The following is a 57,671-nucleotide window of genomic DNA, read 5'->3' as shown; positions in this document are numbered from 1 at the left end:
GGAAGGGGCCGTAGGGCATTAATAGGGCGCCGGCGAAATAATTGGCGAGCGCGATGCGGGCCAGTGTTCGGGCATCGTCGTCGGTGAAATCCCCCTCGTCGATCAGGGCGTCCAGGTCATGTTCGGCGGCGAGCAGGCCGATCTGGTGCGCCGCCTGAAAATTCCGGCTGTCGGCGCGCAGCATGTTCGACAATTCGAGGGTGCGTTTATCGGGGTCGAACCGGCGCACCAGATGCGCCTGTGTCGCGGTCGAATTGGACACCCGGACACCGAAGGTGTTGGACAGGAAGGCGGTCATGGCCACCAGGGGGTCTTCGCCGGACAGGGACGCGTCCTCGTTGACCCGTTTGGCGGCTTCTTCGAGCTCCGGGAAATAGTTCGCGCGCGCCTGCAGAAAGTCCGACACCTGTTCGCTCGGCAGCCTGTCGCTCGGCCGCGCGTCGAGACCGGTTTCGCCGGGCACCGTGATCTCGGCATCGTTGCGCAGGTTCCGGTACCCGTCATAGAGCGCCAGAATGGCCCGTGCGACGGTTGCGTTGGACGTGACCAGGTCACGGACGTCGGCGTTGGTGAGGTCCAGATCCCCGAACAGATCGTCGCCGAAGGCCTCCATCAGGTCGGCATTGAGCCGCCCCTCGTCGCCGTCAGCGATATCGCTCAACTCGAGCTCGAACCGTTCCGCCAGTTTGATCAGCAACGGCACGGTCACATTGCGCCGGTTGTGTTCGATCAGGTTCAGATAGCTCGCGGATATGCCCAGTTCGGTGGCCAACGCGGCCTGGCTCAGGCCCTGCTGCCGGCGCAATCGACGGACGCGTCCGCCCATCTGGGGTTTGTCGGATTGTGCGGTTTCGAGGCTTGTCATCTGAGGCTCGCGATTGACTCTGTTTTCAGTTGCAGCGCAATAACTTTACAAAAAATTACATCTTATCACATTGTATTTCATATATTTATTGCGTTTCGCACATGCATTGTCAATTCTTCACATCAATCGAAACCGAGATTGTACACACCAAGCGAAAAGACGGAGATGACGATGCCTGACGATTTGACCCTCATGCCCAACCAACCCGAAGGCCTGTCCCCGGAGACGGAGGCCTGGCCCGCCCCGGACTGGGCGGCCGACCGCTGGAACGGCATTCGCCGCGATTACACACAGGCCGATGTCGCCCGGCTCAGCGGGTCGGTACGCATCGCCCACACGCTGGCCGATCAGGGGGCGGCGCGTCTTTGGAAGCTGCTCGCGGAAGAGGAGTTCGTCCCGACCCTGGGCGCGTATACCGGCAATCAGGCGGTCCAGCACATTCGGGCCGGGCTCAAGGCCATCTACCTGTCCGGCTGGCAGGTCGCTGCAGATGCCAACTCGTCCGGCCAGATGTATCCCGACCAGAGCCTCTATCCGGTGGACAGCGTTCCCGCGGTGGTCAAGCGCATCAACCAGGCGTTCCAGCGTGCCGATCAGGTGCAGCAGATGGAACATGCCGACGGTGAAGCGTCGACCGACCTCAATTTCTTCGCGCCGATCATCGCCGACGCGGAAGCGGGCTTCGGCGGTTCCCTGAATGCTTTCGAACTGATGAAGGCGATGATCGAGGCGGGTGCGGCCGGCGTCCATTTCGAGGACCAATTGGCATCGGAGAAGAAATGCGGCCATCTCGGCGGCAAGGTCCTGGTCCCGACGGCCACGTTCATCCGCACGCTCAATGCGGCCCGCCTGGCGGCAGACGTGCAGGGGGTCCCGACCATCATCATGGCGCGCACGGACGCCAACGCGGCACAGCTGATCACAAGCGATATCGATGAACGCGATCGCCCGTTCCTGACGGGTGAACGCACGTCGGAGGGATTTTACCGGATCACCGGCGGCCTTGACTGCGCTATTGCGCGCGGCCTGTCCTATGCGCCATATGCCGATCTCATCTGGTGCGAGACGGCGACCCCGAACCTGGATGAGGCGCGGCGCTATGCCGAAGCGATCAAGGCCGAGTATCCCGATCAGATGCTGGCCTACAACTGTTCACCGTCGTTCAACTGGGCGAAACATCTCGATGCCGACGATATGCGCCACTTCCAGCGCGAGATCGCGGCGATGGGCTACAAGTTCCAGTTCGTGACGCTCGCCGGCTTCCACAGCCTGAACTACGCGACTTTCCGCCTCGCCCGGTCCTATGCCGACGAGGGGATGGCCGCCTATTCCCGGCTGCAGGAGCAGGAGTTCGCGGCGGAAGAGGAAGGCTACTCGGCGACGCGCCATCAGCGCGAGGTCGGCACCTCCTACTTCGATGCGGTCTCGACGGCGATTTCGGCCGGTCAGGCATCGACAACCGCCATGGCGGGTTCAACCGAGGCCGAACAGTTCTGATCTGGTCAGGTTGAGGAGAGGAGGCCCGTGGTGTTCGCACTGCGGGCCTTTTTCGTCTATGGGGCCCTTTTGTTTACGACGAGGCCGGCTGCCGCGCCGTGCGCACCAGCATCATGCCCGCACCGGCCAGGGCGCTGACGATGATCAGGGTAATCGCGTAAGGCAGAATGGTATCGAGCGGCAGACGGCTCATGACGAAGGCGATTGCGGCCCCTGTTCCGAGTTGGGTGAAACCCAGGAACGACGAGGCGGAGCCTGCGACGCGCGGATCGACGCCCGTCCCGCCGGCAATCCCGTTGGCGAAGATATAGCCGTTGAAATAGGAGTAGAGCATCACCGGCCCGACGACGGCTGCGATTGCCGCCTGACCGGACAGTCCGAATAATATCAAGCCCGCGACGATTTCACCGATCACGCCCGCGACCAGCACCCGGTCGATGCCAAACCGGCGCACGAGGCGGCTGGCCGTGTAGTTGCCGAGTACGAACTGGGACGTAACCAGCGTCAGACAGACGCTGAACCAGATCGGGTCGAGCCCGCGCGTTTCGATGAGCAGGGCCGGCCCCACCGCGAGAAAACCGAAAAATCCCGATGTCCCAAAGGTGAAGGCAATCGTGTAGCCGATATAAAGGCGCGAGCGAAACAACTGTGCGTAACGCAGGAATATCGTGCCCCAACCATTGGGCTGGCCGCCCGTGAGAGGTCGGGTTTCACGCAGCCAGTAACTCGCGCCGAGCGCCGCCAGCGCAGCCAATATGGTCAAAAACCAGAAGATCCATCGCCAGTCGATCAGGGCATCGATCCCGCCGCCCAGCACGGGTGCGATCGATGGCGCGGTGGATTGCAGCATGGCCACAAACGCCATGACCCGCGCGGCATCGACGCCGCGATGGGTGTCCTGAACGACCGCGCGCGGCACGACCAGGGTGGCGCAGCCCCCCGCACCCTGCAATATGCGCGCGACGATGAGCACCTCGATACTGTTGGCCATGGCCGCGCCGGCACTCGCGAGGCCAAACAGCAGCAAACCGCCATACAAGACCGGCTTCCGGCCGAAACGGTCGGACAGGGGCCCGACGATCAGCTGCGCGGCGGCGAAGCTCATCAGGAACGCCGAGACGGTCAGCTGAGCCTGGGCATAGGGCGTGCCGAACGCCGCCGAGATGGCCGGGATCGACTGGACGTGGATGCTCAGGGCCAGCGGCCCTATAGCGGCGAGAAAGCCGAGGAAGAAGATCGGCGGGATGACGTTGTCGGATGATGTGCTGGACATGCGCGTGGTCAGCCGTCGAGCCAGTCGCTGAAGTATCTGGCGGCGTCGCCGTCGAGCTTTTCGGTGTCGGCCTGGAACAACTCCAGCAGCACGCCGTCCGGGGCCGGGCACATGATGTATTTCCAGGCGCCGAAATCGCGGATGTCACTGCGGAACGCGATGCCGCTGGCACGCAGCCGCGCTTCGAGCGCCTCTAGATTGTCTGTACGAATACCGATGTGATGCACAGCACCCTTGCCGGCGTCGCGCGGTGCTTGCGCATAGAGGTGAAGGCGGCCCGACCCAAGCCGAATGAACACGTTGCGCGCACCGCCGAAATCACCGTCGAATGCGATCTCGGCACCGAGCATCCCGCACCACCAGGCGATGGTCTCGTCGATGTTCGAGCAGAACAGATGCGTGTGGTGGAGGTGTTCGGTCATGAAGAATCGGCTTGGCTGCAGGTTCTTCAGGTTAACACGACAGCGACGCCGGCGAGCGTCCGATAACATGCATGGCAGCTGCGCTTGGACCCGTCGCTCCATCCGCGCATATTGTCGGGAAACCGGTGCTCGGATCGAGGGGGAACATGACCGATATCAGCGCGCGAATGCCGTACGCGAAGAAATTCATCGAAGTGAATGGCCGCCGCATGGCCTATGTGGATGAGGGGGTTGGCGACCCGATTGTCTTCATGCATGGCAACGCGACCTCGTCCTACATGTGGCGCAACATCATGCCCCATCTCGAAGGGTTGGGGCGCCTGATCGCAATCGACAATATTGGTCAGGGCGATTCCGACAAGTTGCCCGACAGTGGGCCGGACAGCTACATGATCCCGGAGCACCAGATCTATATCGACGGGGCGTTCGCCGCACTCGGTGTCGAAAAAGACGTCACCCTGGTAATGCATGACTGGGGCGGCACGCTGGGCCTGTCCTGGGCCGAACGGCACCCGGATGCGATCAAGGGTCTGGCCCATTGCGAGATCGTGGTCGCCAACCATGCGAGCTACGATTCCTATACCGACGGGCACGGTGAACGGGTGAAGCGTGCGCAGGGACCGGACGGGGAGGCGCTGGTCCTCGAAGACAATTTTTTTGTCGAGAATGTCTTTACCGGCGGCGTGATCCGCGAGGTCGATGCCGCGACGATGGCCGAAATCCGTCGCCCGTATGAAGCGCCCGGCGAGGCTCGCCGCCCGACCCTGTCATGGGTGCGGCAGATTCCGATCGGCGGCAAACCCGCATTCGTCGCGGCGCTGTCGGAAAGGCTGTCGGCATGGGTCGGTACGATCGACTGCCCCAAGCTCTTCATCGAGGCGGACCCCGGCCAGATCATCGTCGATCGTGACCTCGACATCATCAACAGCTGGACGAACCAGTCACGAATCAAGGTGCGGGGGCTGCATCATCCCCAGGAAGATTCACCCGATGAGATCGGCCAGGGGCTCGCGAAATGGTACGCTGCAATCTGAACGCGCCAGCAAGGACCCGGTAAGGACATCAATATGAATGAAATCAGCCCGCGCATGCCCTACGCGAAGGCCTTCGTCGAGGTGAACGGCCAGAAAATGGCCTACGCCGAGCACGGAACCGGGGATCCCATTGTGTTTCTCCACGGCAACGCCACCTCGTCCTATATGTGGCGCAATATCATGCCCCACATGGAAGGCCGGGGCCGGCTGATCGCGATCGACAATATCGGCCAGGGCGATTCCGCGCGGCTGCCAGATTCCGGTCCCGGCAGCTACACGCTGGCCGAGCACCAGACCTACATCGACGGCGCGCTCGATGCGCTCGGCGTCACCGACAATGTGACCTTCGTCATGCATGACTGGGGCGGGCCCCTCGGCATGAGCTGGGCACATCGCCATGCGGACAGGATCAAGGCGCTTGCCTATAGCGAGGTCCTGGCCTGCAACCATGAGAGCTACGACGACTATCCCAACGCCGTGGGAGATATGCTCAAGATGTTGCGGACGGCAGAGGGCGAGCGGCTGGTGCTGGAGGAGAATTTCTTCGTCGAAAAGGTCTTCACCGCCGGCGTCATTCGGGACGTCGACGAAGAAACGATGGCCGAGATACGGCGCCCCTATAAAGAGCCCGGCGAGAGCCGTCGTGCGACGCTTACCTGGCCGCGCCAGATCCCGATCGAGGGCGATCCTGCCGACGTCGCCGCGCTGATGGAAACCCTCTCGGCGTGGATGCAGACCAACAACCTCCCGAAACTGTTCATCAATGTCGATCCCGGACAGATCGTTTTCGAGCGTGACCTCGAGGTATTTCGTTCCTGGTCGAACTTTGAAGAGGTGGTCGTGCGCGGGCGACATCATCCCCAGGAAGATTCGCCCCATGAAATCGGCAAGGCGCTTGCCGCCTGGTACGACGCCCTATAATCGGTTTTTGCAGTCGAATCCGGTCAACCTGTTCAGGGCAACGCCATTATGAAAAATCTCTGGTCCGACCGCGACGCCCGGGCGTTTGTCCGCCGCTATGGCGCGCAGGGGGTGAACGCGGATATTGCCCGGCGGGTCTATACGACACGCCTGCTGGGGGGTGATCCGCGCCTGGTATTGCACGGCGGTGGCAACACGTCGGTCAAGACGGTCGCGGCGGATATCACCGGAGAGCAGCTTGATGTGCTGTGCGTCAAAGGCAGCGGCTGGGATATGGGCGATATCGAGCCGCCGGGGCTGCCCGCCGTACGCCTCGACCCGTTGCGTGCGTTGCGCGGGCTGGACCATCTGGGCGACGAAGAGATGGTCAACGTCCAGAGGCACAATCTGCTCGATTCAAAGGCGCCAAATCCATCGGTGGAGACGCTGCTCCATGCGTTTCTGCCGCACAAGTTTGTCGATCACACGCATTCGACTGCGGTGCTGGCCCTGACCGATCAGCCGGACGGCGCAAAAATATGCCGTGACCTGTTTGGCGATCGCGCCGCGCTGGTGCCCTACATCATGCCGGGTTTCGCGCTGGCCAAGGCTTGCGCGCGGGTTCAGGCGAAGCACGCGGGGGTCGAAGGCCTGATCCTGCTCAAGCATGGCATCTTCACCTTCGGCGAAAGTGCCGAGGAAGCCTATGGGCGTATGGTCGAACTCGTCAGCCTCGCCGAGCGTCGTCTGAAGACCGGGCGGCGCAATCCTGTGTTTACGCCGCCGCGCCATGCGCCTCGCGTGGCGAAGGCGGCCGATATCGCCCCGCGTCTCCGCGGCATGCTGGCGCAAGCGCGCGGGGAAGACCCGGTGCGGTTCGTCATGACATTCCGCACCAGTCCCGCGATCCGGCGGTTTGTCTCCGACCCGGCCGTGAAGCGCTACAGCCAGCAGGGTACGGTGACACCCGATCACGCGATCCGGATCAAGCCGAAGCCGGTCATTCTGCCGCTGCCGGTGCGTGACGACCTGGACGGGTTTTTCAACGGCGCGGCGAGGGCCATCGCCCGCTACGAGACCGCCTATCACGGCTACTTCAAACGCCGGAACGATCCGGCCGACCCGCGCACGCCGCTCGACCCGGCGCCGCGCGTGTTGCTGGCGCCGGGGCTGGGTTTCTTCGCCGCCGGCGTGAACGCCGGGGCGGCGGACGTGGCCGCGGATGTGTACGAGAACAATATCGAGGTCATTACCGACGCCGAGGCGATCGGACGGTTCCGGTCGATTTCGGAAGCCGAGACATTCGCGATCGAACACTGGTCGCTCGAGCAGGCCAAACTCGGTTCGGCGAAGGAAAAGCCGCTCGCCCGCCGGATCGTCGTGATCACCGGGGCGGGGGGCGCTATTGGCCAGGCCACCGCGCGCGCCTTCGCCGCCGCCGGCGCCGACGTGGCGCTTCTCGATTTGGACCGGCGCGTGACCGGGCCTCTTGCCGACGAGTTGCGCGGCCTGGCCGTTGCCTGTGACGTGACGCGGGATGCGGATGTGAAGCGCGCCTTCGCGGCAGTATGCGAACGCTTCGGCGGGGTCGATATCCTGGTGTCGAATGCCGGGGCGGCGTGGCAGGGACGGATCGGTGATGTCGACGAGAAGACCCTGCGTGAGAGTTTCGAGCTGAATTTCTTTGCCCATCAGCGGGTTGCCCAGGCGTCGACCGCGGTCATGCGCGCCCAGGGCACGGGTGGCGTGTTGCTGTTCAACACGTCGAAGCAGGCTGTTAATCCGGGCAGGGATTTCGGTCCGTATGGCTTGCCGAAGGCCGCCACGCTCTTCCTCTCGCGCCAGTACGCGCTTGATCATGGCGCTGACGGCATACGGTCCAACGCCGTGAATGCCGACCGGATTCGTAGCGGCCTCCTGACGGACAAGATGGTGCGCGCCAGGTCGAATGCGCGGGGGCTGTCGGAAGAGGCGTATCTGGCAGGGAACCTGCTCGGCCGTGAAGTCCGGGCCGAGGATGTCGCGCAGGCGTTTGTTGACTTGGCGCTGGCGGACAAGACAACAGCCGCCGTGCTGACGGTGGACGGCGGGAACATCGAGGCTGCCCTCAGATGACCGTTTTCTAGGCTCCGAGTTTCTCGATGCCTTTGCGCAGTGTGCCCAGCTGCGCGTCGCTCGCTTCGGCGCCGAACATGGCCTGCAGGACCGCGAACCGGCACTCCAGGGCGTAGATGCGTCCGTCATGGATCTTGAGCTCCGATGCGCTACGCTGCTGGACTGCCTCTGCGAGAAGCCGAGACCTGCCCGCCGGGGCCAGCAGGTCGCAGACGACGCTCTGCGCGGGAAAGAGCGCCGCGCTGCCGACGGCGGCATTGGTGCCATACTCGCCTTCGCTGGCGTTGATGACGGCGCTTCGTGGCGGCAATAGCGCCAATAGCCGGTCATGTTCCGTGGGGCTTTCCACATGGCGAATTTCGAGTTCGCCCTGGTTGACGCGGTTCTCGATGCGCTGGCGGACGTCCGCCAGGCCCTTTGAATCCGTGCTGGCGATGGTCACTTTCTGCGGCTTGGCATCACAGGCCCCTGTCGCGACGGCGGCCGCGACGGCACGCGCATCCGGACCGGCGCCCAGGATCAGAATTTCCGGGGTATCGCCCGGCAGGATTCGGTTTGCCGCGCGGACAGCAGCGTCAAGGCGCGGTGCGGCGGCGCGAAGCTGGCCCGGTTGGCGCACGACCACACCGACTTCGCCGAGAAGCAGGCTGGCGTCGTCGATCTCATCGTAGGCGTCGCTGGATTCGTCGAGAAATTGCGATTCCTGACCGGTGATGAACGCGCCCCGCGCATTGTATTCGTCCTGCAGGAATTCGAGGATTGCGCTGCGATCTGCCGGGCTGACATCGGCCGCGGTCACGACAGCCTCAACGTCGCAGGGGCCGCTCTTCAGGGTCTTCAGGCACAATTCGATCAGCGTGCGGAAGGTCGCATCGACCTGCCTTTCACCCACCACATAGACCGCGGGACCCTTGGGCGAAGATGGAATCGTTACCATGAAAATACGCGGCCTTTCTGGCGGCAGACCAAACTCACTCCTACAATGATACTACCACGTCCGGTTTTCCGGCGCGGTGCAAGATGATATTCTCAACGGAAGGAGAACCGGATCGTGAACTCCTGAGATATTCGAATATTATCAAACAGTTGTGGCAGAGGGCGAATTGCGCACGGGTGGTCAGATTTTGGTCGATACCTTGGTTCTGCACGGGGTCGACACGGTTTTTTGTGTGCCCGGCGAGAGTTATCTCGCCGCGCTGGACGCATTGTATGACGTTCGGGATTCGGTTCGTGTTATCACCTGCCGGCATGAGAACGGCGCGGCATACGCCGCCGAGGCATATGGCAAGCTAACCGGCAAGCCGGGCATCGCCTTTGTCACGCGCGGACCCGGGGCGTGCAACGCCAGCATCGGTGTACACACGGCGTTGCAGGATTCCTCGCCGATGATTCTGTTCGTGGGGCAGGTGCCGCGCGAGTTTCGCCACCGCGAGGCATTCCAGGAGATCGATTTCGAGGCGATGTTCGCACCTGTCGCCAAATGGGCGGTCGAGGTGGACGACGCTGCGCGCATGCCCGAGATCACGGCGCGGGCCATCGCCGTCGCGGCGGGCGGGCGGCCAGGCCCGGTGGTGGTCTCACTGCCGGAAGACATGCTGACCGACGAAGTGGATGTGCCCGACGCGAGGGTTTCGGCCCATGCGTCACCGGAGCCGAGCGACGATGATATCGCACGTGTCCGCGATCTCCTGTCCGCTGCCGAGCGCCCGCTGGTGATCTTTGGCGGCGGCGGCTGGTCGGCCGGGATATGCGCCGAGTTGGAGGCGTTCTGCGAATCGAATGGCCTGCCGGCCGTGTCTTCTTTTCGGGTCATGGATATCTTCAACAACGACCATCCGAATTTCGTCGGTGAACTCGGCTACAACACCAATCCGAAGCTCACCCAACGTGTGCGCGATGCGGATCTCCTGTTGGTTATCGGCGCCCGGCTGGGCGAGACGACATCCCAAGCCTATACCATCGTGAAAGCCCCGCGACCGGACCAGACCCTGATCCATGTCTACCCCGATCATACCGAGCTCGGGCGGGTGTTTCAGGCCGATTTGCCAATCGCGTCGGGGATGGGCGCATTCGTGTCGAAGGCGCGGCGGCACCTTCATCTCGACCCGGACAGATGGGCCGGATGGCTCAGCGACGGGCGCAAGGACTTCGACGCCTGGACCGTACCGACCGACGTGCCGGGGCCATTGAACCTGGCGGAATTGTTCGTTCAGCTCCGGGATATTCTGCCCGACGACGCCATCATCACCACCGATGCCGGCAACTTCGCCGGCTGGACCAGCCGCTTCTTCAAGTTTCGGAAATACCGGACCCAGCTGGGACCGGCGAACGGATCCATGGGTTATGGCATGCCGGCGGCAATCGCGGCCAAGACCGCCTGCCCGGACGTGCCGGTGATTTGCTACGCCGGTGATGGCGGAATCCTGATGACCGGCAATGAGCTTGCAACGGCAGTCCAGCATGATCTGCCGATTGTGTTGATCATCGCCAACAACAGCATGTACGGCACGATCCGGATGCATGAGGAGCGCGAATACCCGGGCCGCGAAATCGCGACCCATCTCCGCAACCCCGATTTCGTCGCCTGGGCCGAGGCCTTCGGTGCACAGGGCGAGCGGGTGAAGGCGACCGGGGAATTCGGCCCCGCGATGGAGCGGGCGCTCGCGGCGGGCCGGCCTGCGGTGATCGAGCTGGTCGTCGATCAGGAGCTGATTGCGAGCAACTTCACGCTCACGCAGCTGCGCGAGCGCGCGCAGAAAGCGGCCGAGTAGTCCCATACATGCCGCAGGAACAGGTGAAGGCTCTTTTTCTGGACCGCGACGGGGTGATCAACGTCGACAGCGGCTATATCTGGCGGATCGAGGACTTCATCTTCCGTGAGGGCGTCTTCGAAGGATGCCAGGCAGCCCGGGATATGGGGTATCTGCTGGTTGTGGTGACCAACCAGGCCGGGATTGGCCGGGGGCTTTATACCGAACAACAATTCCATGCGTTGACCGCGTGGATGGAAGGTCAATTCCGCGAGCGCGGTATCGAGATTGCCCGCACCTATTTTTCACCCACGCACCCCGAGGAAGGGATCGGCGTGTACAAGCGGGAATCGCCGGACCGGAAGCCGGGTCCCGGCATGCTGTTCAAGGCGCGCGACGCGTTCGATATCGACATGGCCGCGTCCGCCATCGTCGGTGACCGCGAGACCGATATAGAGGCGGGTATCAACGGGGGTGTCGGGGTGCGTCTGCTGATAGAGGGCACCGAAGATACCGCGGGCACCCGCGCGGACGCGGTGGTGGGTTCGCTCGCCGATGCGGTGTCCTGGCTCGGCAAGCGAACGGACTGATCTAGGCCAGGAACAGGGCCACGAGCATCCGGGCCGACGTGGCAAACAGAAACAGGGCAAACAACAGCTTGAGGGCGCGTGCACTCAGTCGATGCGCCAGCCTGACCCCGAGGGGTGCCGTCAGCGACGTGAAGGGTGCGATCAGGATCAGGCCCAGCAAGTTCACATGGCCGACGCTGGCCTCGGGCAGAGCCGGGATGCCCCAGCCGGTTGCCACGAATCCGATGGTCGCCGGCAGCGCGATCACCAGGCCGATTGCCGCCGCCGTTCCGACCGCGCGGTGCACGGGAAATCCGAAGGCATTGAAGTAGGGCACGCACAGGGTGCCACCGCCGATCCCCATCATCGCCGACAGACCGCCGATGAGAAAACCGGACGAACTTCCGGTCATCCCGGCTGGCAGGGAGTCGCGAATGCGGAAATCCGCCGATGTGGTTGCCATGTAGATGGCGACGGTGAGCGCGACAAAGGCGAACACCATGCTGAGGACCGGCCCGTCGACAGCGCCGGCAATCAGTGTGCCGGCGACGGAGCCAAGCAGAATCCAGACTCCCCATTTCTTGAGCAGATCGGTATCGACGGCACCGCGCCGGTGGTGGGACCGCGCCGAGATCAGGGATGTGATGACGATGCTGGCCAGCGACGTACCAACGGCCACATGCATGCGCACCGAATCGTCGATCTCGATGAGGCCAAGCATCGTGAACAGCACCGGGACGACGATGATACCGCCGCCGACACCGAGCAGGCCCGCGAGGATGCCCGCGATGCAACCGGTGACAATCAAGACACCGGCGAGCGGCGCCAGTTCCAGAAACAGGTCCATGCAACAGTAAATCCCCACGCGGGCCTTTCGCGCAAGGGGGGTGTCGGGTCGCCGTTACGCGGACAGGCGCCAGTCCATCATCTCGATTCTGTCCTGTCCGAAGAACAGTTCGCCATCGACCACGAAGGACGGCACACTCCAGGCGCCGTCGGCCAGCGATTCGTCCGTGTTGGCCTGTAGTTCGGCCGTGACCGAATCTGATTCGGCCGCCGCGACGAGGGCCGCGCCGTCGAGACCCACACCGTCGGCGATGGCCGCGACCTCGTCGGGATCGCCGATATTCCTTTCATCAACCCAGCACCCGCGTGCCAGCGCGCGCGTGATGTCGTGCATGTCCGCACCGGCCTGCCCGGCGGCGATGATCACGCCCGATGACAGGAGGAACGGTGCGGGGAAATGCTTCGGTTTGGAATTGATGGGGACGCCGCGCCATTCGGCCCAGCGGGGCAGTTCGATGAGCCGGTAGGCCTGGAGCACCTCGGGCCGGTCGCCGAGCGGCCGACCGGCGCTCGTTTTCTCCCATTGCTGCCCCACATGGGTGGGTTTGTAGGCGATTTCGCGCCCATGCTTGTCGGCCAGGGCCTTCAGCGCATCGACGGCCATGTAGGACCAGGGCGAAATACAGGCATAGTAGAACTTGATCGGATCACTCATCGGGCGGCCTCCACATATTCGGCGATGTATGTCGGCAGCGCGAATGCGCCGACATGAAGATCGGCATTGTAGTAACGCGTGTTGATATCGGCCTGTTCGGCGCGCGCGGCAAGCACGCCGGCGCTGAATTTGCGCAAACCTGAATTGTCCGAGCCCCAACCAAATGCCATGAAACCGCCGATATAGGTCGGCACCGGCGCGATATACGCGCTGGAATCGGCAAAATGCTCGCCCAGGCGGCGCACGGTGGTGGTCAGCTCGCTCCCCTGGATCATCGCCACGCCGCTTTGGGTCACGATGACGCCCCCTTCCGTCAGCCGCGCCTTGCAGCCGCCGTAGAATTCGCTGGTGAACAACACCTCACCGGGACCGATCGGGTCTGTGGAGTCGACGATGATCACATCGAAGCGCTGGTCCGTTTCGGCGATGAAGCGCGCGCCGTCGGCGATCACGAGATTGGCGCGCGGATCGTTGAACGCGCCGTCTGAAATCGAGGGCAGGTGTGTGGTGCAAAGTTCCACGACCGAAGCGTCGATCTCGACCATCGTGACCCGGTTGATCGGGTGGCGCAGTGCCTCGCGCAGGATACCCCCGTCGCCGCCGCCGACGATGCAGATTTCCCGTGCATTGCCATGGGCCAGAATCGGCACGTGGGTCAGCATCTCGTGATAGATGAATTCGTCGCGCTCGCAGACCTGCATGATCCCGTCCAGCGCCATGACGCGGCCCCATTGGGCTGTCTCGTATATCACCAGGTCCTGATGCGCGGTTTTCTCGCGGAAGACGACAGACTCGATTTCCACACCCAGCTGTAGCCCGACCCCGAGCGGCTCGTCGAACCATGCCCAGCCGATTTCGGAACCGTTATCCGCGTCGCTCAAGCCACCACGCCCCGGCGGGTTTCGTTCATTGTGACGGATTTCGCGTTGAAGGCCGATTTCAGGAGCGGAACGGAGTTATGCGGGTTGCAGGAACCGCACATGAATACGTCGATGGCCGCATAGTCGCGTTCCGGCCATGTGTGGATCGAAATATGGCTCTCGGCAAGAATTGCCACACCCGACACGCCGCCGGAGTCGGAGAATTGATGAAGTCGCACGTCCAGTACGGCCGCCGCTGCCGCGTCGGCCGCCTTGCGCAGGGCGTGTTCGATGTAGTCGATATCCGTCAGATGCTCGGCACCCCATAAATCGACGAGCAGATGCCGCCCGGCGAATGTGACGCCGTTCTCGTGGATGAAGTAGTCGGTGAGTTCGGCCGGTTCTGCGGCCGCAGACGCGTTGATTGCCATCCTCGGTTGCTCCAGAAGGCGTGTGTCGGGCCGGTGCTTTTTAGTGAAATTCTCGAGCCGTGCAACAACCAAAATACACGGCTTGGCCGACAGACTGTCCGGTCGGATCGGTGCCGGGAAATCGATTTGGGAATTTGGGGGTGGGGCGGTAGTCCGACACTGTCGGACTACCGCCCCGGAGGGGAAGCTTGCTTCCTGGGTAAGGGAGCAATGAGGTCAATCTATCCGACAGCAGGACGGCGCGATGTGATGCCCGTCACAGGGGCGAAAAAATTTCTAGAAACGATCTTCTGCCAGCGCCATAACCGAATCGCCGCCCCGGGTGATCGTCTCCAGATGCATGGTGGCACGGGGCAGGATGTGGTCGGCATAGAACCGCGCGGTGATTCCCTTGGACTCCAGGAATTCCGGGCTTTCACCGCTCGCGGCACCGTTCTTCGCGGCGAGTGCAGAACGGGTCATCAGCCAACCGCCGACGACGGTGCCGGCCAGATGCAGGAAGGCGTGGGCGCCGGCGAATTTTCGGTTCACATCGTTGTTGGCGGGGTCGAGCATCCATTCCGAAGCATGACGCAAGGTCCGGTTGGCATCCTTCTGCGCGGCAATGATGGTCGCGATCTCCGGATCGTCCGAATCGGGTATCTCGTCGATTTCGTCGAGCAGTTCCTCCATTGCAGCCCCGCCGTCACGCAGGAGTTTGCGGCCGAGCAGGTCGATTGCCTGAATGCCGTTGGTGCCCTCATAAATCGGGGCGATGCGCGAATCGCGAAAATACTGCGCCGCACCGGTTTCCTCGATGAAGCCCATGCCGCCATGCACCTGTACGCCGGTCGACGCGATGTCGACGCCCAGATCGGTGCACCAGGCCTTGACCACGGGGGTCAGGAGGTCGGTGCGTCGCTGGTTGTAACCGCGCGTCTCGGCGTCGCCGTGATGGCGTGAACGGTCCAGCGCGGAGTTCGTGTAATAGGCCAGCGCCCGCATGGCCTCGGTCTGGGCCCGCATGGACATCAGCATGCGGCGCACATCCGGGTGCTGGATGATCGTCACGGAGTCTCCGCCGCTCGCGACCGGCGCGGACTGGACCCGCTCGCGGGCATAGGCCACGGCGTGCTGGTAGGCGCGCTCCGCGACCGCGACACCCTGCAGGCCGACATTGAGGCGCGCGTTGTTCATCATCGTGAACATGCAACGCAGCCCGTCATGCTCCTCGCCGATCAGATACCCGACGGCGCCGTCGCTATTCTCGCCATAGGCCATGACACAGGTCGGGCTCGCATGGATGCCCAGCTTGTGCTCGAGACTGATGGCGTGGGCGTCGTTGCGTTCGCCCAGCGAGCCGTCGTCGTTGACGAGGAACTTCGGCACAAGGAAGAGGCTGATGCCCTTCACACCCGGCGGCGCATCGGGCAGGCGGGCGAGCACGAGATGGATGATGTTGTCGGTGAAGTCCTGCTCGCCATAGGTGATGAAAATCTTCGTGCCCTTGATCCGGTAATGGTCGCCCTCGCGCTCGGCGCGGGATTTGAGCAGGCCGAGATCGGTACCCGCCTGAGGCTCGGTCAGGTTCATGGTGCCGGTCCACTCGCCAGAGACCAGTTTTTCAAGAAATGTCGCCTTGAGGTCGTCTGAACCATGCGCAATCACGGACTCGATCGCGCCGATGGTCAGTAGTGGGCACAGGGACCAGGCGAGGTTCGAGGATTGCCACATCTCCTGCAGCGCTGTGGTGATTGTCCATGGCAGACCCATGCCGCCATGCTCCGGCTCGAACGGGGTTCCGTTCCAGCCGCCCTCGACAAACGCCTGATAGGCCTCCTTGAAGCCGTCTGGTGTTTTGACGTCGCTGCCCGACAGCGTCGATGTCTGCTGGTCACCTGTTTGGTTCAGCGGGGCAACGACCTCTCCCGTGAAACGCGCGGATTCATTGAGGATCTGCTCTACCAGATCGCTGGTTGTCTCCGTGAATGCCGGGAGGGCGCGCAGGCCGTCCATGTCGCAGAGATTCTCGAGAACGAACTGCATGTCCTGCACGGGTGCGTTGTAGTCGGACATCAGACGTATTCCTCGGCAATCGAGCGTTGCTCACAAACTGGTCATCGGCTGACATGATACGGGGCAAACTGGAGTAACGGAACCACCATGGTGCAACGGATGCTGAGGTTTTCAACGATAAACGCATACTCGGCGCCGTGGCACGCAAGTTGCGTCAATATTGCCCGGGGGGGCATGAAAGAGATGCAGGAGGGGGAAACATGACGCGTGGCAAATTGACGATTCCATTGATCGACATTTCAGGTTTTGAAAGCGGTAATGCCGCGGCCCGCGACGCTATCGCGGCTGCGGTCGGCGCGGCGTCAGAACAGTATGGTTTCATGCGTTTGACAGGTCACGGCGTGCCAGCTCAAACGGTCGCGGATATGTTCTCGCAAGGCACGACGTTTTTCGCCAATCCCGAAACCGAGAAACTTGCGATCCGTGATCAGGCGGCCAACCGGGGCTATGTGCCGATGTACGATCAGGTCTATCCGGGTGAAAAGCCGGCCGGTCAGGAATCTTTCAGTATGGGCCACCCGACGCCGCCGACCGACGAAGCGCTGGGCGAGCTGCCCTTCTACAAGCCAACGCCATGGCCGGATTTACCCGGCTTTCACGAGACGATGCACGACACCTATGAAGCAATGTTTGCGGTCGGAGAGACGATACTCTCGGCAATGGCGCTACATCTGGGACGCGAGCCCGACTTCTTCGTCAGCGCGCTGCAAAACAGTTATTCGAACATGCGCATCATTCATTACCCCGAGCCTGGCGACATCGTCGATGTCACCGATTTCGGTTCGCGGCCGCACGAGGATCGCGGCTTGATCACGCTGCTGATTCAGGACGGGAACGGCGGCCTTGATGTGGAAGGGCCAGACGGTGAGTGGATTGCCGTCGAGCCCGATCAGGCTTCAATAATATGTAATGTCGGCCGGTTACTTCGCCGTTGGACCAACAACCGCTATGTGTCGGCGATCCATCGTGTCGTCAACCGTGCGGGCACCAGCCGCCAGTCGATCCCCCTGTTCGTGCATCCTGGCTTCGACCAGGTGGTCGATGCCGCTGACTTCGCCGCGCCGGGCGACAAGGTCAAGTTCGAACCCGTCGTCGCCGGACCATTCACTTATGAAGATTTCGCCATGCAGCGGCCATCCTGGAAGACTCAGCTAGCCGAGTAGGGTAAACTTCAGACGCGTTGAACGGGGCGACGACCAACCAGAGCGCGGCGTGTGCCCTATAGGACCTTGCCGGGGTTCATCAGGCCCTTGGGGTCGAGCGAATTCTTGATCATGCGCATCATGTCCAGTTCCACGGCCGGCTTGCGCTCGGCCAGATCGTGGACCTTGAGCTTGCCGATGCCGTGCTCGGCCGAAAAGCTGCCGCGCATCGACAGCGCGATATCGATGACCCGGCCGGTGATCTCGTCCCAGCGGTCGAGGAACGCCTGCGGGTCGGCATCGACCGGCTGGGCCAGATTGTAATGGACGTTCCCGTCGCCGACATGGCCGAACGCGAGATGCCGGATGCCGGGGCAGAGTTCCGTCGTCGCGGCATTGGCCTCGCGAATGAATTGCGGGACCCGCGAGATGGGCACGGACACGTCGTTCTTGATGCTCGCGCCATCGGGCTTCTGGGCCAGGACCATGGCCTCGCGCAGGAACCACATCTGTTCGCGCTGCGCGTCCGACTGGGCGATCGTGGCATCGACGACCAGCCCGTCGTCATAGGCGGTGGCGAGGAGGCTCTCCATCGCCGTGCCCAAATCCGAATTCTCGTCGCTGCTCTCGAACTCGATCAGCGCGTACCATTCATGGAGGCCTTCGAGGAACTCGAACATGCCCTCGATGTGTTGCTTTGACATATCGATGGCGAGGCGGGGGATCAGTTCGAACCCCGAAACCGCGTCACCGCTCGCCTTGCGCGCACGGCCGAGCACCTCGAGAACGTCTTCGAGGTCGCGCAACGCGATGAATGCCGTGTTGCGGACGCGTGGCTTGGGAAACAGCTTGAGAACCGCGCCGGTGATGATCCCGAGCGTGCCCTCGGCGCCGATGAACAGATGTTTCAGGTCATAGCCGGTGTTGTTCTTGCGCAGGCCGGTCAGCCCGTCCCAGATCTGCCCGTCGGGCAGGACGACTTCGAGGCCCAGCGCCAGTTCGCGGCTGTTGCCATAGCGGATCACCGCCGTGCCACCGGCGTTGGTCGAGAGGTTGCCGCCGATCTGACAGGATCCCTCGGCACCAAGACTAAGCGGGAAGAACCGGTCATGTTCCTCGGCAACGTCCTGCAAATTGGCCAGAACGCAGCCCGCATCCACGGTCATGGTGAAGTTTACCGGATCGACCTCGCGGATTTTATTCATGCGGACGAGGCTCAGGATGACTTCGCCCGAGGCGACGGCACCGCCGCAAAGACCGGTGTTGCCACCCTGGGGAACAATCGGGACATTGGCGTCGTGACACGCCGCCACAACTTGCGAGACCTCGGATGTGGAGGCGGGGCGCACCACGCAAGGCGTCTCGCCGCGAAACAGGCCGCGCTGTTCGGCGATATAGGGCTCCATGTCCGAAACGTCGGTGACCATACCGGCATCGCCGACAATTTCGGCGAGTCGGTCGAGCAGGCCGTCTGGCAGTCCGGGGGCTGTCGCGAGTTTGTTCATGGCGACTGATGTAGCCCTCTCGCACGATCTGGGCAATACGCGCGTCGTGTTCGTCTCAACCCTTGTGCGCGGTTGCGGCGCGGCGCAGGCGGTCGTTGATTGCCCGCCCGATACCCGTTTCAGGCACCGGCGCCACGGCGATTCCCGCGAATTCCGGACGATCGAGTTCGCGCAATGTCGCGAACAGCCGGGCGGCGGCCTCGATTATGTCGCCGGACGGGCTGAGGTTGCGGGTGGCAGCCGCATTACCCGCAAGTGGGTCACCGAAGAACACGAAGGCCTCGTCCGGCCTGACTTCCGTCGCGTTGATCCGCAGGGGGATCGACGGCGCGTAGTGTTTGGCGATCTGACCGGGCGAACGTGGCGCCGTGCCGGGTTCGGCCACGCTCGCATCGTCGATCGGCCCGAGTATCTCTTCAAGCTGTTCGCGGGTCACCGCCCCGTGGCGCAGGATCGCGGGACGTGTGTTGCAGAGGTCGATCACCGTGGATTCGAGCCCGACCATGCAGGGGCCGCCGTCCATGATTAGATCCGGCGCGTCGCCGAGGGAGTCCGCCACATGAGCTGCCGATGTCGGACTGACTTCGCCCGCGCGGTTGGCGCTGGGGGCGGCAATGGGGCCACCGAAACGCGCGAGCAGATCGCGGGAAAGCGGATGGGCCGGCGCGCGCAGCGCGACCGTGTCCAGGCCGGCGCTCACCAGAAATGACAGGCCGGAATCCGGTAGCCGCGGGACGACGAAGCTGATGGGTCCCGGCCAGAAGTGCGCGGCGAGGGTGGCGGCGGGTTCGTTGATCTCGCCGAGTGCGCGCGCGGTGGCAAGTCCCTCGACATGCACGATCAGCGGGTTGAAGCTCGGCCGTTCTTTCGCGGCAAAAATACGCGCAACGGCGTCGTCGTTACGCGCGTCGGCGCCCAGCCCATAGACCGTCTCGGTCGGGAACGCGACGAGACCGCCTTCGCGCAGCCTGTTCGCGGCGCTTTTGAGCGTATCGTCATTCGCCGGTTCGATGCGATCCACAGCCGGGGCGTCTCAGCGGCGGCCGAACGCGACGAAGCCGGGGTTGAGATATTTGGGCTTGCTGTAGGGCAGCGGCGTGCCGTCGAATGTCTCGAGCGATCCGCCGGCGGCGAGCACGATCGCGTGTCCCGCGCCCGTGTCCCATTCACAGGTCGGGCCGAAGCGGGGGTAGATATCCGCCTCGCCGGCGGCCAGACGCCCGAACTTCAGGGCGCTGCCCTGGGGGACACGGTTCCGGACGTTCATGTCGGCCAGATAGGCCTCGAGCTTGTCGTTGACCGCGTGGGAGCGGCTGACCAGCACATCCATGCCTTCGTCAGGAATTTCGCGACAGCTGATGGCGTGTTCTTCGCCGCGCGCCCCGTCTTGGCCTTCGATCAGGGTCGCGCCTACGCCGGTGGCCCCGGCATACATCAGGTCGAGGGCGGGCGCGTAGAGAATGCCCACGCGGGGCACGCCGCCATCGACCAGACCGATATTGACCGTGAACTCGTCGTTACGCTTGAGGAACTCCCGGGTGCCGTCGAGGGGGTCCACGAGCCAGAACCGGTCGCCGATATCCGTCGGGCTCTCGCCGTTGGCGAATTCTTCCTCGGAGATCACAGGAATCTCGGGTGTGAGTGCGCGCAGGCCGGGGACGATGATGGACTCGGAGGCCGTGTCGGCCAGGGTCAGGGGGGAGCCGTCATCCTTGCGGGTGCTGTCGAAATCGGTGCCGTATATTTCGAGGATCGCGTCTCCCGCCGCGTAGGCGAGGTCGCGAACCGCGGGGATCAGGCGCGCCGGGTCAGAAGTCATGATTTGTCTTTCCGGTGTTCGGTGTTGTGCGGTTGGCGTCGGCGTGGGTGCTACTCGGCCGCGAGCGGTCGGTTGGCAAGCGCCCAGATGACGTCCGGCGTCGCCGGCATGTCCACATCGGGGAACCCGCCATCGCTCGACAATGCATCGACGATGGCGCTGATCGCGGCCGGCGGGGCGCCGATGGCGCCGGCCTCGCCGGTGCCCTTGATGCCCAGCGGGTTGGTCGTGCACTTCTCGTTACGCATGGAAAACGCGAACCGGGGCACGTCATCGGCGCGCGGCATGCGGTAATCCATGAACGAGCCCGAGACGAGCTGGCCCGACTCTTCGTCATAGATCGTGTGCTCGTGCAGCGCCTGTCCGACGCCCTGCACGACCCCGCCATGCACCTGGCCCTCGATCAGCAATGGGTTGATCGTGTCGCCGAAATCATCGACCACGGTGTAGCGCTGGATTTCCGGGATGCCCGTGTCCGGATCGATCTCGATCTCGCAGATATGGCAGCCGTTGGGGAAGGTCGCCGCATCGGGCGTGTGGGAGACGGACGTATCGAGCCCCGGTTCCATGTCGTCCGGCAGGTTCGCCGGGTCGTTTGCTGCCCTGGCGACCTCGAACAGGGACATGGTCCGGTCCGTACCGGCCACGCGGAAGGTGCCGGCGGCATATTCGATGTCGGCCTCGGCGGCCTCCATCATGTGCGCCGAGACCGCGCGGCCCTTCTCGATGATTTCCTCCGACGACTTGGCGACGGCGACGCCGCCGACCGTGACCGAACGCGATCCGCCGGTCAGGCCCGGCGGCACGATATCGCTGTCGCCCTGCACCATGACCATCTGGTCGGTGTCGATGCCCAGCCGGTCGGACATGATCTGCTTGTAGGATGTGTCGTGGCCCTGCCCATTCGACATGGTGCCGATGTAGAAGGTGATGATTTCGTTGTCGGAATCGATGCGCACATCGGCAACTTCGGCATTGCCGCCGCCGCATTTCTCCACATAGGTCGCCATGCCGATGCCGCGCAGCTTGCCCTGCCTGGCACTCTCGGCCTTGCGTGCCGGGAAACCCGCCCAGTCGGCCTGCTTCATGCCTTCTTCCATGATCGCGGTGAAATTGCCGCTGTCATAGATCTCACCGAAGGCGGTTTCGAACGGAAGCTTGTCGGGCCGGATGAAGTTGCGCCGCCGGATTTCGTCGGGCGACAGGCCAAGCTCGCGCGCACATTTGTCTACCAGGCGCTCGATGCAGTAGATCGCCTCGGGACGGCCGGCGCCCCGATAGGCGTCTGTCGGCACGGTGTTGGAGAACACGCCCTTCACGTTGGCCCAGACCGCCGGGAAGGCGTACAGGCCGTTGAGCATCGTCGTGCCGGCCTCGGTGGGTATGTAGGTGCCGAAATGGGACAGGTAGGCCCCGAGATTGGCGTAGGTCGTGACCCGCAGCCCGAGGAACCTGCCGTCGCCATCGCAGGCCACCTCGGCCTTGGTGACATGGTCGCGGCCCTGGATATCCGACAGGAAGCCCTCGCTGCGTTCCGACGTCCAGCGCACGGCACGCTTAAGTTTCATGGCGGCCCAGGTCACGAGCGGCTGCTCGGGATGGGGGAAAATCTTCATGCCGAAACCGCCCCCGACGTCGCCGGTGACGACCCGCAGCCGTTCCTTGTCGATGTTGAGGATGCTGCCGGCCAGCGCGTCGCGGATGACATGGGTACCCTGCGACGAGGTGTAGAGGGTCAGCCGGTCGCTCGCGGTGTCGTAGTCGCAGATGGCCGCGCGCGGCTCCATCGGATTGACGATGATCCGGTTGTTCGTCAGCTCCAGCGTGGTGACATGGGCGGCCTTGGCAAACGCCGCCTCGGTGGCCGCCTGATCGCCCTTGCCCCAGTCGAAGCAGATGTTGTTCGGCGCGTCGTCGTGAATTTGCGCCGCCCCGTCCTGGGTCGTGCGGAAGGTGTCGGTCGAAGCGGCGAGCGGGGTGTAGTCGACTTCGATCAGATCGGCGGCGTCACGCGCCTGATCGAGCGTTTCTGCCACGATGAGCGCCACCGGCTGGCCGACATGACGGACCTTGCCCTGGGCCAGAAGCGGCCGCTCGGGCTTCACGTTGTCGGTTTCATCAAGGTTGGTGACCGGGAACATGCACGGCATGGGGCTGATGTTGTCGCCCGCCAGATCCGCGCCCGTGAGTACCAGAAGCACGCCGGGTGCCGTTTCTGCGGCGGCCGTATCGATCGCGCCGAGCTCGGCATGGGCGTGGGGGGAGCGCAGCACGAAGGCATGGCTCTCATTGTCGAGCTGCACATTATCCGCGTAGGTGCCGCCGCCGGTCAGGAGCCGGAGGTCTTCGATACGCGTGACGGATTGACCGATGCCGAACTGGCCCATGAGAGGTCCTCTTGGAGGCTTGATCTGAATGTATGAATACGTTGCGAGGATGATATGCGACTTGATCCGTCGAGACCAAGCCCTCCGGCGCAAATACTCTGTTATTCTTTGCCCGTGATGGCCGCAGAAAGCGAACAGAGAACACCAGAATCCGGGGACGCCCCGGGTGATTTCCCCGGGCGCTACTGGCATCCGCTCGACGACGGACGCATCCAGTGCGATCTGTGCCCGCGTTTCTGCAAGCTGAACGACGGACAGCGCGGGCTGTGTTTTGTGCGCGCACGCGAAGACGATCAGATCGTGCTCACGACCTATGGCCGCTCCTCGGGCTATTGCATCGATCCGATCGAGAAGAAGCCGCTCAACCATTTTCTGCCGGGCACGCCGGTCCTGAGCTTCGGCACGGCAGGCTGCAACCTGACGTGCAAATTCTGCCAGAACTGGGACATCTCCAAGAGCCGGGAATTCGATACCCTGGCCGATCAGGCGATGCCCGCGGCGATTGCGAAAGCGGCGGCCGAGCATGGCTGCCGGTCGGTTGCGTTTACCTACAACGACCCGGTGATCTTCCTCGAATACGCCGTCGACGTGGCCCAGGCCTGCCGCGAGGTCGGCGTACGCACGGTCGCGGTGACGGCGGGCTACATCACGCCCGAACCCCGAGCGGAGTTTTTCCACCAGATGGATGCGGCGAATGTGGACCTAAAGGGTTTCACCGAGGATTTCTACCAGCAGCTCTGCACTGCCTCGCTCGCCGATGTGCTCGACACGCTGGTCTATATCCGCCACGAGACCGATTGCTGGCTCGAGATCACCAACCTGATCATCCCCGGCCAGAATGACGACCCGGCGGAACTGGCGGCGATGTCCGCCTGGATCGTCGAGAATCTCGGCCCCGATGTGCCGGTGCATTTCTCGGCCTTTCATCCCGACTGGAAGATGATGGACACGCCGGCCACGCCTCACGAAACGCTGGCCCGGGCGCGCCGGATCGCGCTCGAAGCCGGGGTGAACTATGTCTACACCGGCAATGTCCACGACAAGGGCCGGCAGAGCAGCTACTGCCCGAACTGCGCGGCGCGGACGATCGGCCGCGAGTGGTACGAACTCAGCGAGTGGAACATCACCCCGGTGGGGAACACCGGCGGAGCGTGTGCGAACTGCGGGACGCGTATCCCCGGCGTGTTCGACGCCGCACCAGGGAACTGGGGCCGCAAGCGCAAGCCGGTGGAGCTGCGGAGCTAGCCCAACTCGTCGTCCCCGCGAAGGCGGGGACCCATAATCACAGGCGGTTCACCCGGCTGGCTGTGGCGTTTATGGATGCCCGCCTGCGCGGGCATGACGATAATCATTGGGTGGGCTTCTAATCCGGCAGCGGTTTGCCCGCCGTCTCCTTCAGGGTCAGCACCACGGCGAACGACACGACCGCGCAGGCGATCAGGTACCAGGCGATCGATAGATCGTTGTGGGACCGGGCGATGAGCCAGGTCGCGACCAGCGGCGTCGTGCCGCCGAAGATGGCAAGCCCCACATTGTAGCCGACCGACAGCGCGCTCACCCGGACCCGGCGCGGGAACATCTCCGTCAGGGCCGCCGGCGCGCCGCCGAAATAGGCGCCGATCAGCACCGCGAAGCCGAGTTGTCCGGCGAGGATCATCTCGAAGTCCGGATGGTGCATCAGCCAGATCAGCGGGTAGCCGAGAAGGGCGATACCGCCCGCGCCGAACATCAGCAGCGGCTTGCGGCCGATCCGGTCGGACAAGGCGCCGAACAGCGGGATCAGCACCAGCAGAACAGCCATGGAGATGGTGTTGATGTCGAGCGCGTCGGAGCGCGGCTCCTTCACCTGCTTGATCAGCCAGGTCACCACATAGACGAACATCATGTAGAAGCCGACGGCGTTGATGATGTTGAAGCCGATGACCTTGAGCATGGCCTGCCACTGGGTTGTCAGCGCCTCGATGACCGGGTTCTTCGGTTTGTCGGCCGCGTCGTCCTCGGGCATGTCCGGCAGGTGACGGCGGATCACCAGGCCGACCACGCCGACCAGGATGCCGCCCAAAAACGGCAGGCGCCAGCCCCAGGCCGAGACGTCTTCGGCCGACATGAATTCGCTGACCAGCGCGCTGACGCCCGAGCCGAGCAGGATGCCGCCGACCGCGCCGAATAGCGTCCAGCTGGTGAAGAAGCCGCGGCGACGGGTCGGGGAATGCTCGGCCAGATAGACGATCGAGCCGGTGTATTCGCCGCCGACCGACAGGCCCTGGAGCATGCGCATCGCCACCATGAGGAAGGCCGCGGCGACACCAATGGTGGCGTGGTCGGGCAGGATGCCGATCACGCCGGTGGGGATCGCCATCAGCATGACGGACAGCACGAGCGCGCGTTTGCGGCCGATCTTGTCGCCGATATAGCCGAACACGAAACCGCCGATCGGGCGCATCATGAACCCGGCGGCGAACGCGCCGAAGGAGGCGATCAGCGAGACGGTCGGGTCGTCGGAGGGGAAGAACAGCCGGCCGATGATCGGCGCGTAGAAGCCGTAAACCGCAAAGTCGTACCATTCCAGAACATTGCCGGTGATACCGGCGGCGATCACCTTGCGGCGGTTGCGTGCTTCCGTCACGTCACTCATATGAAGGCCCCCAGCCTGAATTGAGGTGGAATCCTAGCGGTGTGATCCGTGTTCGGGCAACCAATCATAGCGTCATGCCCGGACGTGCTGTGGCTTACGGGCGGGTTTGAAACCCGCTCCTACGGAACACCGCAGCACAATGTAGGGGCGGGTCTGCGACCCGTCCGTTCACCCCCATACGACGACAAGCGAACCATGAGGGTGTCTCGAGATACGCGGATCAAGTCCGGTCATGACATGTTCTTTTGGATACTAGTGGAACGTCTCGGTGGTGTAGCGCCACAGGCGGATCGAATCGTCCCAATGGTCCTGCGGCAGTCCTGCCTTGGCCTTCAGGTGGCGCAGGAACTGATCCGCCGCGGGCACCTGCGCCCAGACCTGGGGCAGGAACAAGCCGCGTCGCGTGTGCCCGTCCGCGTCCGTTGCCTGCAGGATCACCCCGTCGACATCGGGCTGGAGCGCGTCGACCGCCTCGGCCTCGGAGGCAAACGCGATCGGTCGCGGGTGGGACAGGATCGAGACCGAGACATCCATCATCGCGGCTTCCTCGGCTGTCAGCTTCGGAAATCGCGGGTCGCCGAAGGCCGCCTTGTAACCGTTCCCGGCCACGTCGGCGATCAGCGAGCGGTGCGGCAGGATGCTGCCGACGCAGCCGCGCAACCTTTCATTGAGCGTCAGCGTCACGAAGGCGGCGCGGTAGGTCTCCAGTGCCGGCGAAAAGCTGCCATGCTGCACCTCGGCCGGGCGCCCGGTGCGCAGCCCGTTGGCGATGGAGCGTTTCGTGCCATCGATCAGCATGGCCCGGTCGTCGTCGGGCAGGCGGGCGGTGGACGCGTATTCCAGCGCCCAGGCGCCATACCCAACCACGCGGTCGCGATGGTCGCGCCCGCCGGTGTCGCCGGAATTGCGGACGTCCAGCGTCGTGACCCGCAGGTCGAGCGCGTGGGCGCGCGCGAGCAGACCCTTGACCGGGAACCGCCCGCAGGCCTGTTCGTCCTCGATCTTGTCGGGGCTGAGTGTCTCGATGGACCGCCGGAATCCCTGATCGAGCCGGTTGGCCGCGTCATAGTCGTGGTAGTGGCTGAGGTCCGAGCTGATCAGCACAAGGGTCTCCGGGCCGCCCCACAGCGCCTTGAGCAGCGCGTCGGTCTCGTCGGGTGATGGCCCGCCGACGATCACCGGGACCAGTGTGAAATCCCCGAGCACCCGCTGCAGGAAGGGCAGGTGGATCTCCAGGCTGTGTTCCTCGGCATGGGGGATGTCCGATTGCTCGACACCCGGCACCGTCAGGGCCGTCGCGATGCCGGCCGAATCGATGGGCACATCTCCCAGCGGCGTGCGGAATGCATGCGCGGACGGCACGCAGAATTTTCGCACCGCCACCTTGTGGGGCGGGCCGAGCAGCACGACCCGGCTGATCTCGCCCGCCCGGTCGGCGACGGTTTGGTAGGCGCTGGCCGCGATGGGCCCGGAATAGATATAGCCCGCATGGGGCGCGATCAGCGCCTTGGGCGCCAGCCCGTTGTCCCGTGCGCCGGCCATGCAGGCATCGACCATGCGCGTGAGCGCGTCGGGCTCGGCGGGGTAGAACGTCCCCGCGATTGCGGCGGGTCTGATATGTGTTTGAGTGCTATCTGACATTTCGATGACTTGTCCGGGACTCGGATATTCCTATATCCGCGTGTTACACGACAGGTTAGCGCGCCCCGTCGAGCGCGCCAAACCACCAAACCCGTATTTACGAGAGGACGCCGATATGCTGACGGTCTACGGCCTGAAGAGCTGCGACACGACCAAGAAGGCATTGAAATGGCTGGAGCGTCGCGAGACGCCACACCGTTTCCTCGACGTCCGCGCCGACGGTGTCGACAGCGACAAGCTCACCGAATGGGCGATGGAAGTGGGATGGGAAGTCCTGCTCAACCGCGGCAGCACCACCTGGCGGAACCTCGATCAGGTCATCCGCGACAACGTCACCGAGGATATCGGCCTGCAGCTGATGGCGGAGAACCCGACCCTGATCAAGCGCCCGGTGATCGAGACCGGTGCGGGGGTGCTGGTCGGCTGGAAGCCCGAGCAGCAGCGCACCCTCGAGGATTTGATTTAGAGACTCGGTTTCGGGCGGGATTCAAACCCGCCCCTTCACCTTAAATCGTCATGTCCGGACTTGATCCGGGCATCTCACATCAGGTGGTGCCGAGATACGCGGATCAAGTCCGCGTATGACCGTCATACTACCCCTCCCGGACCGTCACCCCGTTCTGGCCATACGCGTCGATGACGTCCTGACCGAAGCGCTCGCGGATGATCGCCGTCGATTGTGGTGGCAACGAGATGTCGTTGTAGTCCTCGCGCGATCTGCCGGTGATCACCACCAGCAGCCGCGCGTCGTCGTCCGAGATATTCTCGAACTGGCGATCGACGCCGGGCGGCACGGCGATCATGTCGTAGGGGTCGAGGTCGATATGGTCCTGGCCCTCTTCGCCCCAGCGAATGCGAAAACGACCGGTCAGGCACATGAAGGTCTCGACCGTGTGGTGATGGGCATGCAGCAGAGGGCGGTCGCCCGGCGGGCAATCGGCGATCAGCACACTGATATTGTCCGGACCCTGGATCGCCGCGTGATGTGCCATGGGGCCGCCCTGATTCTCGGGCGCCATCAGCAGATAGAGGTTCTTCGCCGCGACCATCTCGCGCGCCTCACGCGGCACGCCGATGGAATCCCCCGACGTGGCCGACAGCGGCTGCATGTCCGCAATGCGCGCGATGCGTGTCGCCATCTGTGCATCCGAAATCTCGATGGGGGCGGGCACCTGCGGGCCGCTGATGCTGCCGTCGGCGTGGCGCCAGGCGGTGCCGATCTTCGCGTAGGCGTCGAGGACGTCCTGACCGAATTTTTCGCGCATGAAGTCTGTCTCGCCCGGCGGCATCGAGATGTCCGAGAAATCCTCATCGCCTTCGCCGTTGATGATCACCAGCAGCAGCGCCTCTTCGTCGGTGATGTTCTCGAACTGCCGGTCCACGCCCGGAGGTACGGCGATCATGTCATGGGGCTCCAGGTCGATCTCCTGTTCGCCCGCGCTGCCCCAGCGGATTCGGAACTTGCCGGTCAGGCACATGAAGCTCTCGACGGTGAAGTGATGGGCGTGCAGCAAGGGTTTGTCGCCCGGCGGGCAGCGCGCGATGATCACGCTCGTGCCGCTGTCGCCGCTGACGGCGGGCCTCTGGGCCATCGGCCCGCCCTGGTTCTCGGGCGCCATCATCAGGTAGAGCGTTTCGGCCGCCATGATCTCATAGGCTTCGCGCGGGATGCCGGTGTCCGCGGCATAATGCGCCGACTGGGATTCCTGTTCATTGAAGCGTGCGATGTGCGGCGCCATTTCTTCCGGGCTGATGTCGATGGTTTGCATGCTGTTCCCTCCGATGTTGAGTTTAGGGGGAATAGTCACGGCCTGTCACGAACACGGCGAGCCGACCGTACGCCAAGATCTTAAACGTCATACCCGGGCTTGGCCCGGGTATCTCTTCTTCGGCGGGGACAAGATGCGCGGATCAAGTCCGCGCATCACGATTTTACAGAGCTAAAGCGGCCAGAAGATTAGGATCAGCGGTACCGACGTGGCGACGATGATGATCTCAAGCGGCAGGCCCATGCGCCAGTAGTCGCCGAAGCGGTAGCCGCCCGGGCCCATCACCAGCACGTTGTTCTGATGCCCGATCGGGGTCAGGAAGGCGCAGGAAGCGCCGATGGCGACCGCCATCAGGAACGGGTCGGCATTGACCCCGAGCTGGTTCGCGATCGCGACCGAGATCGGCGCCATGACGATGGCCGTGGCGGCGTTGTTCATCAGGTCCGACAGGGTCATGGTCACGACCAGCACGATGGTCAGCACCGCCCAGATGGGGATGCTGCCGGACAGGCCGACGATGCTTTCGGCAATCAGCTGGGTGCCGCCGGTGAACTGGAGCGCATTGCCCAGTGGGATCATCGCCCCAAGCAGCACGATGACCGGCCATTCGATCGTCTGGTAGGCCTCGTTGGCGCTGATCCGGTTGAGCAGGATCAGCGCCACCACGGCGGCGGCGAATGACACATGGACCGGCGTCCAACCCATCACGGTCGACAGAACGGAGGCCGTGAAGATTAGGATGGGGATCAGCACGGCGCGCGGTTTGCCGACCGTCAGCCGCCGCTCGGCGAGCGGCAGGCAACCCATTTCGGCGACGGCGTCGGTGAGCTCCTCCTCATTGCCCTGGAGCAGCAGTACGTCGCCGGCGCGAAACTGGGTGCGTGCCAGGCGTTCGCGGACCGGCTGGCCTTCCCGGGCGAGAGCCAGGAGGGCGACGCCGAACCGCCGGCGCATGCCAAGTGTTTGCGGGCTGCGCCCCTCGATCCGGGAGCCGGGCTGGACAACCGCTTCGACGGTGCCGACCTGGTCGGAGCGGATGTTTTGCTCTTCGAGATGCTCGCTGCCGGTGAGCGTCAGCCCGCCTTTCTTGAGCAGGTCGTCGAGGGTCGCCGGGTCCACGCGCAGAAGCAGCGTGTCGTCGGCACGCAGCCGCTCATTCTGGATATAGGTCAGGCGTCGTGAATCTTCCCGGAGCAGCCCGACGACGATGGAGCGGTCCTCGTCCAGCGCCTCGAGGTCGCGCACGGTCTTGCCGATGAATTCGGATTCCGCATCGACGTTGACCTCGACCACGTAGGAATCCAGATCGAACATCTCCTCGGCCGAGCGTCGCCCGGTCCGGTCCGAGGGGAGCAATCGCCAGCCGATCACCAGGACGAAGATCAGCCCGATCAGCGCGATGGGCAGGCCGACGAAGGCAAAATCAAACAGCGCAAACGGCTCGCCGGTTACATCCGTGCGGAAGGTCGCGACGATAATATTCGGTGGGGTGCCGATCAGGGTGACCAAGCCGCCGAGGATGGTGGCAAACGATAGCGGCATCAGCACGGCCGAGGGGCGCTCGGACAGGCGCAGCGCCAGCGGCATGAGCAGCGCCAGCGCACCGACATTGTTCATGAAGGCCGACAGCACGGCACCGATGCCCGACAGGGCGGTCATCTGACTGCCCTGGCTCTTTGCCATCCGCAGGACGGCGCCGGCGATCAGGTCGATGACGCCGGAGACCTGCAGCGTGCGGCTGATCACCAGCACCGCGGCGACCGTGATCACCGCCGGGTGGCCGAAGCCCCGGAACGCCAGGTCGGTCGGCACCACGCCACCGATCACGGCGAGGATCAGCGCGGTGAAGGCCACGATGTCATAACGCCAGCGGCCCCACATGAAGAACACGAGGGAAAAGCCGAGGATGGCGAAGATGATGATCTGGTCGGGGGTCATGGGATGATTTCTACCACGCTTGAAACATGAACAAACGCCGTCATGCGCGGACTAGATCCGCGCATCTCTGTTGGTATTCGATTGGCAATGCGGTGAGGCGAGATGCCCGGATCAAGTCCGGGCATGACGAAGATGGGGCTTCAGCCTACTCGAAGGCCTCTTCCCAGCTGCCTTCGGTGGCGGCCTTGGAATATTCCGTCGCCCGGTTCTCGAAGAAGTTCGCATGCTCGACGCCGTTGAGCATCTCTTCCATCCAGGGCAGCGGGTTCTTCTCGATCCGGTACACCGGCTGCAGACCCAGCTGGGACAGGCGGCGGTCGGCGATGTAGCGGATATACTGCTTCACCTCGCGGCCCTCGAGCCCCTCGATGCCGCCCATCTCGAACGCCAGGTCGATGAAGGCGTCCTCATGGTTCAGGACGGTCTCGCAGGCCACATAGAGCTCGCGCTGGAACTCTTCGTCCCAGATTTCCGGGTTCTCGTTGATGAAGGTGCGGAACAGCTTGATGATCGAGGCGGTGTGCAGGCTCTCGTCGCGCACCGACCAGGTGACGATCTGGCCCATGCCCTTCATCTTGTTGAAGCGCGGGAAGTTCATCAGGATCGCGAAGGACGCGAAAAGCTGCAGGCCCTCGGTGAACGCGCCGAACATCGCCAGCGTCTTGGCGATGTCCCGGTTCGTCGAGATGCCGAACTCCTGCATGTAGTCGTATTTGTCCTTCATCTGCTGATACTTCAGGAACGCCGAATACTCGGTCTCGGGCATGCCGATCGTGTCGAGCAGATGGGAGTAGGCGGAGATATGGACGGTCTCGATATTGGAGAACGCCGCCAGCATCATCTGCACCTCGGTGGGTTTGAACACCTGCGAGTAGTGCTTCATGTAGCAGTTGTTCACTTCCACATCGGCCTGGGTGAAGAAGCGGAAGATGTGGGTCAGCAGGTTGCGCTCGGAATTGTTCAGGGTGCGGTGCCAGTCCTTCACATCGTCGGCCAGCGGCACCTCTTCGGGCAACCAGTGGACACGCTGCTGCATCAGCCAGGCGTCATAGGCCCACGGATAGCTGAACGGCTTGTACTGAACGCGCTCTTCGAGAAGCGACATGATCCTCTTTCCTCTCCCTCGGATGCGAGGCCCCGGCGCAGCCAATTTTCAGGGGCGGCCCGGGGCGTTACGCATCGGTATTTTGTCACTTGCCTACTGGCAGGCGAGACACTCTTCGTAATCGTTGCGGCTTGCCGCGGCGCGGTCGGCCTCGTCGTCCGCCGTCACCGGCACCAGTGCGGCCACGCTCTCGGAGCGCTGCAGGGATTTCGAGCGGCAGTAGTAGAGGCTCTTCACACCCTTCTTCCACGCCTGGAAATGAATCTGGTGCAGGTCGCGCTTGTGCACGTCCGCCGGCAGGAAGACGTTGAGCGACTGGGACTGGCAGATCTCCGGCGAGCGGTCGGCGGCCAGGTCGATGACCCAGCGCTGATCGATCTCGAAGGCCGTCTTGAACACGTCCTTCTCGTCCTGGGTCAGGAAATCCAGATGCTGGACCGAGCCCTCATTGGCCGTGATCGACGACCAGGTCTCGTCCGTGTTCTGACCCTTCTCGGCGAGCAGGCTCTGCAGCGCCTTGGAGCGCACGTTGAACGAGCCCGACAGGGTCTTGTGGGTGAAGCTGTTGGCCGCGATCGGCTCGATGCCCGGCGAGGCGCCGCCGCAGATGATCGAGATCGACGCGGTCGGCGCGATCGCCATCTTGTTGGAGAAGCGCTCCTCGATGCCGTAATCGGCGGCGTCGAGGCAGGCCCCGCGTTCGGCCGCGAGCGTCTTCGAGGCTTCGTCAGCCTGGCCGCGAATATGCTTGAACATCTTCTTGTTCCACGCCTTCGCGACGGCGGATTCGAACGGCACCATCTGTTCCTGCAGGAACGAGTGGAAGCCCATGATGCCGAGCCCGACCGAGCGCTCGCGCGCGGCGGAATACTTGGCCTTGGTGAAATGGTCGGGCGCGTTGTCGATGAAGTCCTGCAACACATTGTCGAGGAAGCGCATCACATCCTCGATGAAGGTCGGGTGGTCCTTCCATTCGATGAAGTTCTCGACATTCAGCGACGACAGGCAGCACACGGCGGTGCGGTCATTGCCGAGATGATCCAGGCCCGTGGGCAGGGTGATCTCGGAGCACAGGTTCGACGTCTTGACCGTCAGGCCCGCGAGCTTCTGATGCTCGGGCACATTGCTGTTCACGGTGTCGGAATAGACGATGTAGGGCTCGCCCGTCTCGATCCGCGCCGTCAGCAGGCGGATCCACAGGCTGCGCGCCTTGACCGTGGCGATCGGCGCGCGGTCCTTCGGGCTGACCAGCGCCCAGTCCTCGTCGGCCTCGACGGCGCGCATGAACGCGTCCGACACCAGCACACCATGATGCAGGTTCTGGGCCTTGCGGTTCGGATCGCCGCCGGTGGGGCGCCGGATCTCGATGAACTCCTCGATCTCGGGATGGTCGATCGGCAGATAGACCGCCGCCGAGCCGCGCCGCAGTGAGCCCTGGCTGATGGCCAGGGTGAGCGAATCCATCACCCGGATGAACGGGACGACGCCCGAAGTCTTGCCGTTGTGACCGACCTGCTCGCCGATGGAGCGCAGGTTGCCCCAGTAGCTGCCGATGCCGCCGCCGCGCGCGGCGAGCCAGACATTCTCGTTCCACAGATCGACGATGCCCTCGAGCGAATCGGAGGCTTCGTTGAGGAAGCAGGAGATCGGCAGGCCGCGCTGGGTGCCGCCATTGGAAAGAACAGGCGTGGCCGGCATGAACCAGAGGTTCGAGATGTAATCGTAGATGCGCTGGGCATGAGCCGAATCGTCGGCGTAGTGACACGCGACGCGGGCGAACAGCTTCTGGGGCGAGCCCTTCTCGTCGTTCAGAAGGTAGCGGTCTTCCAGGGTTTCCTTGCCGAAGGCCGTCAGGTTGGCGTCACGCGCCGGATCGATCAGGATACGGACGCGATCGGTCTGGTAGACGTTCGCGGTCTCGTCGTCCTTGCCGACGAGGTCGTTATCCACATCCGGTTGCGCTTCGGATTCGGCTGCCCGTTCCTCGGTCTCCGCCTCGGACGGCTCCAAATCGAGCGAATCAAACAGGTCCATTTCCTTGTTTTCTTCCACTTTGAGCGCCTTTTCCACAGCGCTGTTTTCAGTCGGAATCCCGGTTGATCCGTCCATTTATAAAGGCCCCCTCCACGCGATAATCCAGGCGCTCCACACCTTGTGGGCAGTTTTCAGTGGAAAACCTGCATAACCCACAACATCTAGAGCCGTAACATTCAGTAAACACTAAATGTTGGCGACCTGTCACCGTGAACAAGACGGGAACATTGTAATCTTTGTGGCGGGGGAGTCAATGTGAGAGCCGGATGGGCGCCCGGAAAACCCCGATATTTGCCAAATCATTACGTCTTGCCGCCGCAATCGACTCAAATCCTTTGTGCCCGGTTTGTACTCCGAAACCCAAAATCTTGTGGTCGGCCCCAAAGCGACTCGGGAATTTAGCGGCGAACGAAACGGGATCACCGACAAAACGCGGCCAAAACCCTGTCTGCCCCCTGTTTGGAACGGTGTAAAATAGCGGAATGTGCGGACGATTCGGCCTCATGCATTCCTGGGAAGAGATCCACGCGGCTTATGGGCTGGTGTCGGCGACCTTCGAGTTGCAGCCGCGCTACAACATCGCGCCGTCCCAGGCGATCGTCGCGATTATTCGCGCCGCCAGCCGGGACGATGCGGGCGGCAATATCGATGAACTTGCCCGCGTCCCCGCGCTATTCGGCTGGGGGCTGGTGCCGTCCTGGGCGAAGGACCCGGCGATGGGCGCACGGATGATCAACGCCCGGGCCGAGACGATCGCGAAGAAACCTTCCTTTCGGGCCCCGTTCCGGCGGCGGCGCTGCCTCATCCCGGCGAGCGGCTTCTACGAATGGCAATCCACCGGCACCGGCCCCAAGCAGCCGGTCTGGATATCCCGGCCCGACGGCGGGCTGATCAGCTTCGCGGGATTGTGGGACGCGTGGCTCGGGCCGGACGGGTCGGAACTCGAGACCGCGACGATTATTACCACCGAGGCCAACGAGACCCTGCGGCCGTTCCATCACCGCATGCCGGTGATCCTCAACCCCGACAGCTTCGATACCTGGCTGGGCAACGGGACGGACGACCGTTTCGACAGGGAGGCGGCGGGCGCTCTGCTGCACCCGGCACCGGAAGACATCGTCCGCGTCGTGCCCGTGGGTCGCGCCGTCAATGACATCCGCAACGACGGCCCGGAGCTGCTGACGCCCCACGTCCTGGCAGACGAACCGCCCGATCAGGGGGAGCTGTTTTGATGCGTATGACGAGGGGCCCCAAAATATTCGCGGTCGCCGCCCTCATCGTATTGGTTGCCGTGCTGATGCTGCAGCCCGATCGCAAGCCGCGGTTGATTGAACGGCTCGCGCCGGGCTTGTCGGACGCACACAGCGAATTCACCGCACGGCGGCTGCTCGACATCTACGAAGGAGAGGCGCGCGCCGGTGCGGTTCGCGACTTGACCAACTTTACGTGGGACCGGGTCTGCATGTACCCGCCATATGCGTATTTCAGGCCCGATGGCCCAAACCCGGCGGAACACCCCTTCTATGAGGCGGCGTGGTCCGGCGAAGAATCCTTCGCACGAATTGTGTTCTCCGAGGCGGATGCGGTGATGATGGTCTTGAAAATACCAGCGAACCCCGCGGCCGGCCCGGCCGCTCCATATTCCGGGTATTGCCACGGCCCCTCGGCGCGATACTCGTTCACGGTCGGTGCGGGACAGGAAAGCAACGAGATTTCCCGTGACGCGCCGTCACCGGCGTACAGATCATTTTTGATCGTCGATTAGGCGAATGAAAACGGGGCGTATGGCCCGGACATCACACCGCGTCTCGCACTTTTTGTCAGGCCGCGTCGCGCTTGGGCAGCTTCCAGTCGGGACGCACGAAATGGCAGGTGTAGCCGCCCGGGTTGCGCTCCAGATAATCCTGATGCTCCGGCTCGGCCGGCCAGAAATCTCTGGCCTGGGTGACTTGCGTGACAACCTTGCCCGGCCAAAGCCCCGACGCCTCGACATCGGCGATGGTATCGACCGCGGTCGCGCGCTGCGCGTCGTCGCGCCAGAAGATCGCCGAGCGATATTGCGTGCCCCGGTCGTTGCCCTGGCGGTCGGGCGTCGTCGGGTCGTGGATCTGGAAGAACAATTCGAGGATGTCCCGGTAGCTGACCTGGTCGGGATCGAACACGACCTCGATGGCCTCCGTATGTCCCGTCGCGCCGGTGCGCACATGCTGATAGGTCGCGTTCGGCAATTCACCGCCGGTGTAGCCGACCTGCGTGGAGACGACGCCGGGCAGGCGCCGGATCAGATCCTGCATGCCCCAGAAGCAGCCGCCGGCGAGATATGCGGTTTCGGTCATTTCGGGTCTCCTCGAGTTATTCGGTTACCCAGCAGATAGGTTCGCGCGCGCGTCCTTGCAAGCTAAGCAGCTGCATCCGCAGCCTGGATCGCCTGCCAGACCTTCAGCGGCGTGCACGGCGTGTCGATATGCTGCACCCCCAGATGGGACAGCGCATCGACGATGGCGTTGGTTCCCGCCGACAGCGAACCCACCGTGCCCGCTTCGCCCGCGCCCTTGACCCCGAGCGGGTTGGTCGGCGAGGGGACCTCGTTCTCATCGAAGTTCACGTGGCAGAAGTCGCTGGCGCGGGGCATGCAGTAGTCCATGAAAGACCCGGCCAGCAGCTGGCCCGTCTCGGGGTCGTAGGTCTTGTCCTCCATCAGCACCTGGCCCATGCCCTGGGCGATGCCGCCCATGATCTGGCCGCGTACCAGCATCGGGTTGATGATCGTGCCGACGTCATCCACCACGGTGTAGTTCACCAACTCGGTGACGCCGGTGTCCGGGTCGATCTCGACCTCGCAGACATGGCAGCCGTTGGGGAAGTTGCCGGTCGTGGCGTTGTAGGTGCCGGTCTCGTAGAGGCCGGGCTCCATCTCGTCGGGCAGGTCGTTGCTCTTGTAGGCCGCCGCGGCGATCTCGTGCACGGTGATCAGCTTGTCAGTGCCCGAGACGGTGAAGTTCCCGTCGGCGAACTCGATATCGGCTTCGGACGCTTCCAGGAGATGCGCGGCGAGTTTTTTGCCTTTCTCGATGATCTTGCGCGCGGCAATGGTCAGCGCGCTGCCGGTCATGATGGTCGAGCGTGAGCCGCCGGTGCCCATGCCGAAGGCGGACACGTCCGTGTCGCCCTGCAACACCGCCACCCGCTCGGGGTCGACGCCGAGCAGATCGACGATGATCTGGGTCTGGATCGTGCGGTGGCCCTGGCCGTGGGAAATGGTCGAGGCCACGAAGGTCAGGTCGCCCGACGGGTCGAAGCGCAGCTCCGCCGTCTCGGTGGTGTTGTCTGCCGCCCATTCGAGCGTGTTCGACATGCCGATGCCGCGCAGCTTGCCGCGGGTGGCGGCCTCTGCGCGCCGCGCTTCGAAGCCGGCCCAGTCGGCGGTCTCCATGGCCATGTCCATGTTCTTCTCGAACTCGCCGCAATCGTAGGTGTAGATCAGCGGCGTCTTGTAGGGCATCGCGGCGGACGGGATGATATTTCGGCGGCGCAGTTCGGCCGGATCCATGCCGAGTTCGTCGGCGGCGCGTTCCACCAGCCGCTCGATCATGAACGAGGCCTCGGGCCGGCCTGCACCGCGATAGGGCGAGGTGCAGTGGGTGTTGGTCAGCATGCCCGAGATTTCCACATGCGCCGCCGGGGTGGTGTAGACGCCGATCACCGTGCCGATGTGGACGGCGGGCGGGGCGGCACCCCGATAGGACACGAACGCGCCGAGATTGCCCCAGCTGCGCACACGCACCGCCTGGAACGTGCCGTCGGCATCGAAGGCGAGCGCGACCTTGACGATATTGTCGCGCCCGTCGTCGTCGCTGAGGTGACTTTCGGTGCGGTCGGCGACCCATTTGACGGGCCGGCCGACATGCTTGGACGCCCAGGGCATCAGCACCATCTCGGGATAGATCGAGCCGCGCAGGCCGTAGCTGCCGCCGATATCGTCGGTCACCAGCCGGATCTGGCGTTCGGGCACCTTGAAGGATTGCTCGGCCAGGCTCTGGCGAAACAGCCACGGCCGCTGGAACCCGCAGCGGATCGTGATGCGGCCCGTGCCGATGTCCCAGTCGCCGATGACGGCGCGGTTTTCCATCGCGTTGGCGGTCACCCGGTTGATGACCATGTCCTGCTCGACCACATGGTCGGCGGCGTCGAAGGCGGCATCGGTCGCGGTCTTGTCGCCGGCCTCGTAGAAATATGATTCGTTTTTGGGGCAGTCGTCATAGAGCTGGGGCGCCCCGTCCTGGAATGCGTCGTAGCAGGACACGACCGCCGGCAGCGGCTCGTAATTCACCTCGATCAGCTCGCTCGCATCACGTGCCTGGGCTTCGGTGTCGGCGACGACCATCGCCACCGGATAGCCGATATGCATGACCTTGCCCACGGCCAGCGCGGGCCGGTCGGGGACATACATTGGCCCGCCGTCGCGATGGTTGTAGCTGCCCATGCAGGGAACGACCCCCATCCCGTCGGCGCGGTAGTCGGTGCCTGTGAACACGCCATGCACGCCCGGTGCGGCCTCGGCGGCGGCCTTGTCGATTGAGACGATCTCGGCATGGGCGTGGGGCGAACGCAGGATCACCGCATGGAGCTGGCGGTCGTAATTGATGTCGTCGAGATAGCGGCCCTGGCCCTTGAGCAGACGCGGGTCTTCGAGCCGCGTGACGGCCTGGCCGATGGAAAACTCACCCATGAAACATGTCCTCCTGAGGGGAGGTGCAGATTAGTGAGTTCCGCTGGCGGCAGACAATCCCACCCGCTGTTTTTTTGTTGGAGGGTTCCGGGAGAGGTCAGGCTGCTGATAGGCTTTGCCGAGGACACCACCCCCGCGAAGGTTCAGCACACGACATGGTCAAGCTCAGCGAATTACCCGCGCTTTATCGCGAAGGCTATATGGAGATGGAGGTCCCCGATTTCGAGGACACGCCTTGGGCGGACTGCCCGCCCCTGTCCGGCTGCCGGATCGCTATCGTCTCCACCGCGGGCCTGCACCGCCGGGGCGATCGCACCTTCGATGGTTACGCCGCAGATTACCGGATCATCCCCGGCGATACGGACATGGACGATCTGGTGATGAGTCACCTGTCCACCAACTTCGACCGCACCGGGTTTTATCAGGACGTCAACGTCGCCTTTCCGATCGACCGGCTGCGCGAGCTGCGCGATGAGGGCGTTATCGGCTCGGTCGCGGACCATCATTTCTCATTCATGGGCGCGACCCCGCCGACGGCGATGGAGCCGGTTGTCGCGGATCTGGTCGATATCCTGCGGGCCGACAAGGTCGATGCGGTGCTGCTGGTGCCGGTCTGACCGGCCTGCACGCGCGCCGTGGGCGGGCTGGCACATTTCATCGAACGCGCGGGCATCCCGACGACGCAGATCAGTTTGATCCGCGCCCACACGGAAAAAATCCGCCCGCCGCGCGCACTCGCCGTGCCGTTCGAGTTGGGGCGGCCGCTGGGCGCGCCCAACGAGCCGGATTTCCAGCGCCGCGTGCTGCGCGATTGCCTGTCGCTGCTGGCGCGGCCCGCCGGGCCGGTCCTCGAAGACTTCCCCGATGGGCCGCCGGGCGAGGCGGTGGCGGATGAGCCGGACGGCTGGGCCTGCCCGGTAAACTTCGCGGCGCCCGTCACCCAGATGAGCGACGCCGATGTTCTGCATCAGGCGTTGCAGCAGGAAGTGACACTGCTCGGCCCCTGGTACGCGCAATCGAAAGAGAACCGTGGCGGCCGCACCGGTTTCGGGATCTCCGGCAGGACGCCGGACGAGATCGTGCGTTTTCTGGCCGACTTCGCCGTCGCGCCGGAAACTTGCGAATCTCCCCTGCCGGATACGCCGGTCATCGTCGCCTTCAAGCGGATGGCCGACGATCTGCGCTACTACTACACCGAGGCCGCGATAGCCCGGCCGGACGGGCGCGGCAGCGATATCGAGATCGCCACATGGCTCTGGGGTGACACGACGCTCGGCGCATTGTTGGTGGCCGTGCGCGACTGGGCAATGGAATCCGATGATGCGACAACGCGCGAGCTTGCGATGAATGCGATGGTGCCGACCCATCAGCGTCACCGCACACAACATGGCTGATAGCTGCCCTTTACGTTCGAACAGGAAACGAACTCAATGACCTACAAAATCGAATGCCTCGTCGACTGTGAGAATTATCTGGGTGAAAGCCCGCTCTGGGATGTGGAGACCGGCCTGTTCTACTGGGTCGACGGCACCGGGCGGCGCAAGGGCCGGGACAATGTCTTCCGCCTCGATCCGCGCTCGGGCAAGGTCGAGACGCGGTCCATTCCCGATCACGACATCGGCGCGCTGGCGATCCGCAAGGATGGCGGACTGGTGATGGCCGTCGATGACGGCTTTTACTTCTATGACTTTGACAACGAAAAACTCGATCTGATTCACAAGATCGAGGACGACCAGCCGCGCACCCGTCTGAACGACGGCAAGGTGGACCGTCGCGGGCGGTTCATCGCCGGCGGCATGGACGATGAGGAAGAGCTCGCGATCTGCGGCCTGTGGCGGCTCGACCCGGATTTGTCGGTCACCCGGATCGGCGGCGGCATCATCTGCACCAACGGCCCCTGCTGGTCGCCCGACGACAAGACCTTCTACGTCACCTGTTCCTTCCAGGACACGATGTGGGCCTATGACTACGACATCGAGACGGGCGCGCTGTCCAACCAGCGGGAATTCGCCTCGACGAAGGCCAGCGAGGCCATCTGCGACGGCTCGACGGTCGATGCCGAGGGCTGCGTGTGGACCGCGGAGATACGCACCGGCGAGATCATACGCCGCACGCCGGACGGCGCCGAAGAACGCCGGATCGGTATGCCGGTCCGGAACGTCACCAGCGTAATGTTCGGCGGCGACAATCTCGACGAGATCTACGTCACCACCATGAACCGGATCGACCATCCGGGTGCCGCTCACCACGATACCTTCGTGGTCGAGACCAAACCGCAATTCGGTGCGGGCTCGTTGTTCAAGGTCAGCGGGCTGGGCATCCGGGGCGTCCCGGAGCCGCGTTTCGGGGGGTGAGGCCAGGTCTGGCTCCACGGTTTGCTCGATCCTCGCGGCAACAAGTTTTGTGCTCCGCACCGCGGTTGACCTGTAGCTTGACGGTCGAGGCATACTTGGGCAGACCGGAACGGTGACCCGGCACGGACGTTCAATGCTCAGGGTGCAGGTTTTTCGACAGGAGAAAGAATGATGGTGCAGGTGTCAGGCGGCTGCATGTGCGGCGCGATCCGCTACGAAATATCGGGCGAGCCCCGGCGCATGGTGAATTGCCATTGCGACGATTGCCGGAAGAACACCGGCGCGGCGTTCGCGACCAACATCCTCTTCGATGAAGCCGATGTCCGGGTTACCCGGGGAGAGACGCGCGCCTTCGAACACCTGTCGGATGCGGGCAACACCAAGATCAAGGAATTCTGCCCGACCTGTGGCTCGCAGATCTTCTCGACGACCATCGGCCGCCCCGCGATTGCGGTGAAGGTGGGCAGCATGGACGATGCGGGCTTCGTGAAACCGACCGCCAACTTCTACTGCGACCGCGCGCTATCGTATGCGGACCTTTCCGGTGACCTCACCAATTTCGATGAAATGCCGAACTAGGGAAACCCGAACATGATCCATCTTTATTCCTGGGCGACGCCCAACGGCGAGAAACTTCACATCATGATGGAGGAGCTCGGCATTCCGTACGAGCTGCACCGTCTGGATATCGGCAAGGGCGAGCAGTTCGAGCCGCAATTTCTCAAGCTCAGCCCGAACAACAAGATCCCGGTGCTGGTCGATACGGAAGGCCCGGACGGGGAGGACTATGTCGTGTTCGAGACGGGCGCGATGTTGATGTATCTGGCCGAGAAGACCGGAAAGTTCATGCCCCAGGACATGGCCGCGCGCTACAGCGTGATCCAGTGGCTGATGTTCCAGATGGGCGGCATCGGGCCCATGTTCGGCCAGTACAGCCACTTCACGACCTACGCGCCCGAGACGTTCGACTATTCGGTCGAGCGCTACACCAAGGAATGCATGCGGCTTTACGGCGTGATGGACCGCCGGCTGGGCGAGACGAAGTATCTCGCAGGCGATGAATACACGATCGCCGACATCGCGACCTACGCCTGGACCTATTCCTGGGAGCGGCGGGGGTTCGATATTTCCGAATTCAAGAATGTTCAGCGCTGGCTCGACGACATCGGCGCCCGGCCCGCGGTCCAGCGCGGTACCAAGCTACTGGGCAAGCCGGAGAAGCCCGACGCCGAGACGCTGAAGAACTATTTCGGCGACGAGCAGTATGAGCGCCGCTGACCGGCGAACGTCGCGAACCAACGGCACCGTCTGAAGGCTGCGGCTAGCCTTTCGGCGTGCCGATCCTGATCAGATAGCCGCCGGACCGTTCGTCAAGCTCCAGTTCCAGCAATCCGCGATCCTCGGCCTCTTCGAGAAGGTCCGCGAAGGCGCGGAAGCCGTAATAGCTCTCGTTGAAACCGGGCCGGCGGCGTTTGAGGGTCTGCTTTACCATCGATCCCCACACCGGGTCGCCGCGTTCGGCCGACAGCGCCTCGGCGGTTTCCATGACCAGTTCGATGGCGTCGTCGGCGCTGCCGCCGTTCTTTTCGGTGGCGGGCTCCGGCGTCGACGCCGACATATTTTGCGCGGGTTTCGCATCGCCGGCAGGCTTTTTCGTGCTTCGGCGCTTGCGCGATTTGGTCGTGTCGCTCGCGCGCACGAGGTCATCGTAGAAGATGAACTCGTCGCAATTGTTCATCAGCAGATCGGACGTGCTGTTCTTGACCCCGACGCCGATCACCGTCTTCGCGTTCTCGCGCAGTTTGCTGACCAGCGGCGAGAAATCCGAATCGCCGCTGATGATGACGAAGGTGTCGATATGCTCCTTCGTGTAACAGAGGTCGAGGGCATCGACGACCATGTGGATATCGGCCGAGTTCTTGCCCGACTGGCGGGTGTGGGGAATCTCGATCATCTCGAAGGCGGCGTCATGCATGGTCGCCTTGAAGTCCTTGTATCGGTCCCAGTCGCAATAGGCTTTCTTGGCCACGATGCTGCCCTTGACCAGCAGCCGTTCGAGAACCAGCGCAATCTCGAATTTCGGAAACTTCGCGTCGCGGACGCCCAGCGCCACATTCTCGAAATCGCAGAACAGCGCCAGGTTGGCGTCACCGTCGGTGTTGTTGGAAGTCATGGGCGGCTCATTCGTTCGTGCAGGGGGTGGGACGACCTTAAATTTCGGAGGATTGTATCATCCGCGTGCGCCATCGTACCGGTCATCGGAATATACTGAGTGGGAAAGGGTGCGAGCGCGTCCGCGGCGCAACAAAAATGCTGTTCCTGTCGCGGCAATAATATTTCGCGGTACAGAAAAATGGTGGGCGCGACAGGGATTGAACCTGTGACCCCTGCCGTGTGAAGGCAGTGCTCTCCCGCTGAGCTACGCGCCCTTCCATAAGGGACCGGACCTATAGGGCGACCGCTTCGCCGGTGTCAAGTTTGCGACCGATTTCCTTGAATTTGCCGATATCGTGGGCGTAGATGGTGAGATGGCATTCCTGGATCGACATTCGGGCGGAAGCAGGCGCTGGGTGTGCGGGGTCACCGCTGCACTCGCCGCCGTCATTCTGTCTGCGGGGACGGTATCCGGCGCGGACGAGCAGGCGATGGCGCCGGCCAACGCGACACAATCGAACGCCACCGAAGGCTTCGCGCTCACCTATGATGTCTATACCGGCGGATTGCGCGCCATCCGGTTTGATTTCGAGTTGGATCTCGCGGGTTCTGATGCCGACCCGAGCTACGAGACCCGCATCAGGCTGCAGACCTCGGGGATCATCGGCGCGCTGTTCAACTGGAGCCTCGAGGCGTCGAGCGCCGGCGACTGGCGCGATGGCGAGATCGCGCCGGAGAAATACCGGACCGCGAATATCTGGCGCAGCCGCCAGCGCAAAGTGGCAATCGACTATGCCGCGGACGGCGTACGGACTGTCACCGCCGAGCCGCCCTATGGCGAAGACGACATCAAGCGCGTCGACCCCGCGCTGATCCCCGGCTCGGTCGATCCGACGACCGCCGTGACCGCACTGGTCCTGACCAGCGCGATGAGCGGTGCTTGCCGCCCGCGCACCGCCGTTTATGACGGCCGGCGGCGGTATGACGCGAACATGGAGGCGTTGCCGCCGCGCGACCTGAAGCCCAGTCCGGCGGCGCCCTTCGAGGGCCATGTCGCGGGGTGCCGGCTGACCTTCGAGCGGATCGCCGGCTTCAAGCCCGACCGCAAGCGGTTGCAGGACCTGGAGGTCGCGATCTGGCTCGCCGACATCGGCGTGGAGCCCGGCCAGGTGCCGGTGCGGCTCGAACTGTCGACCCCCTGGGGTGACGGTTTCGCCCATCTGGTGCGCGCGCGTGCGGTCGACGGCGCGCTAGTGTTCGGCGCGGCGGATGAAGACGAGGATGACGGCTAGCCGGGTCTGTCCGGCACGAAACAATCGGGAACAATTCGTGACTTGGTGCGATTCACGGCGCTGTGGCAAGTTCCGCGCCGAATTCTGCGGATTCGGTGCGCCGGGTTTGCCTTATTTCTGATAGCCCTGATCACTGGCTCGAGCCGCCCCAAGCCAACGCATGACACGATGACCGATACAGCCCTAGCCATAGTGGTGCTCGCCGCCGGGAAGGGGACGCGGATGCGTTCCGATCTGCCCAAGGTGATGCACCCGCTCGCCGGGCGGCCGATGATCGCCCATCTGCTCGACACTGCCGCCGAGCTGTCGCCGGAGCGTGTCGTCGTCGTCGTCGGACCGGACATGGGCGTGGTGGCGGACGCGGTCGCGCCTCACCCGACCTGTGTGCAGGCTGACCGGAACGGCACCGGCGGCGCGGTCAAGGCCGCGCGGGACGCGCTCGAGGGTTTTACCGGCACGGTGCTGGTTCTCTACGGCGACACGCCGTTGGTCACCGCCGACACGATGCGCCGGGCGGCCGGGGCCTGTACCGGCGATGTGGCGGTGACCGTGCTCGGCTTCCGCCCGAGCCATTTTCACCAATATGGTCGCCTGATCACCGATGGTGACGGCGCGCTGACCGCCATCGTCGAGGCGCGCGACGCCACGCCCGAACAGCTCGAGGTCAATCTCTGCAATTCCGGTGTGATGGCGTTCGACGGGCGGCACCTGTTCGGCCTGCTCGACAAGATCGGCACCGACAATTCCAAGGGCGAATATTACCTGACGGACATGGTCGCACTCGCCCGCGCCGACGGTCACGCCGCCGCCGTGGTGGAGGGCGAGGAAGACGAATTGCTGGGTGTGAACGCACGCGCGGACCTGGCGATGGCCGAAGCGGTGGTGCAGGACGCGATGCGCGCCCGCGCGATGGATGGCGGTGCGACCCTGGTCGATCCTGCCACGGTCTGGTTCCACCATGACACGCAACTCGGTCGGGACGTGGTCGTGCAGCCGAATGTGGTGTTCGGGCCCGGCGTGACGGTCGCCGACAGTGTAAACATCCGCGCCTTCAGCCATCTGGAGGGTGCGGACGTCGAGCGCGGTGCGGTCATCGGCCCCTATGCGCGGCTGCGGCCCGGGGCGAAGATCGGCGCAGGCGCCCGTGTCGGGAATTTCGTTGAGATCAAGAACGCCGATCTGGGCGAAGGCGCCAAGGCCAATCATCTCTCTTATGTGGGCGATGCCCATGTGGGCGCCGGGGCCAACATCGGTGCGGGCACGATCACCTGCAACTATGACGGCTTCAATAAGCACATCACGGACATCGGCGCCGGTGCCTTCATCGGTTCGAACTCGGCGCTGGTTGCGCCCGTGACCGTAGGCGACGGTGCCATCGTCGCGGCAGGCAGCACCATCTCGGGCGATGTGGAGGCCGACGCGCTCGCCATCGAGCGCGCCGAGCAGGTCACGAAATCGGGCTGGGCGGCGCGGTTCCGCAAACTGAAGTCGAAGGGCTAACGCGCATGTGCGGCATCATCGGCATATTGGGTTCCGACGACGCGGCCCCGCGCCTGGTCGAGGGGCTGAAGCGCCTCGAATATCGCGGCTACGATTCCGCCGGCATCGCGACCCTCGTGAACGGCTCGATCCATCGCCGCCGGGCCCAGGGCAAGCTGGCTAACCTGGCGGCGATCCTCGAGGACGACCCGATCACCGGCGATGCCGGGATCGGCCACACCCGCTGGGCCACGCATGGCGTTCCAAACGAGAGCAATGCGCATCCCCATGCCACCGCGCGGGTGGCAGTGGTGCATAACGGGATAATCGAGAATTTCCAGGATCTGCGCGCCGAACTCGCGGCCGCCGGGCACAATTTCGAGAGTGACACGGACACGGAAGCCATCGCGGCGCTGCTGACGCAGTTGCTCGATGCGGGTGCGTCTCCGAGAGAGGCGGTCGAACAGACCCTGCCGCGCCTGCACGGCGCCTTCGCGCTCGCCATCGTGTTTGCGGGCGAGCATGACCTGATGGTCGGGGCGCGGCGCGGCAGTCCGCTGGCCATCGGCTATGGCGACGGCGAGATGTTTATCGGCTCCGATGCGCTGGCGCTGGCGCCGCTGACCAAGCGCATCTGCTATCTCGACGAAGGCGACTGGGCGCTGATCACCCGCACCGGCGCGCAGGTATTCGATGAGACCGGCGCCGAGGTCGATCGACCGATCCGCGAAACGGAATTGTCCGGGGCGCTGATCGGCAAGGGCAATTACGACCACTTCATGCAGAAGGAGATCTTCGAGCAGCCGGCGGTGGTCGGCGACACGTTGCAGTCCTTCATCAATCCGACAACGCGCGAGATCGGCCTGCCCGAGCTGCCCTTCGACCTGGCGACCGTGCCGCGGATCACCGTGGTTGCCTGCGGCACCGCGTGTTACGCCGGCTGGGTCGCGAAATACTGGCTGGAGAAGATCGCGCGTGTCCCGGTCGAGATCGATATTGCGTCCGAGTTCCGCTACCGCGAGGCGCCGATGCCCCAGGGTGGGGTCGCGCTGTTCGTCAGCCAGTCGGGCGAGACCGCCGACACGCTGGCCGCGCTCCGCCATTGCCGCGATCAGAGCCAGTTCATCGTCTCTGTCGTGAATGTGGGCGAAAGCTCGATTGCCCGGGAATCCGATGTTGTGCTGCCGACCCTGGCCGGGCCCGAGATCGGCGTCGCCTCGACCAAGGCCTTCACCACCCAACTGGCGGTGCTTGCTTGTTTCGCCATCGCGGCGGCGCGCGCGCGCGGCGTCGTGGATGACGCCGGTGCGGCGGCGCTGGCAGGCGCACTGACCGAGGTGCCGTCGCGGATGACGGAAGTGCTCAACCATGACGAGGCGCTGCGCGACATCGCCCGCGATATCGCCAAGGCACGCGATGTGCTCTATCTCGGGCGCGGTACGGCCTTTCCGATCGCCATGGAAGGCGCGCTCAAGCTCAAAGAAATCTCGTATATCCATGCCGAGGGTTACGCCGCCGGCGAGATGAAGCACGGCCCCATCGCGCTCATCGACGAAGCCGTACCGGTCATCGTGCTGGCGCCCAACGACGAGCTGTTCGACAAGACATTGTCCAACGTCGAAGAAGTGATTGCGCGCGGCGGCAAGGTGATCTTCATGTCCGATCGCGCCGGGGTTGCCAAGCTGGCCGACAAGGCCTTCGCCGCGGTGGAGATGCCGGCCGTCGATCCGTTCGTCGCACCGCTGCTGTATGCGATCCCCATCCAGCTCCTCGCCTATCATACGGCGGTGGTGAAAGGGACAGACGTGGACCAGCCGCGCAACCTCGCCAAGAGCGTGACGGTGGAGTAGCCGTTTCCGGCGGCCGGTCAGCCGGTGAACATCACGAAGATGTTTGCGCGCGCCGGTCGGGCTTTCAAGCAGCGGTTCTTGTTTCGCGCTAAAAGGGAATGGAAACCGGCAGGGGCAGACATTTTATAGGTCTGAACCCCAGCAGCATTGACCCACCGGAGGATCGACCCCGATGCGATACTTTACCGCCATTGTCAGCCTGACGGCTGCGTTGCTTCTTGCGAGTGCGGGCGCCAATGCAGATATCCAGAAGGCAGAGGCCGCGATGAAGCGGGGCGACCATGCCGCCGCGCTTCTGGAGTGGACCCCTCTGGCGCTCCAGGGAAACGCCACCGCCCAGTACAATCTCGGTTTGATGTCCGAGAACGGACAGGGCGTTCCAAAGGACGATAAGGCGGCGGTGAAGTGGTACACGCTTGCCGCCAAACAGGGTTTTGCCGCTGCGCAGCACAGGCTTGGACAGAGAATCGCCAGAAATCGCGCTGTCCCGGAAGACCAGGAGGCGGCGGTGAAATGGTACAGACTTGCCGCCGATCAGGGATTTGCGCCGGCCCAGGTTGACCTGGGGTTGATGTACGCCAACGGACGCGGCGCGCCGAAGGACGATCGGGCGGCGGTGAAGTGGTACAGGCTTGCCGCGGATCAGAAGAATGCCCGGGCGCAGTATAATCTGGGCTGGATGTATGCAAACGAACGCGGCGTACCCCGCAATGCCGCTACCGCGGTACAGCTCTATACCCTTGCTGCCGACCAGGGATTGCCCGTCGCCCAGAATTCACTGGCCTTGATGTACGAAAAGGGAACGGGTGTTCCGCAGGACTTCAAGGCTGCGGTGAAGTGGTACCGGGCCGCGGCAAAAAAGGGTTTTGCCAAGGCGCAGTTCAACCTGGGCGTGATGCACGACCAAGGGAAGGGCGTTCCCCAGAACAATGTTTACGCCCATGTCTGGTACAACATCGTCGCGTCATCCGGTGACAAGGATGCCATCGCAAAACGGGATGCCGTGGCAAAACGAATGACCCGCACCGATATCGCGAAAGCACAGTTTCTGGCGCGCGAATGTGTCGACAAGAAATTCAACGGCTGTCCGGCGAAGATTTCGATCCCGAAATTCTGATGCTTTGTCGCGGCTGAGTGTCGCGCGCGAATTGCCGTTCGGCCTTTGTTAACCACAACCACGCCATGATGCGTTCGCAGTTTCCACATGCTGCGGACGGGTTCGATCATGCCGGCATTCGCCGATATTCAGTCACGGCGCGAAGATTTTCGCGAGGGCCGGAATGTGATGCAGGCGCATAATGCCAACACGGGCGCTGTCGCAAATTCTCCTGAGGCGATCGAGATCGCCTACGACCTGCAGGCGGGTCAGTATATTCGCAACCACGCCAGCGAACCCGCTTATTACGACGCCTAAACCGACGAGCAGGCGGCACTCCTCCAGACCCATTTTCCCGATTGCGAGAGCCTGATGGATGCGGGCTGTGGCGAACTGACCAACACCGCGCTCCTGTTCTCGAAGCTGGAGGCCGTGCCGGGCTTGTTCGGGTTCGATCTGTCCTGGAGCAGGGTCCATCTGGGCCTCGGCCATTTCCGCGCCACGGTCAATGCCGATTGCGCACGGCGCATGCGGGTCTTTGTCGGTGAGATGTCCGGCATTCCACTGCCCGACGACAGCATCGACGTGGTGATGACGTCCCATGCGCTGGAGCCCAATCATGGCCGCGAGGCCGTGCTCCTCGCCGAACTGCTGCGGGTGTCGCGCCGCGGCCTGCTGCTGTTCGAACCGTCCTGGGAGTTGGGGGATGCCGCCCAGCGGGCGAACATGGCGCGGCACGGCTATGTGCGCGGGCTCAATGACCATTGTGCTGCGCTGGGCGCGGATGTCGCGGCGTATCACTTCACGCAAGTGAACTACAACCCGCTGAACCGGACTGCCGTGACAGTCGTCCGGAAGACGAAACCCGCCTCGCGGAATGCGCCGGCGTTCGTCGACCCGTTGTCCCACACGGCGCTGCAATTCGACGCGGCGGACCGGGTCTATCATTCGCCCTTGCGTGGCGTCGTCTATCCGACCTTGCGGGGCATCCCGATCCTGCGCGATCGCGCCGCTGTCCTGGCGACGGGATTCGGCGTTCCGGCCTAGCCGCCCCAGATCAGCATCACGGCGAGGATGAAGGCCACATAGCCGACGAACAACCGGTGGACCAGCAGGTCCGGTACCCAGTGCGAGGCGCGAATGCCGAACGGCGAACCGATGAGCGCGCCGCCGGCGAGCCCCGCCGCAGCCGGCAGGTAGAGGTACCCCAGCGAGAAGTCCGGCAGTCCGGTCTCGCCGATCCCGCCATAGATGTAGCCCCCGGTCGCCGACAAGCCGAGCAGTCCGGCGAGCGCCGAGGCAGTGGCCGCGACCATCGCCATCGAATAGCGCCGCTTGCGCAGATACGGCCCGATGATGATCGCCGGGCCGGGCCCGAGCAGGGAACCGGTGATCCCGGTCAGCACACCGTGGGACCAGAGGCTGGGGCCGCGCACGTTGTGCAGGTCACCGCCGCCAGCGACCGTCTCGTGACCCTTGTAGAAGATGCCGCGCAGGACGGTCAGGACGAGGAAGCCCATGAAGATCGCCTTCAGAATATCGCCCGGCAGAAAATCACCGAATAAAGATCCGGCAACCGCGCCGACGACGATGTACGGCACGAAGCGGAACATCAGGGGCAACTGCAGGTCGCCGATCCGGTAACGCAGGATGGCGACATAGGCCGAGGTCGTGAACATCACCGCCAGCGAGGTTCCCACCGACAAATGCATCACGTGATGGTCGGGCACGCCCTGCAGGGGCAGGCCGATGATCAGGATCGGCGCCATGGTGAATGCGCCGCCGACGCCGAACATGCCGGAGACGAACCCGGCGAGCGCGCCGGTCGCGAAATAGATCAGGATGATTTCGTAAAGCAATTTTTCCCCCGGGGGGTTCCCCCATGCGCCCGTTCAACCGATGCGACCATGCAGCAGCATGACGACGAGCACGGCGGCAAGATAGACCAGATAGAGGCGGCTTTGCAGATGGTCATCCAGCCGCCGTGAAAGAAAGATACCGAGCGGTGCGCCGGTAAGGCCGCCGGCGGCCAGGCCGACGAAGGCGGGCAGGTAGACATAGCCGAAGCTCCACGCCGGCAGGTCCGTTTCGTTGAAACCGCCGACGATGTAGGCGCCGCCCGCGAACAGACCAAGACATGCCGCCAGCGTCGAACAGGTCGCCACGGTCACGGCCATGGAGAATTTCAGTTTCCGCAGGAAGGGGGCCACGAGAACCGCCGGGCCCGGCCCCATCAGAGAGCCCAGCAGCCCCGCGAGACTGCCAGAAATCCAGTATTCCGGGCCGCGGACGCCGGTCAGATCGCGGCCGCTCTGCAGGTTGACGATCCGTTTGGACAGCAGGCCGCGCGCGATGGTCAGCGCGATGAAGAAAATGAAGATCGCCTTGAGCAACGCGCCGGGCATGGCGTCGCCCAGGGTGGCGCCCAGCACCGCGCCGATCGCGACCAGCGGAAAGAACCGCGCGACGAGCCGCCAGTTCGTGTCGCCGGCGCGCCAGCGCAGGATCGCGCTGAAGCTCGCCGTGATGAAGATCACGGCCTGCGTCGTGCCGACGGTCAGATGCATGGTTCGCGCGCCGCCGATATCCTGGAACGTCAGCGCGATCAGCAGCAGCGGTGCCACGGCGAAGCCGCCGCCGACCCCGAACATTGCGGCAATGACGCCCGCGAACAGGCCGGACGCCAAGTAGATGAGGATGATCTCGTAGAGCATGCCCGGTCAGATCGTGTGGAAGATCATGATCAACAGCACAACGGACATATAGCCGATGAAAAGCCAGGCCTGGGTCCGATCTCTTGCCCAATGGGAAAACCTGATGCCGATCGGGGAGCCGACCAATGCGCCGAGGGTCAGCGCCGCGAATCCCGGCAGGTAGAGATAGCCCAGACTATGGGCGGGCAGGCCGGCCTCGTTGAACCCGCCGACGATATAACCCCCCGCCGCCATAAGTCCGACCAGCCCGGCCAACGACGCGTTGGCCGCGGCGATCACCGGCATGGCGAAACCCAGCCTGCGGAGTTGCGGGGCCAGAAGTATCGCCGGGCCGGGGCCGAGCACCCCGCCGGATGCCCCCGAAAGCGTCGCGAAAAACCAGACGGCGGGACCTCTTGCGATTGAAGGATTGCGACCCGCGCCTGCCTCGATGCGTCGGCTCTGCAATATCAGCGCGCGGACGATCGAGATCGCGACGAAGCCAATGAACATGAGCTTGAGCACGATCCCCGGCAGCGCATCGCCGATGCCGGCCCCGATGAGCGCGCCGACGGCGACAAACGGCGCCAGCCGCCAGATCAACGGCAGCAGAAGATCACCCGTCCGGTAGCGCAGCGCCGTGGTCAGGATTGCCGTGACGACCTGGGTCGCGAGTGATGTGGCGATGGTCAGATGCATGATGTGAACATCGGCCACGCCCTGGACCGTGAGGGTGATGATCAGCGCCGGCGCCAGCGCGAAGGCGCCGCCGACACCGAACAGACCCGACACGATGCCGGAGAACACGCCCGCGGCGAGGTAGACGACGATGATTTCTGTCACACTGGGGTTCCTGCCGAGGCCGAGCACTGAATACACGGTGTCGCGGCGCGCGGGGGCCGGACAATCCGGATGCTATCCTTTCCGCGCGTTCGGCGAAATGCAGGTGGCGCATGGCCGGGTTGCTGACGACGTGCGTGAATGGTTCCGAAGTCCCCAAACTGATGTGACCGCTCCGGCGTTTGCTTTTCGGCGGACGCGCGCTAAGTAACGTCCGGAAACATCGCCCAGACACCAAGCAAAGCGAGAAGCCCCGTGAGCGATTACGAATACGACCTGTTTGTCATTGGCGCCGGTTCCGGCGGCGTCCGTGCGGCCCGTTTCTCCGCCGGTTTCGGCGCGACCGTCGCCGTCGCGGAAGATCTGCACATGGGCGGTACCTGCGTGAATGTGGGCTGCATCCCGAAGAAGCTGTTCGTCTATGCCGCGCATTATCATGAGGATTTCGAGGACGCGGCGGGTTTCGGCTGGACCGTCGGGCCACGGTCTCACAACTGGCGCACCCTGATCGAGAACAAGGACAAGGAAATCTCGCGGCTGAACGGCATCTATCAGCGCCTGCTCGAGAATTCCGGCTGCACCGTGATCGACGGCCGCGCCACGGTCGTCGATGCGCATACGGTAGCTGTTGGCGACAAGACATACACCGCCGAGCGTATTCTCGTGGCCGCCGGCAGCTGGCCCACGGATCAGGCATATGAAGGCGGCGAGCATGTCATCACCTCCAATGAGGCGTTCTATCTCGACGATTTTCCCCAGCATGTCGTGATCGAGGGCGGCGGCTATATCGCGGTCGAGTTCGCCGGCATCTTCAACGGCCTGGGCGCCGAGGTGACGCTCGTCTATCGCGGCGAGATGTTCATGCGCGGCTTCGACGATGATATTCGCGCCCATCTCAAGGCGGAGATGGAAGCCCAGGGCATCAACCTGAAGTTCGAGACGACATTCGAGCGTGTCGAGAAGACCGACGCGGGTTACCGTGTGCACCTGTCCGACGGCAGCGCGATCGACACCGATTGCGTGATGTCCGCCATCGGCCGCAAACCCAAGGTGACCGGGCTTGGCCTCGAGGAGGCCGGTGTCGAACTCAAGGAGAACGGCGCCATCATCGTGGACGACCATTTCCAGACGTCGGTGCCGTCGATCTACGCCATCGGCGACATCATCGACCGCTTCCAGTTGACGCCGGTCGCGTTGGCCGAGGGTACTGCACTGGCCAAGACCCTCTACAACGAAACGCCCACGACTGTGAATTACGACAACATCCCGACCGCCGTGTTCAGCCAGCCGCCCATCGGCACGGTCGGTCTGACCGAGGCCGAGGCCCGTGCGGAATATGGCGATGTGTCGATCTTCAGGAGCAGCTTCCGGGCACTCAAGAACACCCTTTCGGGCCGCGCCGAACAGACCCTGATGAAGATGATTGTCGACAACAAGAGCGACAAGGTTGTCGGCGTCCACATGGTCGGCCCGGATTCCGGCGAGATCATCCAGGGAATCGGTATTGCCCTGAAGGCGGGCGCGACCAAGGCGGTGTTCGATTCGACGATCGGCATCCACCCGACGTCGGCCGAGGAATTCGTCACCATGCGTGAGCCGGTGGCGGAAGCGGCCGAATAACCGGAGTAGGTTTGATAGCGCGTTGAATTCGGGCGGTTTTTGCTGGCCTTCGCGCCCCTGAGGGCCTATAGGCATGGCCCCGCGCGATAGCGCGACCTGGTAGAACAAGAAGATGGACGGACCGGGCGTTTCACGGCGCCGGACCGGATAGCGAGATGTCGAAGAACTGGCAGCCGGAAAGCTGGCGTAGCCGCGATATTCTGCAGGTCCCCGAATACGGGAATGCAGACGCGTTGGCCCATGTCGAGGACACCCTGCGCAAACAGCCGCCGCTGGTCTTTGCCGGCGAGGCCCGCGCGTTGCGCGCGCAGCTGGGCAAGGTGGCCGAGGGGCAGGCATTTCTGCTCCAGGGCGGCGACTGTGCGGAAAGCTTCGCCGAATTCCATGCCGACAACATCCGCGACACCTTCAAGGTGCTGCTGCAGATGGCAATCGTGCTGACCTATGGCGCGGCCTGTCCGGTCGTGAAGGTCGGGCGCATGGCCGGCCAGTTCGCCAAGCCGCGCTCGTCCAACACGGAAGAGGTCGATGGCGTTTCCCTGCCGAGCTATCGCGGCGACATCATCAACGACACGGCCTTCACCGCCGAATCCCGCGAGCCCGACCCGGAGCGCATGCTGCGCGCCTACAACCAGGCCGCGTCGACCCTGAATCTCCTGCGCGCCTTCGCCCAGGGCGGGTTCGCGGATCTGAACCAGGTCCATCGCTGGAATCTGGACTTCGTGAAATCAAGCCCCCAGGGCGCAAAATTCGAGGAGCTGGGTGCGCGGATCGACGAGACGCTTGCCTTCATGGCCGCCTGCGGCCTGACCAGCGACAACGTCCCGCAGATGGCCGAGACGGATTTCTACACCAGCCACGAGGCGCTGTTGCTCGTTTATGAGCAGGCCCTGACCCGCCAGGATAGCCTGACCGGCAAGTGGTACGACACCTCGGCGCATATGCTGTGGATCGGCGACCGGACCCGCCAGCCCGATGGCGCGCATGTGGAGTATCTTTCCGGCGTCGAGAACCCGCTGGGCCTGAAATGCGGCCCGTCGATCGACACCGACGATTTGCTGCGGCTCACCGATATCCTCAATCCGGAGAATGATCCGGGCCGCCTGACCCTGATCTGCCGGATGGGCGCGGACAAGGCCGAAGCGCATCTGCCCGGCCTCGTGCGCGCGGTGGAGAAGGAAGGCAAGAACGTGGTTTGGTCCTGCGACCCGATGCATGGCAACACCGTGTCGTCATCGAGCGGGTACAAGACTCGTGCCTTCGATGCGATCCTGTCGGAGGTGGATACTTTCTTCGAGGTGCATCGTGCCGCGGGCACCCATGCCGGCGGCGTGCATTTCGAGATGACCGGTCAGGACGTGACCGAGTGTATCGGCGGCGCCCAGGAAATCACCGAAGAAGGCCTGAGCGACCGGTATCACACCCATTGCGACCCGCGCCTCAACGCCAGCCAATCCATCGAGCTGGCATTCCAGATCGCCGAGCGGCTGAAACGCCAGCGCGACCTGATTGCCGCGGAGAATGCGGAGCGCGTTGCAGCCGCCAGTTGACCGGCGCATCATCGCGCTTTCCCATTTGGCCGACACGCGCCAAACTGCCTTCCTGATATACCGGGGCGACCAGCGGGGACGATATGGGCACCGTGAAATCCAGTGACGCGAAATCGAGTGACGCGAAGACGAGTGACGCCAACACGCTGACGTCCGGAGCCACAATCCGGCCAAACGCCGAACCGCATCCGCGCATCGAAGAAATCCCGGCGCTCACCGATACCTATTTCAACAAGACCCGCGCGATTGTCGGCAAGTTCGGCGACACCCAGGTCACCTACGCCGTGTTCATGCGCCGCCCGGTTATTTCCGCGCCGCGCCTGGCGCTGGACTGGCTTGAGGCGGTCGCGGCGGCGCGGAACGCCAGCTTCGAAATCGACCTCCGGTTCGACGAAGGCCGCTGGGTCGGGGCCGGCGAGCCGCTGCTTTATATCTCCGGCTCCTTTCACGACCTTGTCGACCTCGAAACGCTGTATCTGCAGAAGCTCGGCGCGGCCTGTGTGGCGGCCTACAACGCGGCGGCCATGTGCGTGGACCTGCCGAATGTGTCCTTCATGGCCTTCGACGCGCGCCACTGCACGGGCCCGGACATGGCCGAGATGATGGCCTATGCGGCATCGGTCGGCTCGGGACGGGCCAACCGCAAGGTCGGCGCCATCGGCTTCGTCGGCAACGCAACCGACGCGACGGCGCATTTCTTCGGCCAGGAACGCGGACTCGGGACGATGCCCCACGCGCTGATCGGCTATGCCGGATCGACGGTGCGGGCGGCTGAGATGTTCCAGGAAACCCACCCCGATGAGCCGTTGACAGTGCTCGTCGATTATTTCGGCCGCGAGGTTACGGACAGTCTCGAAGTCTGCCGGCGCTTCCCTGAAATGGTGCGGGCGGGCAGATTGTCTCTACGGCTGGATACGCCCGGTGGCCGCTACATCGAGGGCATTGACCCGTCACAGAGCTATGCCGTGCTCGAGCGCCATGCGCCCGACGCGATCAGGGGCTACCGGACCGAGGCCGAATTGCGCCACCTGATCGGCGGTGGCGTATCGGCTGCCGCGATCTGGCACCTGCGCGAGCGCCTCGACGAAGGCGGCTTCGAGGGCGCCAAGATCGTCGCATCGTCGGGTTTCGGCCCCGAAAAGTGCAAGGTGATGGCCGCCGCCGATGTGCCGATCGATGCGATCGGGACCGGTTCCTTCCTGCCCGGCGACTGGCAGGAAACCTATGCGACGTCCGACATCGTCGAATATGGCGGCACCAAGCGGGTCAAGGTCGGCCGCGAGTTCCTGCTGCGCCGATAGAGTTCCGTGATGGACGATCCCACTGATTGGCTCGGTTTTATCGCGAACATCGCCGCGATCGTGACGGCGCTGGTCGCCTTTGCCGGTTCGGCCTGGTACATCGCAGAACGCGGCTCCAAACGGCGCCGGCTCGAAGATTATCTCAAGGCCGAGCGGGACGCGAAAAAGGGCCGGGGACAGCGCTCCATTCTGCATCTGGTCGCCCGGGTGGGCCTGACCGAACAGGAAATTCTCCAAGCCAGTTTCCGGAGCAAACATATCGAACGTGTCTTGACGACCGACAAACGCGACGGGATGGCGAAAGACATCCTCCTCGAATATCGCGACTGATCACACACACAGCGCGTTGACACGCCCCGGCCCGGTGCATACCGTCCGCCGCGTTCCACCCCGTCCCGGTTTCCAGCCATGACCGATAGTTTGAAAATCACGCTCGCCCAGCTCAATCCGGTTGTCGGCGATATCG

52 protein-coding genes and 1 tRNA gene (2 of these 53 only partly in view) are annotated in these 57,671 nt (G+C 63.7%); 27 read left to right on the top strand and 26 right to left on the bottom strand.

Translation table 11 applies throughout. From position 1 onward, the window contains the following. Nucleotides 1–865 carry the 5' portion of a short-chain fatty acyl-CoA regulator family protein gene (locus tag ABJ363_11255; GenBank protein MEP4379570.1) on the bottom strand. 587 nt of this gene lie to the left of the window's left edge, so 865 of the gene's 1,452 nt are visible here — the first part of the coding sequence; the start codon lies at nt 863–865; the stop codon falls past the left edge of the window. A gap of 192 nt (nt 866–1,057) precedes the next feature. On the opposite strand from ABJ363_11255, the gene aceA reads away from it, so the two are divergent. Then, entirely contained in the window at nt 1,058–2,362 is a 1,305-nt protein-coding gene (gene aceA, locus ABJ363_11250; GenBank protein ID MEP4379569.1) for an isocitrate lyase, read from the top strand. Nucleotides 2,363–2,435: 73 nt separating this feature from the next. Here the strand turns inward: aceA and ABJ363_11245 are convergent, their stop codons facing one another. Both ABJ363_11245 and ABJ363_11240 read right to left on the bottom strand, forming a co-directional pair. After that, entirely contained in the window at nt 2,436–3,635 is a 1,200-nt protein-coding gene (locus ABJ363_11245) for a multidrug effflux MFS transporter (GenBank protein ID MEP4379568.1), read from the bottom strand. A gap of 8 nt (nt 3,636–3,643) precedes the next feature. Beyond that, nucleotides 3,644–4,057 (bottom strand): VOC family protein, encoded by a 414-nt coding sequence (locus ABJ363_11240; protein MEP4379567.1) that lies wholly within the window; start codon nt 4,055–4,057, stop codon nt 3,644–3,646. 146 nt (nt 4,058–4,203) lie between these two features. On the opposite strand from ABJ363_11240, the gene ABJ363_11235 reads away from it, so the two are divergent. The 3 genes from ABJ363_11235 to ABJ363_11225 are packed head-to-tail and all read left to right on the top strand — an operon-like array spanning nt 4,204 to nt 8,106. Continuing rightward, a complete protein-coding gene (locus tag ABJ363_11235; protein ID MEP4379566.1) occupies nt 4,204–5,091 on the top strand; it encodes a haloalkane dehalogenase in 888 nt (295 codons plus the stop codon). A 33-nt stretch (nt 5,092–5,124) separates the two neighbouring features. Beyond that, nucleotides 5,125–6,012 (top strand): haloalkane dehalogenase, encoded by an 888-nt coding sequence (locus ABJ363_11230; GenBank protein ID MEP4379565.1) that lies wholly within the window; start codon nt 5,125–5,127, stop codon nt 6,010–6,012. A gap of 48 nt (nt 6,013–6,060) precedes the next feature. Next, complete coding sequence (locus ABJ363_11225) at nt 6,061–8,106, top strand: bifunctional aldolase/short-chain dehydrogenase (GenBank protein MEP4379564.1); 2,046 nt, start codon at nt 6,061–6,063, stop codon at nt 8,104–8,106. Between the two features lie 7 nt (nt 8,107–8,113). Here ABJ363_11225 and ABJ363_11220 read toward each other — a convergent pair whose 3' ends face one another. Next, complete coding sequence (locus ABJ363_11220) at nt 8,114–9,043, bottom strand: hypothetical protein (GenBank protein ID MEP4379563.1); 930 nt, start codon at nt 9,041–9,043, stop codon at nt 8,114–8,116. A gap of 151 nt (nt 9,044–9,194) precedes the next feature. Here ABJ363_11220 and ABJ363_11215 point away from each other — a divergent pair, with 151 nt between their 5' ends. After that, entirely contained in the window at nt 9,195–10,877 is a 1,683-nt protein-coding gene (locus tag ABJ363_11215) for a thiamine pyrophosphate-binding protein (protein MEP4379562.1), read from the top strand. An 8-nt stretch (nt 10,878–10,885) separates the two neighbouring features. Further along, nucleotides 10,886–11,446, top strand: a complete 561-nt coding sequence (locus ABJ363_11210; GenBank protein ID MEP4379561.1) for an HAD family hydrolase — start codon at nt 10,886–10,888, stop codon at nt 11,444–11,446. 1 nt (nt 11,447) lies between these two features. Here ABJ363_11210 and ABJ363_11205 read toward each other — a convergent pair whose 3' ends face one another. From ABJ363_11205 to ABJ363_11185, 5 genes are all read right to left on the bottom strand, one after another. Beyond that, a complete protein-coding gene (locus tag ABJ363_11205) occupies nt 11,448–12,272 on the bottom strand; it encodes a sulfite exporter TauE/SafE family protein (protein ID MEP4379560.1) in 825 nt (274 codons plus the stop codon). A 54-nt stretch (nt 12,273–12,326) separates the two neighbouring features. Then, nucleotides 12,327–12,926: a 2-hydroxychromene-2-carboxylate isomerase gene (locus ABJ363_11200; GenBank protein MEP4379559.1), complete on the bottom strand. Its 600-nt coding sequence runs from the start codon at nt 12,924–12,926 to the stop codon at nt 12,327–12,329. Further along, a complete protein-coding gene (gene speE / locus ABJ363_11195; GenBank protein ID MEP4379558.1) occupies nt 12,923–13,807 on the bottom strand; it encodes a polyamine aminopropyltransferase in 885 nt (294 codons plus the stop codon). The genes ABJ363_11200 and speE overlap by 4 nt, the downstream gene beginning before the upstream one ends. Continuing rightward, on the bottom strand, nt 13,804–14,217 hold the full coding sequence (gene speD, locus ABJ363_11190; GenBank protein ID MEP4379557.1) for an adenosylmethionine decarboxylase: 414 nt from the start codon (nt 14,215–14,217) through the stop codon (nt 13,804–13,806). Before speD ends, speE begins: the two co-directional genes overlap by 4 nt. Before the next feature lie 276 nt (nt 14,218–14,493). Then, the gene (locus ABJ363_11185; protein MEP4379556.1) at nt 14,494–16,272 is read right to left on the bottom strand and encodes an acyl-CoA dehydrogenase; all 1,779 of its coding nucleotides are present in this window, start codon (nt 16,270–16,272) and stop codon (nt 14,494–14,496) included. Nucleotides 16,273–16,472: 200 nt separating this feature from the next. Here ABJ363_11185 and ABJ363_11180 point away from each other — a divergent pair, with 200 nt between their 5' ends. Further along, nucleotides 16,473–17,435, top strand: coding sequence for a 2-oxoglutarate and iron-dependent oxygenase domain-containing protein (locus ABJ363_11180; GenBank protein MEP4379555.1), 963 nt, complete (start codon nt 16,473–16,475; stop codon nt 17,433–17,435). 56 nt (nt 17,436–17,491) lie between these two features. On the opposite strand, the gene ABJ363_11175 is transcribed toward ABJ363_11180, so the two are convergent. The 4 genes from ABJ363_11175 to ABJ363_11160 are packed head-to-tail and all read right to left on the bottom strand — an operon-like array spanning nt 17,492 to nt 23,125. Beyond that, entirely contained in the window at nt 17,492–18,919 is a 1,428-nt protein-coding gene (locus ABJ363_11175) for an FAD-binding oxidoreductase (GenBank protein MEP4379554.1), read from the bottom strand. A gap of 55 nt (nt 18,920–18,974) precedes the next feature. After that, complete coding sequence (locus tag ABJ363_11170; GenBank protein MEP4379553.1) at nt 18,975–19,940, bottom strand: L-threonylcarbamoyladenylate synthase; 966 nt, start codon at nt 19,938–19,940, stop codon at nt 18,975–18,977. Between the two features lie 12 nt (nt 19,941–19,952). After that, nucleotides 19,953–20,738, bottom strand: a complete 786-nt coding sequence (cysQ, locus tag ABJ363_11165; protein MEP4379552.1) for a 3'(2'),5'-bisphosphate nucleotidase CysQ — start codon at nt 20,736–20,738, stop codon at nt 19,953–19,955. Nucleotides 20,739–20,788: 50 nt separating this feature from the next. After that, a complete protein-coding gene (locus ABJ363_11160) occupies nt 20,789–23,125 on the bottom strand; it encodes a xanthine dehydrogenase family protein molybdopterin-binding subunit (GenBank protein ID MEP4379551.1) in 2,337 nt (778 codons plus the stop codon). 117 nt (nt 23,126–23,242) lie between these two features. On the opposite strand from ABJ363_11160, the gene amrS reads away from it, so the two are divergent. Then, nucleotides 23,243–24,370, top strand: a complete 1,128-nt coding sequence (gene amrS / locus ABJ363_11155) for an AmmeMemoRadiSam system radical SAM enzyme (GenBank protein ID MEP4379550.1) — start codon at nt 23,243–23,245, stop codon at nt 24,368–24,370. Nucleotides 24,371–24,488: 118 nt separating this feature from the next. Here the strand turns inward: amrS and ABJ363_11150 are convergent, their stop codons facing one another. Then, the gene (locus ABJ363_11150) at nt 24,489–25,760 is read right to left on the bottom strand and encodes an MFS transporter (protein MEP4379549.1); all 1,272 of its coding nucleotides are present in this window, start codon (nt 25,758–25,760) and stop codon (nt 24,489–24,491) included. 252 nt (nt 25,761–26,012) lie between these two features. After that, nucleotides 26,013–27,401 (bottom strand): AmmeMemoRadiSam system protein B, encoded by a 1,389-nt coding sequence (amrB, locus tag ABJ363_11145; protein MEP4379548.1) that lies wholly within the window; start codon nt 27,399–27,401, stop codon nt 26,013–26,015. 115 nt (nt 27,402–27,516) lie between these two features. Between amrB and ABJ363_11140 the strand changes: the two genes are divergently transcribed. Continuing rightward, complete coding sequence (locus tag ABJ363_11140; protein MEP4379547.1) at nt 27,517–27,867, top strand: Spx/MgsR family RNA polymerase-binding regulatory protein; 351 nt, start codon at nt 27,517–27,519, stop codon at nt 27,865–27,867. A 127-nt stretch (nt 27,868–27,994) separates the two neighbouring features. Here the strand turns inward: ABJ363_11140 and ABJ363_11135 are convergent, their stop codons facing one another. The 4 genes from ABJ363_11135 to ABJ363_11120 all read right to left on the bottom strand — a co-directional run bounded on the left by ABJ363_11135 (nt 27,995) and on the right by ABJ363_11120 (nt 34,247). Next, the gene (locus ABJ363_11135; GenBank protein MEP4379546.1) at nt 27,995–29,170 is read right to left on the bottom strand and encodes a cupin domain-containing protein; all 1,176 of its coding nucleotides are present in this window, start codon (nt 29,168–29,170) and stop codon (nt 27,995–27,997) included. A 171-nt stretch (nt 29,171–29,341) separates the two neighbouring features. Beyond that, entirely contained in the window at nt 29,342–31,108 is a 1,767-nt protein-coding gene (locus ABJ363_11130; GenBank protein MEP4379545.1) for an SLC13 family permease, read from the bottom strand. Between the two features lie 145 nt (nt 31,109–31,253). Beyond that, entirely contained in the window at nt 31,254–32,213 is a 960-nt protein-coding gene (locus ABJ363_11125) for a ribonucleotide-diphosphate reductase subunit beta (protein ID MEP4379544.1), read from the bottom strand. A 93-nt stretch (nt 32,214–32,306) separates the two neighbouring features. Further along, entirely contained in the window at nt 32,307–34,247 is a 1,941-nt protein-coding gene (locus ABJ363_11120; GenBank protein ID MEP4379543.1) for a ribonucleoside-diphosphate reductase subunit alpha, read from the bottom strand. Nucleotides 34,248–34,729: 482 nt separating this feature from the next. Here ABJ363_11120 and ABJ363_11115 point away from each other — a divergent pair, with 482 nt between their 5' ends. Together ABJ363_11115 and ABJ363_11110 are read left to right on the top strand one after the other, a co-directional pair. Continuing rightward, a complete protein-coding gene (locus ABJ363_11115; protein MEP4379542.1) occupies nt 34,730–35,479 on the top strand; it encodes an SOS response-associated peptidase in 750 nt (249 codons plus the stop codon). Further along, nucleotides 35,479–36,012 (top strand): hypothetical protein, encoded by a 534-nt coding sequence (locus tag ABJ363_11110; GenBank protein MEP4379541.1) that lies wholly within the window; start codon nt 35,479–35,481, stop codon nt 36,010–36,012. The genes ABJ363_11115 and ABJ363_11110 overlap by 1 nt, the downstream gene beginning before the upstream one ends. A gap of 55 nt (nt 36,013–36,067) precedes the next feature. Here ABJ363_11110 and msrA read toward each other — a convergent pair whose 3' ends face one another. Together msrA and ABJ363_11100 are read right to left on the bottom strand one after the other, a co-directional pair. Beyond that, the gene (msrA, locus tag ABJ363_11105; protein ID MEP4379540.1) at nt 36,068–36,583 is read right to left on the bottom strand and encodes a peptide-methionine (S)-S-oxide reductase MsrA; all 516 of its coding nucleotides are present in this window, start codon (nt 36,581–36,583) and stop codon (nt 36,068–36,070) included. 62 nt (nt 36,584–36,645) lie between these two features. Then, complete coding sequence (locus ABJ363_11100; protein ID MEP4379539.1) at nt 36,646–38,976, bottom strand: xanthine dehydrogenase family protein molybdopterin-binding subunit; 2,331 nt, start codon at nt 38,974–38,976, stop codon at nt 36,646–36,648. Nucleotides 38,977–39,131: 155 nt separating this feature from the next. Between ABJ363_11100 and ABJ363_11095 the strand changes: the two genes are divergently transcribed. The 5 genes from ABJ363_11095 to ABJ363_11075 all read left to right on the top strand — a co-directional run bounded on the left by ABJ363_11095 (nt 39,132) and on the right by ABJ363_11075 (nt 42,608). Beyond that, nucleotides 39,132–39,593 carry a glycine/sarcosine/betaine reductase selenoprotein B family protein gene (locus tag ABJ363_11095; protein ID MEP4379538.1) on the top strand — a complete coding sequence of 154 codons (462 nt, stop codon included), beginning with the start codon at nt 39,132–39,134 and terminating at the stop codon, nt 39,591–39,593. 18 nt (nt 39,594–39,611) lie between these two features. Further along, the gene (locus ABJ363_11090; protein ID MEP4379537.1) at nt 39,612–40,370 is read left to right on the top strand and encodes a hypothetical protein; all 759 of its coding nucleotides are present in this window, start codon (nt 39,612–39,614) and stop codon (nt 40,368–40,370) included. Between the two features lie 36 nt (nt 40,371–40,406). Beyond that, nucleotides 40,407–41,330: an SMP-30/gluconolactonase/LRE family protein gene (locus ABJ363_11085; protein ID MEP4379536.1), complete on the top strand. Its 924-nt coding sequence runs from the start codon at nt 40,407–40,409 to the stop codon at nt 41,328–41,330. 171 nt (nt 41,331–41,501) lie between these two features. After that, nucleotides 41,502–41,909 (top strand): GFA family protein, encoded by a 408-nt coding sequence (locus tag ABJ363_11080; GenBank protein ID MEP4379535.1) that lies wholly within the window; start codon nt 41,502–41,504, stop codon nt 41,907–41,909. 12 nt (nt 41,910–41,921) lie between these two features. Next, nucleotides 41,922–42,608, top strand: a complete 687-nt coding sequence (locus ABJ363_11075) for a glutathione binding-like protein (protein MEP4379534.1) — start codon at nt 41,922–41,924, stop codon at nt 42,606–42,608. 43 nt (nt 42,609–42,651) lie between these two features. Here ABJ363_11075 and ABJ363_11070 read toward each other — a convergent pair whose 3' ends face one another. Beyond that, nucleotides 42,652–43,503, bottom strand: a complete 852-nt coding sequence (locus ABJ363_11070; protein MEP4379533.1) for an NYN domain-containing protein — start codon at nt 43,501–43,503, stop codon at nt 42,652–42,654. A 181-nt stretch (nt 43,504–43,684) separates the two neighbouring features. Next, nucleotides 43,685–43,759 (bottom strand) — tRNA-Val (locus ABJ363_11065). Between the two features lie 99 nt (nt 43,760–43,858). Here ABJ363_11065 and ABJ363_11060 point away from each other — a divergent pair. The 6 genes from ABJ363_11060 to ABJ363_11035 all read left to right on the top strand — a co-directional run bounded on the left by ABJ363_11060 (nt 43,859) and on the right by ABJ363_11035 (nt 50,248). After that, on the top strand, nt 43,859–44,776 hold the full coding sequence (locus ABJ363_11060; GenBank protein ID MEP4379532.1) for a DUF3108 domain-containing protein: 918 nt from the start codon (nt 43,859–43,861) through the stop codon (nt 44,774–44,776). 168 nt (nt 44,777–44,944) lie between these two features. After that, nucleotides 44,945–46,276, top strand: a complete 1,332-nt coding sequence (gene glmU / locus ABJ363_11055) for a bifunctional UDP-N-acetylglucosamine diphosphorylase/glucosamine-1-phosphate N-acetyltransferase GlmU (protein MEP4379531.1) — start codon at nt 44,945–44,947, stop codon at nt 46,274–46,276. Nucleotides 46,277–46,281: 5 nt separating this feature from the next. Further along, on the top strand, nt 46,282–48,105 hold the full coding sequence (gene glmS, locus ABJ363_11050) for a glutamine--fructose-6-phosphate transaminase (isomerizing) (GenBank protein MEP4379530.1): 1,824 nt from the start codon (nt 46,282–46,284) through the stop codon (nt 48,103–48,105). A gap of 172 nt (nt 48,106–48,277) precedes the next feature. Then, complete coding sequence (locus ABJ363_11045; GenBank protein ID MEP4379529.1) at nt 48,278–49,222, top strand: SEL1-like repeat protein; 945 nt, start codon at nt 48,278–48,280, stop codon at nt 49,220–49,222. Between the two features lie 87 nt (nt 49,223–49,309). Then, a complete protein-coding gene (locus ABJ363_11040; protein ID MEP4379528.1) occupies nt 49,310–49,519 on the top strand; it encodes a hypothetical protein in 210 nt (69 codons plus the stop codon). A gap of 54 nt (nt 49,520–49,573) precedes the next feature. After that, a complete protein-coding gene (locus ABJ363_11035; protein MEP4379527.1) occupies nt 49,574–50,248 on the top strand; it encodes a methyltransferase domain-containing protein in 675 nt (224 codons plus the stop codon). On the opposite strand, the gene ABJ363_11030 is transcribed toward ABJ363_11035, so the two are convergent. Genes ABJ363_11030 through ABJ363_11020 form a run of 3 tightly spaced genes read right to left on the bottom strand, consistent with a single transcriptional unit; the run spans nt 50,245 to nt 52,737 of the window. After that, entirely contained in the window at nt 50,245–51,060 is an 816-nt protein-coding gene (locus tag ABJ363_11030) for a sulfite exporter TauE/SafE family protein (GenBank protein ID MEP4379526.1), read from the bottom strand. The two genes, ABJ363_11035 and ABJ363_11030, sit on opposite strands and share 4 nt — an antisense overlap. A gap of 33 nt (nt 51,061–51,093) precedes the next feature. Then, nucleotides 51,094–51,915, bottom strand: a complete 822-nt coding sequence (locus tag ABJ363_11025) for a sulfite exporter TauE/SafE family protein (protein ID MEP4379525.1) — start codon at nt 51,913–51,915, stop codon at nt 51,094–51,096. A 6-nt stretch (nt 51,916–51,921) separates the two neighbouring features. Next, entirely contained in the window at nt 51,922–52,737 is an 816-nt protein-coding gene (locus tag ABJ363_11020) for a sulfite exporter TauE/SafE family protein (protein ID MEP4379524.1), read from the bottom strand. 252 nt (nt 52,738–52,989) lie between these two features. Between ABJ363_11020 and gor the strand changes: the two genes are divergently transcribed. From gor to ABJ363_10995, 5 genes are all read left to right on the top strand, one after another. After that, nucleotides 52,990–54,354 carry a glutathione-disulfide reductase gene (gene gor, locus ABJ363_11015; GenBank protein ID MEP4379523.1) on the top strand — a complete coding sequence of 455 codons (1,365 nt, stop codon included), beginning with the start codon at nt 52,990–52,992 and terminating at the stop codon, nt 54,352–54,354. A gap of 155 nt (nt 54,355–54,509) precedes the next feature. Next, nucleotides 54,510–55,904, top strand: a complete 1,395-nt coding sequence (locus ABJ363_11010) for a 3-deoxy-7-phosphoheptulonate synthase class II (protein ID MEP4379522.1) — start codon at nt 54,510–54,512, stop codon at nt 55,902–55,904. 83 nt (nt 55,905–55,987) lie between these two features. Then, nucleotides 55,988–57,205 (top strand): nicotinate phosphoribosyltransferase, encoded by a 1,218-nt coding sequence (locus ABJ363_11005; GenBank protein MEP4379521.1) that lies wholly within the window; start codon nt 55,988–55,990, stop codon nt 57,203–57,205. Nucleotides 57,206–57,214: 9 nt separating this feature from the next. Continuing rightward, the gene (locus ABJ363_11000; protein MEP4379520.1) at nt 57,215–57,535 is read left to right on the top strand and encodes a hypothetical protein; all 321 of its coding nucleotides are present in this window, start codon (nt 57,215–57,217) and stop codon (nt 57,533–57,535) included. Between the two features lie 78 nt (nt 57,536–57,613). Continuing rightward, nucleotides 57,614–57,671 carry the start of an NAD+ synthase gene (locus tag ABJ363_10995; GenBank protein MEP4379519.1) on the top strand. The gene runs 1,607 nt beyond the window's last position, so 58 of the gene's 1,665 nt are visible here — the first part of the coding sequence; the start codon lies at nt 57,614–57,616; its stop codon lies beyond the right edge, outside the window.

The sequence above is a fragment of the Alphaproteobacteria bacterium genome, assembly GCA_039980135.1.
Lineage (GTDB): Bacteria > Pseudomonadota > Alphaproteobacteria > UBA6615 > UBA6615 > UBA8079.
This window is presented reverse-complemented; position numbering and strand designations above follow the sequence as displayed.

Coding starts and splice junctions, on each gene's coding strand:
- aceA (MEP4379569.1), top strand. CDS start 1,058: ATGCCCAACCAACCCGAAGGCCTGTCCCCGGAGACGGAGGCCTGGCCC.
- ABJ363_11245 (MEP4379568.1), bottom strand. CDS start 3,635: ATGTCCAGCACATCATCCGACAACGTCATCCCGCCGATCTTCTTCCTC.
- ABJ363_11240 (MEP4379567.1), bottom strand. CDS start 4,057: ATGACCGAACACCTCCACCACACGCATCTGTTCTGCTCGAACATCGAC.
- ABJ363_11235 (MEP4379566.1), top strand. CDS start 4,204: ATGACCGATATCAGCGCGCGAATGCCGTACGCGAAGAAATTCATCGAA.
- ABJ363_11230 (MEP4379565.1), top strand. CDS start 5,125: ATGAATGAAATCAGCCCGCGCATGCCCTACGCGAAGGCCTTCGTCGAG.
- ABJ363_11225 (MEP4379564.1), top strand. CDS start 6,061: ATGAAAAATCTCTGGTCCGACCGCGACGCCCGGGCGTTTGTCCGCCGC.
- ABJ363_11220 (MEP4379563.1), bottom strand. CDS start 9,043: ATGGTAACGATTCCATCTTCGCCCAAGGGTCCCGCGGTCTATGTGGTG.
- ABJ363_11210 (MEP4379561.1), top strand. CDS start 10,886: ATGCCGCAGGAACAGGTGAAGGCTCTTTTTCTGGACCGCGACGGGGTG.
- ABJ363_11205 (MEP4379560.1), bottom strand. CDS start 12,272: ATGGACCTGTTTCTGGAACTGGCGCCGCTCGCCGGTGTCTTGATTGTC.
- ABJ363_11200 (MEP4379559.1), bottom strand. CDS start 12,926: ATGAGTGATCCGATCAAGTTCTACTATGCCTGTATTTCGCCCTGGTCC.
- speD (MEP4379557.1), bottom strand. CDS start 14,217: ATGGCAATCAACGCGTCTGCGGCCGCAGAACCGGCCGAACTCACCGAC.
- ABJ363_11185 (MEP4379556.1), bottom strand. CDS start 16,272: ATGTCCGACTACAACGCACCCGTGCAGGACATGCAGTTCGTTCTCGAG.
- ABJ363_11180 (MEP4379555.1), top strand. CDS start 16,473: ATGACGCGTGGCAAATTGACGATTCCATTGATCGACATTTCAGGTTTT.
- ABJ363_11175 (MEP4379554.1), bottom strand. CDS start 18,919: ATGAACAAACTCGCGACAGCCCCCGGACTGCCAGACGGCCTGCTCGAC.
- cysQ (MEP4379552.1), bottom strand. CDS start 20,738: ATGACTTCTGACCCGGCGCGCCTGATCCCCGCGGTTCGCGACCTCGCC.
- ABJ363_11160 (MEP4379551.1), bottom strand. CDS start 23,125: ATGGGCCAGTTCGGCATCGGTCAATCCGTCACGCGTATCGAAGACCTC.
- amrS (MEP4379550.1), top strand. CDS start 23,243: ATGGCCGCAGAAAGCGAACAGAGAACACCAGAATCCGGGGACGCCCCG.
- ABJ363_11150 (MEP4379549.1), bottom strand. CDS start 25,760: ATGAGTGACGTGACGGAAGCACGCAACCGCCGCAAGGTGATCGCCGCC.
- amrB (MEP4379548.1), bottom strand. CDS start 27,401: ATGTCAGATAGCACTCAAACACATATCAGACCCGCCGCAATCGCGGGG.
- ABJ363_11140 (MEP4379547.1), top strand. CDS start 27,517: ATGCTGACGGTCTACGGCCTGAAGAGCTGCGACACGACCAAGAAGGCA.
- ABJ363_11135 (MEP4379546.1), bottom strand. CDS start 29,170: ATGCAAACCATCGACATCAGCCCGGAAGAAATGGCGCCGCACATCGCA.
- ABJ363_11130 (MEP4379545.1), bottom strand. CDS start 31,108: ATGACCCCCGACCAGATCATCATCTTCGCCATCCTCGGCTTTTCCCTC.
- ABJ363_11125 (MEP4379544.1), bottom strand. CDS start 32,213: ATGTCGCTTCTCGAAGAGCGCGTTCAGTACAAGCCGTTCAGCTATCCG.
- ABJ363_11120 (MEP4379543.1), bottom strand. CDS start 34,247: ATGGACCTGTTTGATTCGCTCGATTTGGAGCCGTCCGAGGCGGAGACC.
- ABJ363_11115 (MEP4379542.1), top strand. CDS start 34,730: ATGTGCGGACGATTCGGCCTCATGCATTCCTGGGAAGAGATCCACGCG.
- ABJ363_11110 (MEP4379541.1), top strand. CDS start 35,479: ATGCGTATGACGAGGGGCCCCAAAATATTCGCGGTCGCCGCCCTCATC.
- msrA (MEP4379540.1), bottom strand. CDS start 36,583: ATGACCGAAACCGCATATCTCGCCGGCGGCTGCTTCTGGGGCATGCAG.
- ABJ363_11100 (MEP4379539.1), bottom strand. CDS start 38,976: ATGGGTGAGTTTTCCATCGGCCAGGCCGTCACGCGGCTCGAAGACCCG.
- ABJ363_11095 (MEP4379538.1), top strand. CDS start 39,132: ATGGTCAAGCTCAGCGAATTACCCGCGCTTTATCGCGAAGGCTATATG.
- ABJ363_11085 (MEP4379536.1), top strand. CDS start 40,407: ATGACCTACAAAATCGAATGCCTCGTCGACTGTGAGAATTATCTGGGT.
- ABJ363_11080 (MEP4379535.1), top strand. CDS start 41,502: ATGGTGCAGGTGTCAGGCGGCTGCATGTGCGGCGCGATCCGCTACGAA.
- ABJ363_11075 (MEP4379534.1), top strand. CDS start 41,922: ATGATCCATCTTTATTCCTGGGCGACGCCCAACGGCGAGAAACTTCAC.
- ABJ363_11070 (MEP4379533.1), bottom strand. CDS start 43,503: ATGACTTCCAACAACACCGACGGTGACGCCAACCTGGCGCTGTTCTGC.
- ABJ363_11060 (MEP4379532.1), top strand. CDS start 43,859: ATGGCATTCCTGGATCGACATTCGGGCGGAAGCAGGCGCTGGGTGTGC.
- glmU (MEP4379531.1), top strand. CDS start 44,945: ATGACCGATACAGCCCTAGCCATAGTGGTGCTCGCCGCCGGGAAGGGG.
- glmS (MEP4379530.1), top strand. CDS start 46,282: ATGTGCGGCATCATCGGCATATTGGGTTCCGACGACGCGGCCCCGCGC.
- ABJ363_11045 (MEP4379529.1), top strand. CDS start 48,278: ATGCGATACTTTACCGCCATTGTCAGCCTGACGGCTGCGTTGCTTCTT.
- ABJ363_11040 (MEP4379528.1), top strand. CDS start 49,310: ATGCTGCGGACGGGTTCGATCATGCCGGCATTCGCCGATATTCAGTCA.
- ABJ363_11035 (MEP4379527.1), top strand. CDS start 49,574: ATGGATGCGGGCTGTGGCGAACTGACCAACACCGCGCTCCTGTTCTCG.
- ABJ363_11025 (MEP4379525.1), bottom strand. CDS start 51,915: ATGCTCTACGAGATCATCCTCATCTACTTGGCGTCCGGCCTGTTCGCG.
- ABJ363_11010 (MEP4379522.1), top strand. CDS start 54,510: ATGTCGAAGAACTGGCAGCCGGAAAGCTGGCGTAGCCGCGATATTCTG.
- ABJ363_11005 (MEP4379521.1), top strand. CDS start 55,988: ATGGGCACCGTGAAATCCAGTGACGCGAAATCGAGTGACGCGAAGACG.
- ABJ363_11000 (MEP4379520.1), top strand. CDS start 57,215: ATGGACGATCCCACTGATTGGCTCGGTTTTATCGCGAACATCGCCGCG.